The organism is Geomonas sp. Red276, assembly GCF_054784495.1.
On the sequence record NZ_BLXW01000043.1, the window covers coordinates 1 to 41,919 of the forward strand.

The window sequence follows — 41,919 nt, forward strand, 5'->3', positions numbered from 1 at the left end:
GCCTGACTGGAACTGGAAACGATTCTTCACGGCAGCCTCCTCGGATGGAATGTGCCGTGATTATATGAACCACCTACGACGTAATATGTCGCGCTTGTCTTCCAGCGGAAGATTGGCGCTAATCAGGTAAAAAAAAGCCGCCCAAGGGGTGGCTTCTTTTTTGGCAAAAGGCTCGCGGAAGGCCCCCCTCTGCCGAAGCTTCTCCGCAGAGGTCCGGGGAAAAGGCCCCCCCTTGATAAAGGGGGACAGGGGGGATTTGCTCGAGGAAAGTCAGCTCCTGGACCTTCCCCCGGGCCGGCCTCCCCCACCCCCTCGCCCTCTCCCTCCGGGGGAGGGGGAAGCAGGTTGGCGTCTGGCAACGATGCCGGTCTTGCGGGGGGCGCGGCCGCTTCCTGCGTAAACCTTCCTTTTGAGGCGGGTCACTTCCTCGGGGGCGAGGAAACGGAAGTTCCCCGGCTTGAGGTCGCCGATCTCCAGGAAGTCGTAGCGCGATCTTTTCAGCCTCACCACGCTCAGTCCCACCGCCTCGCACATGCGGCGCACCTGGCGGTAGCGCCCCTCGTGGATGGTGATGGAGATCCAGCTGTTGTGCTCGCTCTCGCTGACCGGCGCCACCTTGGCGGGCGCGGTCATGCCATCCTCCAACTGCACCCCCTCCGAAAGCTTGCGGATCTGTTCCTCGGAAACCTTGCCGCTCACCCGCACGAGGTATCCCTTGTCCACCTCGTGGCTGGGATGCATGAGGGTGTTGGCGAGCTCGCCGTCGTTGGTCAAAAGGAGAAGGCCTTCGGTGTTGTAGTCGAGGCGGCCGATCGGATAGACCCGCTCCTTCACCCCCTTCAGCAGATCGGTCACGATGGGGCGGCCCTCCGGGTCCTTCATGGTGGTCATGTAGCCGACCGGCTTGTAGAGAAGGATGACGACCCGGTTTTCGGCAACGACGATCGCCTTGCCGTCGACGGTGATGACGTCGTTGTCCGGATCGGCCTTGGTACCGAGCTCGTTGACCACGGTGCCATTCACCTGCACCCGGCCGTCCAGGATGATCTTCTCGGCCTCGCGACGGGAAGCAACCCCAGCCTGCGACAGTATCTTCTGCAAACGTTCCTGCATCTCTATTGTTCTCCTAACCCCATCCTCACCCTGTCCCTCCCCTTGAAGGGGAGGGTACCTCAATTCCGGCCCTACATCTTTTCTGTCTGCCTTAACGCCCCCTCCCCTTCAAGGGAGGGGACCTCTATTCCAGCTCCCACCATCTTCTGCCCTCTGTCTTAACGCCCCTCCCCTTCAAGGGGAGGGGCGGGGTGAGGATGGGGGAAAGTCATAGGAAGTATGGCCGAAAGACAAAAAGGCGGCTCCATGTCTGGAGGCGCCTTCCTGTTCTCTATCAGAGGGCTTTGCGATTATTCGGCAAAGCGCGACATCTTCCTGAACTTCTGGTAGCGCTGCTCGATGAGCTCCTCGGCCGGAATCTTCTTCAGCTCGGCCAGGTTCCTGGAGAGCGCCTCGTGGAGACTCTTTGCCATCCCCTCGTGGTCGCGGTGCGCGCCGCCGGCCGGCTCGGGAACGATCTCGTCGATGACCTCGAGCTCCTTGATGTCCTTGGCGGTGAGCTTCAGGGCCTCGGCGGCCTGGGCCCCCTTGGTGCCGTCGGACCAGAGGATGGCGGCGCACCCTTCCGGGGAGATGACGGCGTAGACCGAGTGCTGCAGCATGAGGATGCGGTCGCCGACCGCGATGGCGAGCGCGCCGCCGGAGCCACCCTCGCCGGTGATGACGACGATGATGGGAACGGTGAGGCGGCTCATCTCGCGGAGGTTACGCGCGATGGCCTCGGCCTGGCCGCGCTCCTCGGCGCCGATGCCGGGGAAGGCGCCCGGGGTGTCGACGAAGGTGATGATCGGGAGCTTAAAGCGCTCGGCCATCTCCATGAGCCTCAGCGCCTTGCGGTACCCTTCCGGGTTCGGCATGCCGAAGTTGCGGAAGACCTTTTCCTTGGTGTCGCGCCCCTTCTGGTGGCCGATGATCATCACCGGCTGGTCGTCCAGACGGGCCAAGCCCCCCACGATGGCGTGGTCGTCGCCGAAGTTGCGGTCGCCGTGGAGTTCGACGAACTCGGTGAAGATGAGGTTGACGTAGTCGAGGGTAAAGGGACGGTTGATATGACGGGCAACCTGCGCCGTCTGCCAGCGGGAGAGATTGGAGAACATCTCCTCGCGCATCTGCTCGGCCTTCTTCTCGAGCTTCTCTACTTCACCCTTGAGGTCCACCCCGTCGGTGGAGAAAGCGAGCAGTTCCTGGATCTTCTTCTCCAGCTCGGCCAGCGGCTTCTCGAAGTCCAGATAGCTTTGTTGCAGTGCCATATATCATCATCTCCTTGTCTTTAGATTCTTCCCCACCAGCCAGTAAAACAGATAAAACCGCAGCTCACTTCAGGAAATGAGTGCGGTGGGGAGTCCGTGCCTATTCAAATGAGACGGCATTATAGCCGAAGAGGTTGCCTACTTCCACTGTTAATTCTTCACTGGCCGCCACTTTGTACATGTCGGAGAGCTTGACGGTGACCCGCGAGCCATTCTCCAGGTTCATGTGCAGAAAGCTTCGACAGCCCCCGCGGTACTTTGAGAGTATGCCCTTGAGGGTATTGAGCTTGCCGGCATCGGCCTCCTGGGCGTCGATAGTGAAATTCACCCGTCGGGTCTCCCGCTCGATCAGATCCTTCAAGAGAACGATGTCGGTGGCCATCACCTTGGCCCCCTTTTCCCCGTGCTCGACGGTGCCGGTCACGTGGATCGGGTCGTCGTTTTTCAGGTACTCGGAGCAGCGGGCGTAGACGTCGGAGAAGACCACCACCTCGAGGGAACCCATCAGGTCCTCCAGGGTGATGAACCCCATCCGGTCCCCCTTCTTGGTGATGATCTCCTTGCAGGAGGTGGAGACCCCGCAAAGCTTCACCTCGCTCTTGTCCTTGGCCTCGGCGATGGAGGAGGTGTCGACGGTGGAGAAGCGGCGCATGTCGGAGACCCAGCGGTCCAGCGGATGGCCCGAGATGAAGAAGCCGATGGCCTCCTTCTCGCACCCCAGGCGATACTTCTCGTCCCACTCGGGGATGTCCGGGTACTTCTTGGAGCCGCCCCCCAGGCCGCGCACGATCTCGGCGACCCCGAACAGCGACACCTGGGCGCTCTCCTTTTCCTGCTGGATCTTCTGCCCGGCGGCCGCGGCGTCGTCGAGGGCCGCCACCATCTGGGCACGTTTGTAACCGGTGCAGTCGAAGGCGCCGCTTTTGATGAGCGCCTCGATCACCCTCTTGTTGCAGCGCCTGAGGTCGACCCGCTCGCAGAACTCGTAAAGGTCGGTGAACGGCTCGTCGCCGCGCGCCTCGAGGATCGCCTCGATGGCCCCCTCCCCCACGTTCTTCACGGCGCCCAGGCCGAAACGCATGGCATCGTCCAGCACCCGGAAGGATCTGAGCGACTCGTTGATATCCGGCGGCAGGACCTGGATCCCCATCTCGCGGCAGTCGCTGATGCTCTTGATTACCTTGTCGGTGTTGCTCATGTCCTCGGTGAGGAGGGCGGCCATGAACTCTACCGGGTAGTGGGCCTTCAGGTAGGCGGTCTGGTAGGCGACCAGCGCGTAGGCGGCGGAGTGCGACTTGTTGAAGCCGTACTCGGCGAACTTGGCCATCAGGTCGAAGATCGCCGCGCACTTCTTGGAATCGAGCCCGAGCTTCTCGGACCCCTCCATGAACTTCAGGCGCTCCTTCGCCATCTGCTCGGCGTCCTTCTTACCCATCGCGCGGCGCAGGAGGTCCGCGCCGCCCAGCGAGTAGCCGGCCAGCGAGCGGGCGATCTGCATGACCTGCTCCTGGTAGACGATGACGCCGTAGGTGTCCTTGAGGATCGGCTCGAGCTGCGGCAGGTCGTAGACGACCTCCCTTCTGCCGTGCTTGCACTCGATGAAGGCGTCCACCATGCCGCTTCCCAAAGGACCCGGACGGTAGAGGGCGCAGACGGCGATGATGTCCTCGAAGCAGGAGGGCTTCAGCTTGACCAGGAGCTCCTTCATGCCGGAGGACTCGAGCTGGAAGACGCCGGTGGTGTTGCCGGCCTGCAGAAGCTTGTAGGATTCCTCGTCGTCGTCGGTCAAAAGCGTGATGTCGAAGTTCGGGTCCTTGCCATTACGGATGTGCTTGCAGGCGTTATCGATGACGGTGAGGTTCTTAAGCCCGAGGAAGTCGAACTTCACCAGGCCGACCTTCTCCACGTACTTCATCGAGTACTGGGTGGTCAGCGAGCCGGTCTTCTGATCCTTGTAGACCGGGCAGAACTCCTCCATCTGCTTGGGCGCGACCACGAGGCCTGCGGCGTGGGTGGAGATGTGGCGGGCAAGCCCCTCCAGCCTGAGCGCGACGGTCATGACCTCGTTAACTTTGGGGTCTTCCGCCATCAGTTCCTTGAGCTTGGGCTCCTGCTCGATCGCCTTGTCGAGCGTGATGCCGAGCACCTCGGGGACCAGTTTGGCGATCTTGTCGACGTCGGCGAAGGTGCAGTCGAGCGCGCGCCCCACGTCGCGGATGACGCCGCGGGCGGCCATGGTACCGAAGGCGGCGATCTGGCAGACCTTGTCCCTGCCGTAGCGGTCGACCATGTACTGGATCACCTCTTCGCGGCGGTCCTGACAGAAGTCGACGTCGATATCAGGCATGGAGATACGTTCGGGGTTGAGGAATCGCTCGAACAGCAGGTTGTACGGCATCGGGTCGATGTCGGTGATCCTGATGCAGAAGGCGACCAGCGAACCGGCCGCCGACCCCCTGCCGGGGCCTACCGGGATGCCGTGGTCCTTCGCCCAGTTGATGAAGTCCGCCACGATCAGGAAGTAGCCCGGGAAGCCCATCTGGCGGATGCAGTCGAGCTCGATGCGCAGGCGTTCGTGATAGGCCTTTTCCTGCTCGGCGGTCAGGTTCGGGTACTTGATCTTGATCTTCTTGAGCCGCAGATCGAGCCCTTCGATCGCCTCGCGCTCCAGCTGCTGGTCGAGGGTCTCGCCCGGGGGGGGATCGTAGGCGGGGAAGTGGTAGGTCTTGAAGTCGAACTCGTAGTTGCAGCGCTCGGCGATCTTGACGGTATTGGCGAGCGCCTCCGGGCAGTAATGGAAATCCTTCGCCATCTCCTCCGGGCTCTTCAGGTAGAAGGCCTCGGTGGTGAAGCGCATCCGGGAGGGATCGCTCATGGTCTTGCCGGTCTGGATGCAGAGGAGGATCTCGTGCGCCTTGGCGTCCTCTTTGTTGAGGTAGTGGCAGTCGTTGGTGGCGACCAGCGGCAGCTCCATCTCGCGGGCGATCTCCATCACCCGCTGGTTGGCGATGGTCTGCTCGGGGAGGCCGTTCTCCTGGATCTCGAGGTAGTAGCTCCCCGGGAACATCTCCGAGTACCACCTGGCGGCGGCCCGTGCCTCGTCCATCTTGTTGCGGCCGGCCAGGTAGGCGACCTCGCCCTGGAGGCAGGCGGAGAGGCAGATGAGCCCTTCCCGGTGCTTCTCGAGGAGCTCCTTGTCGATGCGGGGGCGGCGGTAGAAGCCGTCCTTGTAGCCCGCGGAGGTGAGGTAGCAGAGGTTTTTGAAGCCCACCATGTTCTCGCACAGGAGTATGAGGTGGTAGCTCGTGACCGGGTCGGCTGCGGTGGGGGCCTTCTTCTCGAGGCGGGAGCCGGGGGCGATGTAGACCTCGCACCCGAGGATCGGCCTGATCCCCTTGTCCTTGGCCTTGAGGTAGAACTCGAGGGAACCGAACATGTTGCCGTGGTCGGTGACCGCCACCGCCGGCATGTGGTATTCCTTGACCTTCTTGACCAGGTCGCCGATGCGGATGGCGCCGTCCAGGAGGGAATACTGGGAGTGGAGATGGAGATGTACGAAGTTGGCCGATTCTGCCGAATCCATAACAAACGGTCCTGAAAGTATACGGTGGCGGGAGAGCTGATTAAGCCTGCTCTCGACACGACAAAGGGAGCCTTGCGATCGGCTCCCGTGAGTGATTTACGGTAGGAAATGTAGGGGCAGATATTGCCAGATTCGGGGATCTCTGTCAATGCAACAACGAGGGTAAGCCTACGACTGAGAGAGATTTTCCTATTTAGAAACAGTGATAAAGAGAGGAGATCTCACCCTCGCCCCTTTAGGGGAGAGGGGCGGGGGTGAGGGAGGTTTTAAAGTCTACCCTCGCCCGGCCTTCGGCCACCCTCACGGCGAGGTTCTACTCTGCCATCCCGGAGGGGAGGGGCTCGTTACCCCTTGATCGCCTTGGCGATGAGCGCGGCGTCGAGGGCGATCTCTTCCTGGGTGCCGCCGTCCATGTCCTTAAGGGGGGCGGCGCTCTTGTTGAGCTCGTCCTCGCCGATGATGAGCGTGAAGCGGGAGTTGAACTTGTCGGCCCGCCGCATCTGGCTCTTCAGGCTCTTCCCTTCGTAGTCGATCTCGACGGCGATGCCGTTTCGCTGCAGGGCGGCCATCAGCCGGAAGGCCTCGGTGTGGGCCTTATCCCCGATGGCGGCGATGAAGAGATCGGGGCGCTTGGCGAACTCCTTCTCCGCCAGCAAAAGCGCCACCCGCTCCACCCCCATGGCGAAGCCGATCCCCGGGATCTGGGGGCCTCCCAGCTCGGAGATGAGGCCGTCGTAGCGGCCGCCGGCCGCCACCGCGCTCTGGGCACCCAGCATGGTGGTCACCATCTCGAAGGTGGTCCGGGTGTAGTAGTCGAGGCCGCGCACCATCCGCTCGTTGATGGCGTAGGGGGTCCCGACCAGGTCGAGATAGCTGCGGGTCTTGTCGAAGTGGGTCGAGCAGTCTTCGCAGAGGTACTGGAGCATGGAGGGGGCGCCCTTGGTGGCCTCCTGGCACCCCGGGGACTTGCAGTCGAGGGCCCGGAGGGGATTGGTCTCGTAGCGCCTTTTGCAGTCGTCGCACAGAAGCTCGATCCGCTCGTAGAGGAAGCTCTTCAGCGCCTCGCGGTAGTTCGGGCGGCAGCAGGGGCAACCGAGCGAGTTGATCTGCAGGGACGGCTCGGTGAGACCCAGCTCCTGGAAGAAGTGGGTCAGCATGGTCAGCACCTGGGCGTCCACCGTCGGGGAGGAGACACCGGTGATCTCGGCGCCGATCTGGTGGAACTGGCGGTAGCGCCCCTTCTGCGGACGCTCGTAGCGGAACATGGGGCCCATGTAGTACAGGCGGGCGACCGGGTCGAGGGCGTGCATCTTGTGCTCGATGAAGGCGCGCATCACCGACGCGGTCCCCTCCGGACGCATGGTGACCTTGTTCCCCCCCTTATCCTCGAAGGAGTACATCTCCTTCTCGACGATGTCGGTGGCGTCGCCGATGGAGCGGCTAAAGAGCTCGGTCTTCTCGAGGATCGGGATCCGGATCTCGGAAAGCCCGTACAGCTCGAAAACCCTCCTGGCCGTCGCCTCGATATGCTGCCACTTCTCAACCTCGCCCGGGAGGATGTCGTTGAACCCTTTCACGCCAGTAATTGCCACGTCCGGAAATCTCCTTGCCTATTAAAATTCGTGAAGCCGCGCGGCACTGCCGGCGGCCCGATTTGTTACCTTATTGGTTGTGGTGCTCAAACCGCCCTCACCCGCCCTTCGGGCACCCCCCCCTGAAGGGGCGAGGGGATTGAGCCCCGCTTACCCTGTCTGGGTGGCGATCTGCTGGGGCTGGGCGTGGAAGGCGAGGTTCTTGCCTCCCGCCTTGCCGCGGTACATCGCCTGGTCGGCCAACTCCAGGAGCTCCGCCTTGGTGGAGGCGTCCTTCGGAGAGCAGGCGTAGCCCAGGCTGACGGTCAGCTTGATGGAGAGGCCATCCGCACGGGCGAAGGTGTGCTCCTCGATGGAGTGCCGGATACGCTCGGCGACCACCGCCGCCCCCTCGAGACCGGTCTCCACCAGGACGATGGTGTATTCGTCCCCGCCGTAGCGGATGACGGCATCCACGTCACGCACGCTTTTCCTCAAAAGGCTCCCCACCTCTCTCAGCACGCGGCTTCCGATCAGGTGACCGTACATGTCGTTCACGGTCTTGAAGAAGTCGATGTCGATGAAGAGGAGCGAGAGACTGGAGTCGAACCGGTCGGCGCGCTTGAGTTCGCGATCGAGCACCACGTCGAGATACCGGTAGTTGTACAGGCCGGTCAACTCGTCGATGTAGAGGAGATCCTTGGCGAAGTTGTAGCGGGCGGCGTTGTCGAGCGCCAGCGAGGCCTGGTCGAGCAGGAAGGTGATGTGATTGGCGTTCAGGGTGCCGGGGAAGGTCGGCTGGCCGGGGTCGTTGAACAGGATGATGATTCCCTGCAGTGACCCCTTGTGCCTTATATACAGGCACATCGCCTCTCGCAGCTCGGCATCCCTGCATTCGGAGTCCGGCTGGAAATTCCTGAGAGTCGCGAAGTGGCTCTCGCCGTCGTCGATCAGGTCGCACTCGGTGATGGCGGCCTGCCCGAGCAGGGAGGCGGTGCCTTGATCGAGTCCCTTGATCTCCTGGAGGATGAGTTGCCCCGACTCGGTGAAGTAACCAAGACCGCGGGAGACGCCGACCTCCTTGGAGAGGGCGTCCACCAGCAGCGGGTAGATCCGCTCCAGTTCCAGGCAGTTGGCGATGGTCTGGCTGACCTGGAACAGGTTCACCAGTCCCCGCAGTTCCTCGTTCTCGTCCAAAAGCCTCCGCTGCCTCATGCAGTGGGCGACGATATGCCTGAACTCGTCGTGGTTGATCGGCTTGACGAGATAGTCGGTGGCCCCGTTCTTGAGGGCGTAGATGGCCGTCTCCACGTTGGCGTGGCCGGTGACCATGATGACACTGACAGAGGGATCGTGACGCTTGACTGCGGAAAGGATATCGAGACCGCTCACGTCGCTCATCACCAGGTCGGTCACTACCAGGTGGTAGACGCGTTTGGCAATGAGATCGAGTGCCTCCTCACCGGAGGAAGCGGTCTCTACATGGTACCCCTCCTCCTTCAGAAGATCTGTGTAGACCTCCCGGAAGAAGCTGTCGTCTTCGACTATTAAAACCCTTTCCATGAAACCGGTCTCCCAGGGGGGGCACTCAGAGGGATGGACGAATTCCAGCATAAACTAGCAGATAGCCATGAACGCGTCAATTAAAATGGCCTCCAGGGTAGCGAGACCGAGAGGACACCATCGCGGTCGCAGGTGACTTTGACGGTGCCGTCGAGGTCGGTCCGGTGGACGGGAATGTGCCTCTCCCGGAGCCGTTGCAGGGTGGAAGGTGCCGGCAGACGGAACGGGTTGTCGAAGCCGGCGGAGATCACCGCCAGCTTGGGAGAGACCTGGCCGAGAAAGGGATCCGAGGAGGAATAGCGGCTCCCGTGGTGGCCTACCTTGAGGATGCTGCCAGAGGCGAGCCCCCCCCTCTCCAGCAGTCCCCCCTCCCCTTCGGCGCCCAGGTCGCCGGTGAAGAGCACCGCCCCCCTGCCGAGCGCAAGCCGCAGTACCAACGACTCCTCGTTGGCGTCGCCGGAGGTGGGGTGCCACCCAAGCGGTGGCCAGAGAGGCTCCACCCGCGCCCCCCCGGCCGCAAACGGCGCCACCTCCGCGCCGAGAAGCCGCACCGGTATACCCTTGGCCGAGGCGACCCAGTTGAGCTCGCGACAGTCCGGGGATACATAGGACGCCGGACTCTCCCAGAGCTCTCCCACCTCGTACTGCTTGGCGAGATAGAGCACCCCCTGCAGGTGGTCCGGGTGCGGGTGCGACAGGACCAGGTAGTCGATCCTCCCCACCCCCAGGCGCCAGAGGGCCGGGAGGAGCAGCCTTTCACCCGCCCACTCCCCGCCGTCGGCACGCCCCCCGCCGTCGACCAGCATCCACTTGCCGCCGGGAAGCCGGATCAACGAGGAATCCCCCTGGCCGACCGAGAGAAAGTAAAGGGTGAGGCGACCGTCGGGAGGCTCGATGGCCGCCACCGGCCGCAGCACCAGGAAAGCGGCCAGCGCCGTCACCGTGATCCCCTTGGCCGCCCGGGAGCGGAGCAAGGTGAGGGCCGCAAGGACCAGCACCGAGAGGAGAAAATCGAGTGCGGTGGGTGCGTAACCGGTGGCGACGGGAAGCCGGGAAAGGGGGAGGACGGCCCGGTCGCAGATGCCGACCAGCCAGGCGGCGGCCTCGAGGAGCCAGCTGGCGGGGGTCTCCGCGAACCAGCTCAAGGGGAGGGAAAGAAACCCGAGGACCACCGCGCCGTACCCCATGAGCGGCACCACGACGAGGTTGGCCAAAAGGCCGGTGGCCGACACCCGGTGAAAGTAATAGGCGACCGGCACCAGGGTGGCGAGGATGGCCGCCGCGGACGCCGCCATCAGCAGGAGCGGCCAGCGGAGCATACGCGGAAAGCGCTCGAAGGACGGGGCAAACGGGGAGAGGACGACGAGCCCCCAGATGGCGAGGAAGGAGAGCTGGAAGGAGAGATCGAAAAGCGTCTCCGGCTTGGTGAAGAGCATGGCGGCCGCGGCCAGCATGAGGGAATTGACCGGGTCCGCCTCGCGCCTGACCTGGAGGGCGGCGGCGAAGGCGGCGATCATCAGCACGCTTCGCACGGTGGCGGGAGCCGCCCCCGAAAGAAAGAGGTAGAAGACCACCACCGGCAAGGCGGCCACCATCAGCGTCCGCCTGAGGTTCACACGAAGGGCCAGCCATTCGCTCTGCCGCGCCCCCCAGAGAAGGGACTGGAAGACGCAGAGGAAGATGATCCCGACGTGGAACCCCGAGATGGAGAGGATGTGGTTTATCCCGCTGCGGCTGTAGGCCTCGTTCAGCTCCGGCGGCACCTCCCCCTGGTCCCCGAGCAGAAGGGCCTTCAGCACCTTCCCCTCCGTCCCCGGACAGCTGCGGGAGACGAAGGCGGAGAGGGAGGAGGCGATCCGGTCCACCGCGTGGCGCCACCCCTCGCCCCCCCTGACGAGGACGATATCCCCGGGCTCCTTCACCCAGGCGGTGGCAAAGATGCCCCGGCAGGCCGTAGGGCCTCGGCTTCCTGACCCGTGCGGAGAAGAGCACCTCGTCCCCGGTGGCGAACTCCCCCCGGCCGCTGCCGACCTGGACCAGGAGTCGCCCGGGAAGGGAGCGGAAGGCGCCTCCGGTGACCCTTTTCACCGCCACCACCAGGGAAAAGCCGTCCGGCCGGGAGCGGGGCCGCTCGTCGACCACCCCCTGGATGGTGACCGGCAGATCCCGACCGCTCACCGTAAAGATTTCCGGGGGCGATAAAAAAGGCTCAAGTGAAAGGGCCCCCCAGACGAAGAACAAGGTGGCCGACGAGAGGTAAAAAGGGAAACATCCGGCGGTGAAACAGCTAGTTAAGGCGAGCCCGAGCAGCAGGGCGAGTGCCCACCAGGGTGCAGTAAATCCGGCGAGATGGGCGGCACAGAGGCCGGCGATCAGGGAGGCGAGGGGAATCAGCAGGGGTCTCTGGTGCATGGCGTGGGGCCCCGGAAGGAGGTCGCCTTCGGTGTTCATTCTTCACCATAGCGACAACCACCGCAAAAACAGATACTTACGAAGCGACGGCCAGGAGTTGTGCAGCTTTAGCACAGCTGGCCACGATGGGCGGGCAGGCTGGCGAATCCGGAAACGGCGAAAAAAGGTAATGATTCAGAAAGTTTGTAAAGCGAGACGCATCCCTCGTCAAGTTGGTACGACCGTTGAAAGCTGGAGGCTAAAAGGCCAAAAGCTGAACCAAAAAGGAGGGTGGCGTCATGGCATCGAGAGTTATCTCTACTGAGAAATCAGGCGGTTACGACTACCGGATCATGGAGGTGCGGCTCAGGAAAAAGGGGGCCCCGCCGGATGCCAAGGAAGACCTGCGGCTGCTGATGGTGGACAGCCATTGGGAAACCCTGCGCTTCGTCCAGGACAACATGGAAGAGGTGGTAGGGAACATCGTCAAGCTGAAAAGGACCGAACCGGTGACTACCAAGGGGATCAACGAGAGCGCGGCGCTCTTCCAGAGCAAGCTCGAGCCCCTGATCACCACCCTGGCGGCCTCCAGAGGGGAAGGGGTGATGGACAAGCTCTCCCTCTCCCTCAAGAAGGCGCTCCTTTTGATGGTCATGGAACGCTACCACAGCGACCGCGAGCAGGCCTGCAAGGTACTGGGGATCTCGCGGGAGAAACTCGAGAAGGAACTGGTTCTCTGCGGGGTCTCGCGCTGATCTTCCACGCCGGGGAGGTATCCCTCCTGGCCTCCCCGGCGCACTGCCCCCGGTTCTAACCGCCCGTTCCCACCCTCGACCAGGCCGACCGGCCTCAGCGCTCTTCTCCGGAAGGGGACGGAGACGCCAAGGCGCCGTCAGCGGCATCGTCGCTTCTCTCCTCGCCCTTCACGGGGGTTTCTTCCCCGTTCCCCGAACGCTCCTCCGACTGAACGCCCCCCTCGCCGCCGTAACCATGCAAGAGCTGGGCACTGCGCGTGTCGCCCCCCCGGGTGCGGAGGGTCTGCTCCATGGTGGAGACGGTGTCCTGGACCGTGTTCAGGCTCTCCAACGGATCATCGGCGAAACATTTCCCGGCCATCAGGACCATCACCAGTACCAGTACCAGCGTCTGCGCATGCATGTGCCACCCCCGACAAAATTGTGGTGAAATATTATCACCCGCTAATGCCACATTCAACCACTTTGTAAGTTTTTTTTAACGCCTATGACAGTTCGGAAGAAGAGGTAACTGGATGAGGTTGGAGCCGGCAATGTCTCAGGGGCCGGACTGGATGTGCTCCCCCCGCCCTGCTCGGCGAGGAGGTGGATGAACTGGAACGCTTCAAGCGCTAGAGACAGACAGGAGACGGGGATTGTTTCTCTTCTGACAGTGCGGTTTACTCCGCGGTCACCGCTGAGAGTGAAAATTGAAAGGGCCGCAGATCGCGGCCCTTTCCAAATCAGTTTTATGTGGAGGTTGGATCAGCCAAGGAGGCTGTTAAAGTTTCTGGCCCGATTAGCCAAGATGGTCGGATCAAGCACCTCACCGCAGCAGGTGCATTTCCAGGCGTCGAATGACCTGACGAAATCGTAGTATTTTTCCGCGAACATTCTCCCCCTGCATTTAGGACACTTCATAAGGCTACCTCCCATGACAACTTAATAAGATCAGCAAGCGAGGATACTATTACACCTTGCGTGCCAAAAATCAGTTGCCGGTGAGGGATGCCGCCCCCATCACAACGACCCCGCGGAAATACAGGGCTTTCGGTTGGCAGTTAATGCATTAAAAGTATCCTCTAATTATATTAATCTTTCCAACACCCACCCCGGGCACCCTCCGCACCCCATCCAGGGAACCGAAAGCGCCATTTTTATGACGGTCATCGACGATACGGGCGGCCAGCGCCGGACCGATCCCCGGAAGGAGGTCCCAATCAGCAGCATCCAATGAGTCGGGATTGAGCGGGATCCCAATTAACATTTTTTCCTTAGTATGCATTTTTTCGACGATAATTTCCGCAGATCCATCCGTCCTCCTTCTTAAAACCACCACATCTCCTGACCTAAGCCTGGTACTTCCTCCCGACCCGGTCAGCACCGCAGGAGCTCCACCCCCGACCGTCAATTTAATGGCGCCCCTCCCGGTAATGCCGTCAGGGAAGCGGTAGATACCGGGGCGCGGCAGGGCTCCGGAGAGCCTCACCACCACCGTTGCCGGCGACGGACGCACAAAGGCCGCGTCTCCACCGTTGGTGGTAGTGACGCGGCCCTTGAGGTACGACATTAGACTGACGAGGAAGGCGAGCGACCAGAGAGCGATTCGCTGGCCGGCCGGGATCACTTCTTCGGTGCTCCCTCCTCTTCCTTGTGCAGCTTGTACTCGATGGAGTCGATGAGGGCCTGGTAGGAGGCCTCGATCACGTTCGAGGAGACCCCGACCGTGCCCCAGCGTCCTTCCTTGTCCCCGGACTCGATGAGCACCCGGATGGAAGAGGCGGTTCCCTGCCCGGCGGGAAGCACCCGGACCTTGTAGTCGTGGAGCCTCACGTCCTTGAGTTTGGGGTAGAACTTCTCGAGCGCCTTTCTGAGCGCGTTGTCGAGGGCGTTGACCGGGCCGGTCCCCTCGGCGGCGGTGTGCTCGATCTTCCCTCCCACCTTGAGCTTGATGGTTGCCTCGGAGATGGTGGCCTCGTCCTCGTGGCGCTTTTCGTCGATGACCCTGAAGCCGATCAGCGAGAAGAACTTGCGGTGGGTACCGAGCGCCCGTTTCATGAGGAGCTCGAAGGAGGCCTCAGCCCCCTCGAACTGGTAGCCGCGGTTCTCCATCGACTTGATCTCTTCCAGGATCTCGAGGGTGACCGGGTCCTTGGAGTCGAGGTTGATGTTGAACTCGGTGGCCTTGGCGAGGATGTTGGCCCGGCCGGAGAGGTCGGAGACCAGTACGCGGGTGGCGTTCCCCACCAGCTCGGGGCGCATGTGCTCGTAGGTCTCGGGGTGGCGCTGGATGGCGGAGACGTGGACGCCACCCTTGTGGGCGAAGGCCGAGTTGCCGACGTAGGCCTGGTGCTTGTCGGGAGCGAGGTTGGCGAGCTCGTAGACGAAGCGGGAGAGGTCCCTGAGCTGCTTCAACTGCTCGGAGGAGACGCAGTCGATCCCCATCTTCACCTTGAGGGCCGGGATGATGGAGCAGAGGTTGGCGTTGCCGCAGCGCTCGCCGAAGCCGTTGATGGTCCCCTGCACCTGGACGATCCCCTGCTGGACGGCGATGATGCTGTTGGCGACCGCGCACTCGCCGTCGTTGTGGGTGTGGATCCCGAGCGGGGTCTTCACCTGGCTCTTCACCTTGGCGACGATCTCGGCGATCTCGTACGGCATGGAGCCGCCGTTGGTGTCGCACAGGATGATGCAATCGGCGCCCGCCTGTTCGGCCGCCTGCAGGGTCTTGATGGCGTACTCGGGGTTGGCCTTGTAGCCGTCGAAGAAGTGCTCGGCGTCGTAGAAGACCTCCGGCATGCGGGCCTTGAGATATTCGAGCGAGTCGAAGATCAGCTCCAGGTTCTCCTCGAGCGGGATCCTGAGCGCCTCGCGGACCTGGAAGTCCCAGCTCTTGCCGAAGATGGTGACCGCGTCGGCCTCGGACTGCACCAGGGTGCGGATGTTCTGGTCCTTGTCCGGGGTGATCTTGGCCCGGCGGGTGGAGCCGAAGGCGGCGATCTTCGCCTGGTTGAGCTTCTCTTTCTTGATGTCCTTGAAGAAGGAGACGTCCTTGGGATTGCTCCCCGGCCACCCCCCCTCGATGTAGTGGATGCCGCTCTCGTCCAGCCGGTGGGCGATGCGGATCTTGTCTTCCACCAGGAAGGAGATGTCCTCCGCCTGGGTGCCGTCCCTCAATGTGGTGTCGTAAAGTTTTACCAGGCTCATAACCACCTCTTAAAACCGGTTCTACGTTCTACGTTCTACGTTCTACGTTAAAGGCGCGATGGACTTTTTGAGGCAGAACTTTGGAAGGCAGACGCTGACCTTTTCTGGATAAGAAAAAAGTTCCAAGCCCTATGTTCTACGCCTGCGTGGTTAACGTAGAACGTAGAACATAGAACGTAGAACTTGTTTTCGATTTACTTCGACAGTCCGAAGGCGTCGTGCAGCACGCGGACGGCGAGCTCGGTGTACTTGGAGTCGACCACGACGGAGATCTTGATCTCGGAGGTGGAGATCATCTGGATGTTGATCCCTTCGGCGGCCAGGGCGGTGAACATCTTGGTGGCGACGCCGGCGTGGCTCCTCATCCCGAGCCCCACGATGGAGACCTTGGTCACGTTCTCGTCGGAGAGGACTTCCTTGGCGTCGACCGCCTCGGCGGTCTCCTTGGTGATGGCGAGGGCCTTCTTGAAGTCGGCCTGGGGAACGGTGAAGGTGAAGTCGGTGAGCCCGTTCTCGGAGACGTTCTGGACGATCATGTCCACCGAGATGTTGGCGTCGGAGAGCGGGGATAGGATCTTGGCAGCGATACCCGGCCGGTCGGGTACCTGCATGACGGCTATTTTCACTTCATCCTTGGCATACGCGATACCGGAGACGAGCACTGCTTCCATTTCTTTATCCTCCTTGGTGACCATGGTCCCGAGATTTTCATTGAAGCTGGAGCGGACGTGGACGTCCACGTTGTACTTCATGGCGAACTCCACCGAACGGATCTGGAGCACCTTGGCGCCCAGGCTGGCCAGTTCCAGCATTTCCTCGTAGGAGATGCGCTCGATCTTCTTGGCGTCCTTGCAGATGTTCGGGTCGGTGGTGTAGACGCCGTCGACGTCGGTGAAGATCTCGCAGACGTCGGCCTTGAGGGCGGCCGCCATGGCCACCGCCGAGGTGTCGGAACCGCCGCGGCCGAGGGTGGTGATGGAGCCGGAGGCGTCCACCCCCTGGAAGCCGGCCACGATGATGATGGTCCCTTCCTTGATGTCGGCGCGGACCTTGTTGTCCGGGATTTCCTCGATGCGGGCCTTGGAGTAGGAGCTATCGGTCATGATGGGGATCTGGAAGCCCAGGTAGGACTTCGCCTTGTACCCCATCGATTTCAGGCACATGGCCAAAAGGGCGATGGAAACCTGCTCGCCGGCTGCCACCAGCACGTCGTATTCGCGGGCGTCCGGGAACTCGGCTATCTCGTTGGCGAGCGCCACCAGCTTGTTGGTCTCTCCGGACATGGCGGAAACCACGACCACCATGTCGTTGCCGGCGTCGTAGGTCTTGGCGACTCTCTTCGCAACGTTGCGTATCCGCTCGATGGAACCCATGGAGGTGCCACCGTATTTTTGGACTACCAATGCCATGTCAGTCCTCCTTGTACTCGACTAATAAATCCACCCGGATGAAGCCGGACGGGTAGTTTGGGATCACTTTTAATAACACAATCGTCTTGGGGATCAAAACATTTTTTTAACCAGCCAAGGCCGCTTGCGGCCGCCAGCGGGCGCCCCCGGCGGAGGCTTACGTCACCGGTGTTTGGCGGCCGAAAGGGCAAACTGTCGACGGTTCAGCCGCTTCGGCGGGCGTGGCGTATACGGAAGCGCCGGTACGCGGTTATAAAACACCCGGGACCGGGTCAAGCCGGAAGAGGGACCGGGCTCAGGAGGGGAAAAGCCCGGCCACGAGCGCCGCCCCTCTCCCGCCTTCGGCGGCGAAGGCGATCCTCCGGGCGTCGCCCCCCGCGTGAGAGAGGGAAACGGTGAGGGTCCCTTCCGGCAGCTCCCCCTCCAGCCTCTCCGCCCACTCGACCAGGCACGCCCCGTCGCCGTCGAAGTACTCCTCGAAGCCCAGCGAGTCGATGTCCTCGGGCCCGGCGAGGCGGTAGAGGTCGAAGTGATAGAGAGGGATCCTCCCCTGGTAGATGTTGAGGATCGTGTAGGTCGGGCTGGTCACCGGGGTGCCGGGATCGACGGCAAGACCGGCCGCCACCCCCTTGGCGAACTGCGTCTTCCCGGCCCCCAATTCGCCCACCAGGGCCACGAAGTCTCCCGGCTCCAGAAGGCGCCCCAGCCGCTCGCCCAGCTCGACCGTCTCCCTCTCGCTCGAGGTTTCCACCGTCACCACGCCCCCTACCCGATCATGGTCCGGATGAGGTCGATGCGGGAGACGATGCCGACCAGCTTGCCCGCATCCACCACCGGGACCGAGTGGACCTTGCGGGTGGTGAGGATGTCGGCGACCTCGCTGAGCGGGGTGTCGGGGCGGACGGTGGCCACCTCCCGGGTGCAGATCTCGCCCGCGGTCTGGGCGGTCATCTTCTGCAGCTCCTTCTCGAAGCGCTTCTCGCTCTCGAGGTAGATGACCCAGTCGAAGATGGAAACCACGGTCGGGATGTGGAGGTTCTTGTCCTGCTCGACCAGGTCGCTCTCCGACACGATGCCGATAAGGGTGCCGTCGTCGGCCACCACCGGTGCGGCGCTGATGTGCTTGTCGGCGAAGAGCTTCGCCAGGTCCCGGACGGTGGTGTCGGGGCGGACGGTGATGAGGTCCTTGGTCATGATTTCTTGCGCAGTCAACATGGGGGGCTCCTTTGTCGGACGTGCTGGTGGACGTCGCGGATGTCGTCCGGACATCGCGGACGTAGGTAACGGGGTTAACTTTGCCCCACGGTGAGGCTTCTGAGCGCCTCGGGGAGCGCCTTCTGGACGTCGGTGGCAGCCAGGCCGCAGCTGCCGCGCCGGGCGGCCACCAGGTCGGCGGCGTGGCCGTGGAGGAAGACTCCGAGGCAGCAGGCGTCGAAGAGCGGGTATCCCTGCCCCACCAGGGAAGCCACCACCCCGGTGAGGACGTCGCCCATGCCGCCCGATGCCATCCCGGGGTTGCCGCTGCCGTTGATGGCGACCCGGCCGTCGGGGGCGGCGATGACGGTGCGGGCGCCCTTCAGGATCAGGTGCACGCGGTGCGTTGTGGCGAAAGCGCGGGCGCACCCGAGGCGGTCGCTCTCGATCTCGGCGACGCCCGCACCGGTGAGCCGGGACATCTCGCCGGGATGCGGGGTGAGGACGGTCTCCCCCGGACGGCTGGCAAGAAGCCCCGGGTTGGCGGCCACCGCGTTGAGGCCGTCGGCGTCGATCACGAGCGGCAGCCCGAGAGAGGCGACCAGCGAATGTACCAGGTAAACGGTGGAAGGGTCGGTACCGATCCCCGGCCCGAGGGCGACCACATCCTTTCCTTTCGCCCAGCGCAGGATCTCTCCCAAAAGCCCCGCGGTCAGGTGGGTGGCGTCCCCCCTGCCGAGCGGTACGGTCATCGCCTCCGTGCTCTTCACCTCCAGGATCGCGTTCAGCCCGGCCGGCACCGCCAGGGTCACGAGCCCCGAGCCGGTACGCACCGCGCTGTTGGCGGACATGGCGGCGGCGCCGGTCTTCCCGCTGGAGCCCGCCACCACCAGGCAGTGGCCGTTACTCCCCTTGTGGCTGGTGATAGGCCGGGGGCGCACGATAGAGGCGGCGGCAGCGGCGTTAATGAAATTATACCCCTCCGCCTCGTTAATCACCTGCTCGGGCATGCCGATCTCCCGGACCAGGAGCCTTCCGCCGCATTGCGCGCCGGGGTAGAGGACGTTGCCGAGCTTGGCGAGGGCAAAGGAGACGGTGAGTTCCGCCCGCACCGCCCGCCCGAGGATCCTCCCGTTACCGGCGTCGACCCCGGAGGGGATATCGACCGCCACCACCGGGACGCCGCAGTCGTTGATGGCGTCGATGGCCTCCCCGTAGATCCCGGTCACCTCGCTCTTAATCCCGGTCCCGAGCAGGGCGTCGACGACGACATCGGCCCGCGAGAAAAGGTCGCGGTGTGCCCCTACCCCCTCGGGGGCGAAGACGACCCGCCCCATCTCCAGGCGGTTGAGGTTGGCGGCGGCGTCGCCGGTTATCGATTGGGCGGCGGCCAGAAGGAGCACCGGGGCGGTCCACCCCCGCCCGGACAGAAGGCGGGAGATCACGAAGCCGTCGCCGCCGTTGTTCCCTTTCCCCGCCACGATGAGGACGGTCTTCCCAGCGCCCGGGCCGTAGGCCTCGTCGATGGCGTCGGCGCATCCCTTCCCGGCGTTCTCCATCAGCGTCACCCCGGGGATCCCGAACTCGCCGATCGCCCGCCTGTCCATCTGCTGCATGACCTGACCGCTCACCACTTTCATCTAGCGCTCCAGAATCACCATGGCGACCGCGCAGCCGGCGTCGTGGGAAAGGGAAAGGTGGCAGCCGGTGAGCCCGGCCTGGTTGAACATCTCCAGCGCACGCCCGGTGAGCCGCAACTCCGGCTTGCCGAGCGGATCGTTGGCCACCTCCATGTCCTGCCAGGAGAGGCCATCCCTGAGGCCGGTCCCGAGGGCCTTCATGAAGGACTCCTTGGCCGCGAAACGAAGCGCGTAATGCTGGGCGCTCAGCTTCTTTCCCGAGCAGTAGTCGATCTCCCCCCGGGTGAAGATCCTCTGGAAGATGGCGTCGTTTCCCTGCTCCTGGAAACGCTGGAACCTTCCTATCTCGACGATGTCGACGCCGGTCCCGTAGATCATTTGAGCGAATCCCTCCATTCCCGCATCACCCCGGTCAGATCCATGGAATAGCTGGCAAGCGCCTTGGCCACGGCGTCGTCGATGGAATTCCGCTCCCGGAGGTGCTTGAGGATCTCCTGCACCGCGTACCAGCCGTAGCGCGAGACCAGGAAGTTGGCGACCGAGTAGCTTTCCTGGTAGGCGAGGCCGGCCTCGTTGCCGTTCATGGAGGTGAACGAGCCGGAGAGAAAGGAGAGCGGGATGACCTTGTCCTCCCTGGCGGCCCGGGAAAGCTCCACGGTGGGGTGGCCGAACTCCCGGCGCCCCTCGATCTCGGCGAGCCCCTCGTTGAGCCAGGTCGGGATGTTGTTGCGGGTGATCTCGGCGATCACCACGTGGGTGAACTCGTGGAAGATCACCGCCCGCATCTGCTTGGTGAGCGTGGTGGCGTTCCCCACCGGGAGCCGGATCTTGCCGTCGTAGAGCCCACCCGACCAGTCGGGGCCGGCGGTGACGCTGCGGTAGTCGCTTTTGGTGTAGAGAAGGACCGGGACGCGGGTGGTGGGGAAGTAGTTGAGGTCGGCACAGACCGTGTTGTAGGCGCTCTCCAGCGCGTCGAGCACCTCGGAGGAGAGGCCGGGGGGAAGCTCGGCGTCGAAGCTCAAGTCGAACATGGAGCTGTACCCCTTGTCCATCTTGTTCTCGACCGGCAACTCCCGCTCCGCCTTGTCGATCAGGGCCTGGATGGATTGATTGTCCGGCTCCTTCTCCTTGGCGCGGCGCCAAAGCGAAAGGGCGCCGGGGAGGTCGCCGGTGTCGTAGCTGATCCGGCCGAGGTAGATGAGGGCGGGGGCGACGTCGCCCGCCTCCTGGAACTCGGCGCGGGCGGCGTCGTACTCCTTGCCGAGGTAGAGCGCGATGCCGCGCATGAAGCCGAAGTCGCCGCGCTCAGGGAAGAGCTCCTTTGCCTGGGAGAAGGAATCGGCGGCCTCGGTGTAGCGGTTCTGCTTCAGCTGGAGCTGGCCGGCGGCGGAGAGGGCGCCGGCCAGTTGGGCCATGAGCCGCAGGTCGTAGGGGAAGAGGGAGAAGCCTTTCTTGAGCACCTCAACCGCCTGATCGGGGTCGCCCCCCTGCAAAAGGGTCTGCCCCTGGGTGCTGTAGGGGAGCGGGTCGCCGGCCAGGGCGGTGCCGGTCAGGCAAGCCAAAAGAAGCAACAGACATGCGGTTGAACGTGCAGTGGTCATCTGTTCGCCTTTCGGTCGAAATTTAAGACGCCGGGCCCACAGGCCCGACAGGTCCGGCTACCCCCGCGCCTCGCGGATGCTCTTCACGATGCCGGGGACGTCGAGGCCGTAGGCGGCCTTCAGCTCGCTCTGCTCGCCCTGCTCGACGAAGCTGTCCGGGTAGCCGAGACGGACCACCCGCACGCCGGTCACCTCTTCCTCTTCGAGAAGCTCCAGCACGGCGGTGCCGAAGCCACCCTGACGGGCGTTGTCCTCGATGGTGAAGATGGTGCCGGTACCGGCGAGCTTCAGGATCATCTCCCGGTCCAGGGGCTTCACGAAGCGGGCGTTCATCACGGCGAGCTCCACCCCCTCGCGGGCCAGCTCGGCCGCCGCGTCGACGGCAGCCTGCACCATGGTCCCGACGGCGATGATGGCGCCGTCCTTCCCTTTGCGGACCAGCTCCCCCTTCCCGATCTCGAGGGTCTTGAGGATCTGGTCCATGGGGACGCCGAAACCGTTGCCGCGCGGGTAGCGGACGGCGGAGGGGCCGTCCAGGGTGAGCGCGGTGTGGAGCATGTGCTGCAGCTCGTTCTCGTCCTTGGGGGCCATCATGGTCAGCCCCGGGACCTCGCGCAGGTAGCTCAGGTCGAAGACGCCGTGGTGGGTCGGCCCGTCGCTCCCCACCACCCCGGCGCGGTCGATGGCGAAGACGACCGGGAGGTCCTGCAGGCAGACGTCGTGGCAAAGCTGATCGAAGCCCCGCTGCAGGAAGGAGGAGTAGAGCGCCACCACGGGGCGGTATCCCTGGGCGGCCAGGCCGGCCGCGAAGGTGACCGCGTGCTGCTCGGCGATGCCGACGTCGAAGAAGCGGTCCGGGAACTCCCTGGCGAAGGGGGTGAGGCCGGTTCCGTCCGGCATGGCGGCGGTGATGGCCACGATCTTGTCGTTGTCGCGGGCGAGCTTTCTCACGGTGTCGCCGAAGACGCCGGTATAGGAGGCGGCGCCCCCCTTCCCCTTGTGCACCTTGCCGGTGGCCCGGTCGAAGGGGCCTACCCCGTGGAACAGGGAGGGATTGGCCTCGGCGGGCCCGTACCCCTTCCCTTTCTTGGTGATCACGTGGATGAGCACCGCGTCGTCGAAACGCTTGACGTTCTCCAGGGTATCCAGAAGGAGCGGGATGTTGTGGCCGTCGATGGGGCCTATGTACTCGAAGCCGAAGGCCTCGAAGAGCATCCCCGGGGTGAAGAGACCCTTGAGCGACTCCTCGGCCCGCTTGGCGACCTTCAGTGCCGAGCGGCCGAACATCGGGACCGACTCCAGGAAGGACTCGAGCTCCTTCTTGGCCTTGTGGACGAACTCGTTGGTGATGGTGCGGGAGAGGAGCTCGGAGACGGCGCCGACGTTGGGGGCGATCGACATCTCGTTGTCGTTCAGGATCACCACCAGGTCCTTGTTGAGCATCCCGGCGTGGTTCAACCCCTCGAAGGCGATGCCGCCGGTCATGGAGCCGTCCCCGATCACCGCGAGCACCTTGTTCCGCTGCCCCTTCAGGTCGCGGCCGACCGAGAAGCCGAGCGAGGCGGAGATGGAGGTGGAGGAGTGGCCGACGTCGAAGCAGTCGTGCACGGACTCGACCCGCTTGGGAAAGCCGCTGATCCCCCCCAGGGTCCGCAGCGTCCCGAAGGAGTCGTTGCGGCCGGTGAGGAGCTTGTGGGCGTAGGCCTGGTGACCGACGTCCCAGACGATCTTGTCCAGCGGCGAATCGAAGACCCGGTGCAGCGCGATGGTGAGCTCGACCACGCCGAGGCTCGGGGCCAGGTGGCCGCCGTTCACGGAGCAGGTCTCGATGATCCTTTCCCTAAGCTCCCCGGCCAGCTTTTCGAGCTCCCGCACGGAGAGCCCCTTAAGCTGCCGGGGATCGGTGATGTTTTCCAGCAGGGACGACATCAGGATTTCCTCTTCACGATATAGGATGCGATGGCCCGAAGCGGCTCGGCGCGCTCGTCGAAGGAGGCGAGGGAGTCGAGCGCGATCTCGACCAGCTCGTTGGCGCGGGTCTTGGAGGCCTCGAGCCCCATGAGCGCCGGGTAGGTCGCCTTGCCGCGGGCCTCGTCGCTTCCGGCGTCCTTGCCGAGCTCTTCGGTGGTCCCTTCCACGTCCAGGATGTCGTCGGCGATCTGGAAGGCGAGACCGATCGCCTCGCCGTAGCGGGTGAGGGCCTTAAGCTGCTCGGTATCGGCCCCGCCCAGGATGGCGCCGGAGCGGACCGAGGCGCGGATGAGGGCGCCGGTCTTGTGGGTGTGGATGTAGGAAAGGGTGGCGAGATCGATCTCCTTTTTCCCCTCGCTCTCCATGTCGACCACCTGGCCGCCGACCATCCCGTGGGAGCCTGCCGCGCAGGCGATCTCCTGGATGACCTTCAGGCGGGCAGCCGGGTCCCCCGCCCCCTCGCGGGACAAAAGGACGAAGGCCTCGGTCAGGAGGGCGTCGCCGGCCAGGATGGCGATCGCTTCGCCGTAGACCTTGTGGTTGGTCGGGTTGCCGCGGCGGAAATCGTCGTCGTCCATGGCGGGGAGGTCGTCGTGGATGAGGGAGTAGGTGTGGATCATCTCCATCGAGCAGGCGGCCGGCATGGCGGCCTCGATGGTCCCCCCCACCGCCTCGCAGGCGGCCATCATCAGCACCGGACGGACCCTTTTGCCGCCGGCGAAGACCGAGTAGCGCATGGAGCCGTGCACGGAGGCGGGGAGCTCGTCAGCGGGGGTGAGGAAGCCTTCCAGGGCCTGGTCGACCAGCTCGCATCTCTTCTTGAGGTAATCCTTGAGATCCATATGGTTACTCGCTTTCGATAGTATGATTTTTTACAGTTACACTCGCACAAAAGATAACGTAGGTCGCGTTTAGGAACGAAACGCGACATCATCGGTCCAGCCAAAGGTGGTGTCGCGCTTCACGGTGAATCTGTTCAACGCGACCTACGACCTGCCCTCACCCGCCCTGCGGGCACCCTCTCCCCTAAAGGGGCGAGGGGATCACACGGCAAAGGATTGAGGGGCCGCTTACTCTTCCTCTTCAAACGGTTTTTTGGTGAAGCTGCCGTCGCGCTGCTTGATGAGGAGCTCCACCCGGCGCTCGGCCTCGTCGAGTTTCTTCGAGCAGAAGGCGGAATGCTTCACCCCCTCCTCGAAGGCCTTCAGGGAATCCTCGAGAGATAGCTCGCCACCCTCGAGTTTTTTCACCACTTCCTCGAGCTTTTTGAGCGAGGTTTCGAACTTTTCAACCGCCATTTTGTACCTCGAATGAAAGGGAGTAGATTACACCGGTTTCACCGCTTGCGTCAAGGTTTGACTGGCGGCAGCGGCTCCTCCACGCGGCAGACGGCGCCGCCCGAGGAAAAGGTCACCTCCAGCCGGTCTCCCGCCTGCAGCTGGGCGCTCTCCCGCACGAGGGTGCGCCCGGGGAGCTTTCTCGCGATGCTGTAGCCGCGCGAGAGGGTGGCCAGGGGGGAGAACGCGTTGAGGGTGCCGGCGGCCAGCCGCAGCCGCTCCCCCGCCCCGCCGAGCCTTCGCGACATCGCCTGGTCGAGCCGGTAGGAAAGGGTCTCCAGCCGCTCGGCGTTTCGCTTCAGGGTGAGCTCGGGGCTTTGCTGGGAGAGCCTCCCGGTGAGGGTGACGATCCTTTCGCCCTGGCGCTCGAGGAGCACCCCGACCTCCCGCACCAGGCGCGCCTCCAGGGCATCGACCCGCTGGGCCAGGTGGCCGAGCACGCGGGAGGGGTCGGTCACCGAGCGGGAAAGGAGGGTGAGGTCGGAGCGGAGCCGGTCGAGCCGGCGCAGCTGGGCGGTGTGCAGGCGGTGGCTCAAGGCCTCCAGCTCGGCGGAGAGCTCCTTCTTGCTCCGGACCACCAGCTCGGCGGCGGCCGACGGGGTGGCGGCCCTGAGATCGGCCACGAAGTCGGCGATGGTGAAGTCGATCTCGTGGCCTACGGCGGAGATCACCGGGATGGCGGAGCGGAAGATGGCGCGGGCCACAGTCTCCTCGTTGAAGGACCAGAGGTCTTCCAGCGAGCCACCGCCGCGGCCGACGATCATCACGTCGAGGTTACCGTAGCGGTTGAAGTCGTCGATGGCGGCGGCGATCTCGGCGGCGGAGCCCTCCCCCTGCACCCGGACCGGGTTGATCAACAGCTCGACGTTGGCGAAGCGGCGGGAAAGAACGGTGAGGATGTCGCGGATGGCGGCGCCGGTCGGCGAGGTGACCACGCCGATACGCTGGGGAAGCTTGGGGATCGGCTTTTTGTGGAGCTCCGAGAAGAGCCCCTCCTTGGCGAGCTTTTCCTTGAGCTGGATGAAGGCCATCTGGAGCCCGCCGATCCCCTGCGGTTCGAGGTGCTCGGCCACCAGCTGGTACTCCCCGCGCGGCTCGAAGAGGGTGATCCGCCCCCGCGCCAGGACGCGCATCCCGTCTCTCGGGGTGAACTTCAAGGTGCGGGCGGCCGAGCGGAACATCACCGTGCGGATCTGGGCACCGGCATCCTTCATGGTGAAGTAGCAGTGCCCGGACTGCGGAGAGGCGAAGTTGGAGATCTCCCCCTCGACCCAGACCTGGTCGAAGTTTTCCTCCAGCACTCCGCGTATGAGAGCGGTCAGAGCGCTGACGGTTAAGACGCGGCGCTCTTTGAATAGTTCCATTATTCACCTTGCACGACTGTTTCGACGTTTCTACCACGCCCCCCTGCCACTGTCAAACCGGTTGACCGTGCGAGAGCGTCGATGGTAATATGCGCGCCATGGAAAAGTACCCTTATGTAATTACCGTCTCCTCTGAGAAAGGGGGAGTGGGCAAGACCACCCTGGCAATCAATCTGGCAATCTTCCTGAAGGCTCTCGACGAAGACCTCCCGGTCTCAATCTTCTCCTTCGACAACCACTTCACCATCGACAAGATGTTCTCCATCAAGGGACAGAAGTTGACGGGGAGCGTGGCCGACCTGCTGCTGGAAACGCCTGGCCGGGATCTTTTGCACACCGGCCAGTACGGGGTGAACTACATCCCCTCCTCCAACTCGCTCCCCGAACTGCGCGGCTCCTTCAAGGGACCGATGGTGCTGGCGAGGCTTTTGGCCATGTCGGAGATCCCCGGCATCCTGATCGTGGACACCCGCCCGGACCTCGACATCATGACCCAGAACGCCCTCTTCGCGGCGGACCGGGTGCTGGTGCCGATCAAGGACATGGCGTCCATGGACAACTGCCGCAACATCTTCGAGCTCTTCGACAAGCGCGGGCTGGACAGAAAGAGCCTGACGCTGATCCCCTGCCTGATCGACGAGAGGATCAAGTTCGACGGGATGTTCAAGGACCAGAAGACACTCCTGAAGGCCTTCGCCATCAACCGCGGCTACCGCTGCTCCGAAACCTTCATCTCCAAGAGCCCGAAGGTGGAGAGCCTCAACACCAACCCGGAAGGGAAGATCCACCCGATCCTCACCCACGGGCGCGGGACCGACGTCTTCTCCCAGTTCTCGTCGCTGGCCGACGGTGCATTGCAGGAGTATCGCGAGACCACCGAGCCCCGCGCGCTGCTGTTCGACAAGTGGCAAAAGGAAGAGGACCAGCGGAAGAAGGAGGCCTACTTCGGGAGGCTCACCGGGTTGAAGAGCGAGTGTCTGGTCTGCGGCAGGGAATTGAGCCAGGACTCCCAGATCGCTTACTACTGCGAGAGTTCCGACTCCGCGACCTGCGGCTACATCGAGGCCGACTGCTTCACGAGCTTCCTCGTCTCGGCCATCTTCCGGATCGGCCGCGAGCTGCCGGCCGAGGACCCGACCCGTCTGATGATCCACCAGACCGCCCGCCAGTCGGTCTTCGTGCTGACTCCCGGCGAGGGGGAAACTCCCGACACCGTCGATTTCCACCGTTTCGATCTGGACGGCAACCCGCTTTTGAAAAAGACCTATCCGCTTAACCTTGCGCCTGAACGGGACGAGCTTTCCGGGATGGTGGAAGGGACCCTCGGCGGCTACGAGGGGCAGTTGCGGGACGCCTTCCTGATGGTGCATCCGGTCAACGGCGAGAACCCCGCCTCCATCCTGGTGGAGGACAACTACCGCGAGATGATGAAGCTCAAGAGGAGAATCGCCGAGCAGATTTACGTCTAAGCGCCACTTTCCCGGGCTATTCCAACAAAAAGGCACCCTCACCGACGCGTGAGGGTGCCTTTTTGTTTGGTTCACAGTCAGACCTGTCAGACCGGCCGGACAGGTCGGACTGAGCCTTAGCGCACGAGCGCGGAGGCGTGGACGAAGGTGATGCCGGAGGCGGCCAGCTCGGGAAGGGCCGCCTTCAGAGTCTGGATGGTGGCGGGATGGGGATGGCAGATGGCGATCGCCTCCCCTCGCTTGCCGGCGATGGCGGCCGCCTTTTCCAGCTGGCTGCGGATGGCCGGCACGCTCTGGACATTGTCGAGGAAGACCTCGCGGTCGCCGGTGCGCACCCCCATCCGGCGGGCGACCCGGGAGCCGACCGAGGCGGGAGAGGTCTTGCTGTCGACGAAGAAGAATCCCTTCTCCTTCAACACCTTGAGGACCACCTCCATCTTCCCGGCGTCCTGGGTGAAACGGGACCCCATGTGGTTGTTGGCCCCGGTCGCGTGGGGGACCATCCCGAAGTAGCTCCGCGCCCGCTGCTCGACCTCGCCGTCGCTCATGGAGAGGAGCAGCCCGATCTTCTCCAGCGGCTGCTGCGGATACCCTTCCGGCTCCATCGGCATGTGGATCATCACCTCGGCGCCGGCACTGTGGGCGGCATCGGCGACGTCCCTGGCATGGGCAAGACTGGGAATAACCGAGAAGGTCAGCGGGAGGCCGATGGAGAGCAGCGCCTGGAGATCGCGGGGGGAGGCGCCCATGTCGTCGATGATGATGGCGAGCCTGCCGGGGCCTCCCGGGTGACGGATCGGCGCCACCGGCTGTTCGCGATGAGCGGGCGACGGGGCATGAGCCGCGGGGGTGGCCGCCGAGCTCATGGCGCTCATGGCCGGCGGTCGGGGAGGAATCGGCTCTTTGGAAGCGGTCTGGGGGGGAGCTTTCGGCGTCGGGAGCTGGAAGTGCACGAAGCGGTCGATCAGGAAAAAGCCGGCGGCGACCAGGACTATCGCCGCTACCATGAGGATCAGTCTCCTGGCCCGGTTGTCAGGGCGTTTGCGTCTGTTAATCTTCCTCCCGTTTCTTGCCAATCAACTACTCCTGCAATCACTCATAAATTTTGAACAGCGGCCTCGATCTTAGTCAAGAGGCGCAGGTCCTGCAACCGAAAAGTGACTTAGCTTTGCGGGGAGGGACGAAATGAGAATGCATGCCCGGCGAAGAAGCGGCACCGGACAGGATGATACATTAGATAATTGTTGAAAATGAGCTGACCGTTAGGTATAACCCCAGTGGAAGGTCCAGCCGACCAAAAGCGTCGCCGGCCGAAAGATCGGCGGCTCAAGGAGAGGTACCGTGGTCCAATGGCAGGAAAGTCTATCGATCGGGGTCCTGGATGTGGACATCCAGCATAAGCTGCTGTTCGAGAAGTTCAATGACTTCCTCCTTGCCTGTGACGCCCACCTCGATCATGAGGCCATCTACCGCCTCTTCTGGTTCGTCGAGGCCTATGCCGTGACCCACTTCAGCAGGGAAGAGGCCCTGATGAAGGAACTGAACTACCCGGGGATGGCCGGACACCGGGAGATGCACCGGCGCTTCAGCGAACAGGTGGCCGACTTCAAGGAGCAACTCAAAAATGAAGGCCCCACCCCGGTACTGGTGGCAGCCATCAAGGACTTCATCGCCCAGTGGCTGGTGGAGCACATCTCCACGGTGGACAAGGGCATTGGTACCTTCATGAACGAACAGGGGGCAGGCAGCCAGTAGTCTGCCGGCCGTCGGACCCAGTCGGACCAGCCTCCACCAGCCTCCACAAGCCTCCACGCACCTGCCCCACCTGCCCCACCTGCCCGTTAGCCGCTCTTTGCCCCCGCTGGACAACCCAACAACCGCCCCACCATATCCGCTTTCGATACCTGCCCCCCCTGGCCCACCACACCTCACGGACTTTCCCCTGTTGACACCAACCGCCTTCGTGTAAAGATTATATTTTGCTAATAAATCAGCATAGGAGGTTGGCATGACCGGGAAAACAGCCCGCTGGATCTTCTGGATAGGGACCCTCTCCTCCGCCGTCATTTTCCTCTGGATGACCTACGACTTCCACCGCCAGACCCCGACTTTCGCCCACACCGACCGCCTCACTGCCGAGGTCATTGCCGGGAAGAAGGTGTGGCATCGTTACAACTGCAACGATTGCCACACCATCCTCGGCTTCGGAGGCTACTACGCCCCCGACATGACCAAGGCCTTCTACCGCCTGGGCCCCAACAACGTCGCCACCATCGTCATGCACCCCGAGGCGGTCTACAAGAACTCCTTCCGCAAGATGCCCCAGCTCGGTGTGACCCAGCCGGAAATCGCCCAACTCAACGTCTTCCTCAAATGGGTCGGAGAGATCGACAACCGGCACTGGCCGCCGCAGGACGAGAAGTTCGTCAAGGCCTATTACCAGCGGGCCGCCGCGCCGCAAAACCTCAGCAAGGTGGACATCGTGATGGGGGCCTGCGGCGGCTGCCACAGCTTCCAGAACCTCGGTCGTAACGTGGCCGGCTCCTTCGAGGACATCGCGAAACGGATCACCTACGACCGCGCCAATCTCGTCCGCTATATGCTCAACCCGCAGTCGGTCAAGCCGGGGATCGCCATGCCGCCCCAGAACGTCACCCCCGAGACGGCGGGAATCATCGCCGACTTCATCCTCGCCCTCAAAGTCCCCAAGGAGGTGCGCCAATGACCGCCATCGATTACCCCAGCCAGCGCGTTTCGCTCTGGTACTTCCGCATCGCCCTGGTCCTCTTCATCCTGCAGGTCATCCTGGGGCTGTGGCTCTCCATCAACTACGCCTTCACGCTGCCGCAGGCGCTGGTTGACGTCTTCGCCTTCAACACCGCCCGCTCCATCCACACGAACCTCCTGGTCGCCTGGATGCTCTTAGGCTTCATGGGGGGGACCTACTACATCCTTCCGGTGGAGTGCGAACGCGAGCTCTACAGCACCAAGATCGCCTATCTCCAGTTGGCCATCTTCGTCCTCACCGCCGTCACCGCCGTGGTCGGCTTCCTCTTCCGCTGGACCCGGGGCAAACCGCTCCTCGAGATCCCCTTCCCGCTCAACGCCCTGATCGTGGTGGCCGCGCTCCTCTTCATCGCCAACGTCGCCATGACCATCTTCACGGCCAAGGTGAAATCGGCGCTCCAGTGGATGCTTTTAGGGGGGGTCGCCTTCCTTGCCGTCATGTACCTCTTCGGCATGCCCTTCTACCAGAACCTCAACACCGACTATTACTACTGGTGGTGGGTGATCCACCTCTGGGTGGAAGGCGCCTGGGAGGTGGTCACCGCCTCCATCGTCGCCTTCATCATCATGCGGGTCACCGGTGTGGAGCGTAAGGTGGTGGAGAAGTGGCTTTACGTGGAGACCGGCCTCTTCCTCTTCACCGGCATCGTCGGGACCGGGCACCATTACTACTGGATCGGCGCCCCCGATTACTGGCTCTGGTGGGGCGGTGTCTTCAGCGCGCTGGAACCGCTTCCCATCGTGCTGATGGTGGTCGACACCTGGATGCACGTCAGGGAAAGGAAGAACCCGATCATAAACCCGCTCACCTGGTACTACATCGTGGGGCTCGCCATCTACCACCTGGTCGGGGCCGGTCTGTGGGGCTTCATGCACACCCTTCCGCCGATCAACTACTACACCCACGGCAGCCAGGTCACCGTCTCCCACGGGCACTTGGCCTTCTTCGGCGCCTACGGGATCCTCAACCTGACCATCTTCTACTTCGCGATGCCGCGGCTCAAGAACATCATCAAGTACCGGGACCGGTTGGGACGGTGGGGATTCTGGATCATGACCATCGCCATGTTCCTCCTCGGCCTGGTCTTCGGGATCGCCGGGATCCTGCAGACCTACCTGGAGCGCTTCCTCGACATCGGCTACAGCACCGCGCAGATCACCATGATGTTCTGGTTCAGGATCGCCTTCGGGATCGGGCTGGTCTTCCTTATGGGCGTCATCATCACCGTCTGGCATCTCTTCACCATCAAGCCCGCGGCGGACCAGCCTCAGGAAACGCCGGGCTCGGAGCGTGGCCCGGCGACGGAAGGGATCTGATCTCTTCCCCCTCACCCCCCAGAGGGGAAGGGGGGAACCTTCAAAGAACAAGAAGCGCCGGGAACCTTAAGTTCCCGGCGCTTCTTGTTCAGCGTTCATCCTTCAAAACTATTCTTAGGCCAGCGTCGCCTTCAGGTCGTCGTCCACCTTCCCGATTTGGCCGATGTTGAAGTTGTCGACCAGGAACTTGAGGACGTTGGGGGAAAGGTAGGCCGGCAGGGCCGGACCGAGCTTGATGTTCTTGATCCCCAGGTGCAGAAGCGACAGCAGGATGACGTGGGCCTTCTGCTCGTACCAGGAGAGGATGAAGGAGAGCGGGAGATCGTTCACGCCGCAGTTGAAGGCGTTGGCGAGCGCCAGGGCGATCTGCACCGCCGAGTAGGCGTCGTTGCACTGGCCGACGTCCAGAAGGCGCGGGATGCCGCCGATGTCGCCGAACTCCTCCTTGTTGAAGCGGTACTTCCCGCAGGCCAGCGTCAGGATCATGCAGTCCTTGGGAACCTTCTCGGCGAACTCCGTGTAGTAGTTCCTCCCCGGCTTGGCGCCGTCGCAGCCGCCGATCAGGTAGAAGTGCTTGACCGCGCCGCTCTTGACCGCCTCGATGACCTTGTCGGCCACCCCCAAGACGGCGTTGTGACCGAAGCCGACCATGATCTCCTTGGCGGGGGCATCCGGGAGGTCCGGGGACTCGAGCGCCTTGGTGATCACTTCATCGAAGTTCCACCCGCTGAGATGCTTGACGCCGGGCCAGCCAACCTCGCCCCAGGTGAAGAGCCGGTCGGTGTACTGGTCGGCCGGGCGCTGGATGCAGTTGGTGTTGAAGATGACGGCCCCGGGGAAGTTCTGGAACTCCTTGTACTGGTCCTGCCAGGCGCCGCCGAAGTTGGCGAAGAGGTGGGAGTACTTCTTGAGCCCCGGGTAGCCGTGGGCCGGGAGCATCTCGCCGTGGGTGTAGACGTCGATCCCCTTGCCGTCGGTCTGCTTGAGGAGCTCCTCGAGCATCCTGAGGTCGTGGCCGGAGACCAGGATCCCCTTCCTCTTCCTGGTCCCGAGCTGGACCTTGGTGGGGACCGGGGCGCCGTAGTGGTCGGCATGCCCCTGGTAGAGCATCCCCATCACCTGGATGTTCATCTTGCCGACCTCCATGGAGAGGTTCACGTAGTCCATGAGCCCCTTGGAGGGATCGGCGGTCGCCGCCAGCGCTTTATGGTAGAAGGCGAAGACGTCGTCGTCCTTTTTGCCGAGGTGGTAGGCGTGGCTTGTGTAGGCGGCCATCCCCTTCAGGCCGTAGATGACGAGCTCGATGGCGCTCAGGACATCGGGGTCGCTGTGCTGGCTCTTGACGCCATGCTCCTTCCCCTGGGCGACCAGCCCTTCGAGGCTGTTGGCGATGGCCCAGGTGGCCGGACCGGCGGTGACGGCGGGAGCGGGGGTCCCGTTCTTGGCGAGGTAAGCCTTCTCGTAGAGGAGCTTCGCCTTCTCCTTCTCGTCGAAGCACTTCCTGAGCTTGCCGGCGATCTGGACGGCGTCGAAGTCGACGTTGGTGACCGTGGTGAAGAGCCCCTCGATGAGGAACTTGTCGATCACATCGTCCTTGGCGCCGAACTCACGGGCCTTGTCGGCGTAAATGGCCATCCCCTTCAGGCCGTACAGCATCAGGTCCTGCAGGGCGGCCACTTCCTCGTTCTTGCCACAGACACCGACCACTTCGCACCCGGTCCCCTTGGCAGCCTGCTCACATTGACGGCAAAACATTCCCATAGAAACACTCCTCCTTTGAGTTTGCGGTTATCCCTGAAGTGACACCAGAAAAACTCTGTGAAGTATATCCGGTAAAATGATTCCGGCAACTTCGCTCGCTGCGCATTTGATCCCCAGCCTCCACGCTCGGTAGAAACCCGCGACCTTAGGTGGTACAGTCAATACAGGATCGACGAGATTTTGCTGAAGTTCGGGAGGCAACATGGGCAAAGAAACCAAGACCCTTTGCAAGTGGGACAAGGACGACATCAAGGACAATTTCAAGGAACTGAAGAAGATCGTCTCCACCCCTGCCTATATCTGCAAGAGGTGCTGCAGGGTCGCCAAGAAGGAAGAGTATCTCTGCAAACCCGAAGAGCTCTGAGAGGTCAGGCGCCCCCCAGTTCATCCAGTACCCGCTCTATCAGCACCGCATGGTAACGGGCATGCTGCACCAGGAAGTACAGCCACTGGTACATGTCGAGCCACCCCGACCGGTTGACCGACATCCTGATGCGGCATAGCCTCCCCTCCCCCTCTCTCATCCCCTCCAACAGCTCGTGGCACCTTTGCCGCTGTTCTCCCAGCCGCTCGCGGATTTCCCGGACGCCGGGGAGACCGGTCGGGATCATGTGCCGCGGGGGCGCCCACGCGAAGGCGTCCGGGTCGGCGATGGCCGCAAGGGGCTCGAGATCGCTCTCCCCTTCGACAACGGCGCCGGCGGCCTTCCTCTTCAAGGCGGTACGGCACCCCTTGCCGATGGTCAACAGCAGGAAGTGATCGGCCAGGGCCACGTGCTCCAGGTGCTCGGCGATGGTCCAGGCATCCTCGCGGCCGGGGCGGCGGGAAAGAAGCTCTTCGGGAAGCCCGCAAAGGGCGTCCAACTGGGAGAAGATCTCCTCCACCGCTGTCATCACCCTTTCCACCGTTGCAACCTCTGACATAGCGCCCCTCTCTTCTACAGCAGATCAATTAACTACTGGCAGTGACTTGATAATCAGCGATTACCAAATAAACTAACCAGTGGTCCTGTTATTCCAGACGGTGCAACAACTCACACAGTGGCGACGATCTTTTGCCCAACGGTTGCTTGCCAACGTCTCACCCAGTGGAGGAAGACATGAATCAGCAGGAAGGTTACGCGGACGAGGTGGTCAAAGGGTTCATACTGTGGAGCATCATCTGGGGGACGGTCGCCATGCTGGTCGGGCTCCTGATCTCCCTCCAGATCGCCTTCCCCCAACTGAACATCCCCCCTTACCTCACCTACGGAAGGCTGCGCCCGATCCACACCAACGCCGGGATCTTCGGCTGGGGGATCGGAAGCTTCATGGCCTTCTTCATCTACATGACCCAGCGCCTTTGCAAGAGCAGGCTCTGGAGCCCGGGGCTTGGGCGCTTCCAGTTATGGCTCTTCAACATCACCATCGCGACCGCCGCGGTCACCCTCCTCTTGGGGATGAACCGGAGCAAGGAATACGCGGAGCTCGAATGGCCGGTGGCCTTGATGGTGGTGGTCCTCTGGGTGATCTTCGCGGTGAACATCATGATGACCATCATCAAAAGGCGCGAGGAGCAGATGTACATAACGCTCTGGTACGTGCTGGCCACCCTGGTCGGGGTCGCCATCCTCTACCTGGTGAACAACGCCGGCATCCCGGTCTCCCTCACCAAGTCCTACAGCGCCTACGCGGGCGCCAACGACGCCAACGTGCAGTGGTGGTACGGTCATAACGCGGTGGCCATGGTGCTCACCACCCCTCCCTTGGCCATCTTCTACTACTTTCTCCCCAAGTCCACCGGGGTTCCCATCTACAGCCACCGGATGGGGGTGATCGCCTTTTGGAGCCTCATCTTCATGTACCTTTGGACCGGCGCCCACCACCTCCTCTGGACCCCGGTCCCCGACTGGGTCCAGACGCTCGCCATGGGCTTCTCCGTCATGCTGATCGCCCCCTCCTGGGCGGCGGTCTTCAACGGCTACTACTCGATGGAGGACCAGTGGCACCAGATGCGGGATAACTACCTCACCAAGTTCCTCATCTTCGGCATCACCTTCTACGGGATCCAGACCCTCCAGGGGCCTGCCCAGGCGATACGCACCTTCTCGGCCTTCATCCACTACACCGACTGGGTCCCCGGCCACGTGCACATGGGCGCACTCGGGTGGGTGTCGCTGGTGATCTTCGCCGCCATCTACTACTCGCTGCCCAAACTCTACCACACGGAGATCTACAGCGTCCCGCTGGCCAACCTCCACTTCTGGCTCGCGGTGACCGGACAGCTGATCTTCTCCATCAGCATGTGGATCGCCGGCGTGCAGCAGGGGGCCATGCTCAACGCCACCAACCCGGACGGCAGCCTCCACTACAGCTTCATGGAGACCGTCGTCGAGCTCTACCCCTACTGGTACATGCGTGCCTTCGGCGGCGTCGTCTACTTCGCCAGCATGCTGGTCTTCCTCTACAACATGTACAAGACCATCGCCCGCGGCAAGGCCGGCGCGGCGCAAACCGCCTAGAAAGGAGTGGTCATGTTCGAGAAAAAGCCCGTCGTCCTGCTGCTCTTGGCCGCCGCCACCATCATGGTGGGGACCGTCGTCACCATGATCATGCCCTTCAAGTGGATCAACGATCCCAAGCTGGCCATAGCCTCGGTGAAACCGTACACCCCCCTCCAGCTCGAGGGGCGCGACATCTACATCCGCGAGGGGTGCAACAACTGCCACACCCAAACGGTACGGCCGCTCCTTTCCGACACCGAGCGCTACGGCGAATATTCCAAGGCCGGCGAGTTCGCCTACGACCAGCCGTTCCTCTGGGGTTCGCGGCGTACCGGCCCCGATCTCGCGAGGATCGGCGGGAAGTACCCGGACGCCTGGCACTACAAGCACATGCGCGACCCGCAGTCGATGGTGCCGCGCTCCAACATGCCGAAGTACGCCTTCCTCGACCGGCCGCTTGACACGAGCCTCACCGAGAAGAAGATGAAGGCCCTCAACTTCCCGTACACCCCGGCGGACATCCAGGCGGTGAACGGCAAGACCGAGATGGACGCCCTGGTCGCCTACATGCAGAAGGTCGGCAACGACATCCCGTGGAGAAAGAGCCAGCAGGCCCAGGTGGTGGGCGAGGCCAAGAACCCGTACCAGGACAACCTCGCGGTCGTCCCCGAAGGGAAGAAGGTCTACGACGAGAACTGCGCCCAGTGCCACGGCAAGGATCTCAAGGGCGAGGTGGGGCCGCCGCTCATAGATCTCGACAAGCCCGACGCCCAGGTGTTCAACTCCGTCTTCGGCGGCATCCAGACCGGCGGCATGCCGGCCTTCGGCAGCAGCCTCGGCAAGGAAAGCATCTGGAAGGTCGTCACCTACATCAAGTCGGCCCACAGGCGCTGATATGGACCTGGCCAGCATCTTTTACCTGGGGTTCACCATCTTCCTGTTCCTCGTCTTCGCAGCCATCGTGGCCCGCACCTACAGCCCGCGCCGCAGGGAGCAAGAAGAGGAGCCGAAATACCGGATGATGGACGAAGAGTGAAGGTCAATTCCAAGGAGGATTACCATGTCGGATCTCGACAAGGAATACGATGGCATCAGGTACAAGGCTAAGGACACCCCCCCCTTGATCTTCAAGGCGATCTTCACCGTTTTGGTGATCTGGGGGCTTTGCTTCATGGGGTACTACCTCTTCAGCGGCTGGAGCTCGGAGGGGGAATTCGCCGCCATCAAGCGGGCCAAGGAGGCGAGGCTCGCCGCCGAGAAGTCCAAGGGGGGACAGGCCGCGCTGCCGACCAACGAGGAGAGGCGGAGCACCGACCTTATGGCGGTCGGCAAGAAGGAGTTCGCGGAGCGCTGCATCTCCTGTCACGGCCCCGACGGCAAGGGGGGGATCGGCCCCGACCTGACCAAGAAAACCTACAAGTACGGCCGGACCGCTCCCGAGGTGATGCAGACCCTGGTCGAGGGGCGCCCGGGCGGGATGCCTGCCTTCGGCAGCGAACTCTCCAAAGACAAGCTCGAGGGGCTCGTTGAGTACGTCCTCTCGCTCTGACAACGGGGGGGGGATCCCCCTCATCGGCCCCAAACGCAGGCTGGTCCAATGGCTCGCCAGCCTGCTTATCCTTCTCATCCCCTTCGTCCAGGTGGGGGGCGATTCGCTTTTGAGGCTGGACGCGGCCAGCCGGACCCTGCTCCTCTTCGGGGCGAGGATCCGGATCGAGGAGTTCTACCTCTTCCTTTTGGCCACCCTGATCTTCGTCTTCGGGTTCCTGCTCCTCACCATGCTCTTCGGGCGGGTCTGGTGCGGCTGGCTCTGCCCCCAGACCACCATCTGCGATCTGGCCGACTGGCTGGACGCCCGGGTGGCGCGGCTTCCCAAACCGATGGCGGCGGCGGTCAGGCAGGGGGGATACCTCCTCCTTTCCTTCCTCGTCGGGAGCAACCTGGTCTGGTACTTCATCCCCCCCGGCGAATACGTGAAAAGGCTCGCGTCGGGAGAGCTCGGGATGGTGGCGGGGATCGCCCTGGTCTCCATGTTTCTCCTGGTCTTCCTGGACCTGACCCTGGTGCGGCGGGGCTTCTGCAAGACGGTCTGCCCCTACGGCCGCATCCAGCTTCTGACCACCGAGGCGGGCACCCTCACCCTCGAGTTCGATCCCGCCCGGAAAGACGAGTGCATCCGCTGCGCCGCCTGCCTCAGGGCCTGCCCGATGGGGATCGACATCCGGGATGGCCTCAAGATCGAGTGCATCAACTGCGGGCGCTGCCTCGACGCCTGCCGGCTGGTGATGTCCAAAGGGGGGCGCGAGGGGCTCTTCCATTACACCTTCGGCGGGAGCGGGGTGAGCACTTCGGGGCTACTGAACAGGAAGTCGATCCTTTTGGCCGGGGTGCTCGTGCTTCTGACCGTCATCCTGGCGCTCGGGGTGACCCACCGCCGGGAGGCCACCGTCAAGGTGCAGCGCTCCGCCTACGGAGAGGTGAAGAAACTCGCCGACGGCACCCTGGTCAACTTCTACCAGGTCTTCCTGGAGAACCGCTCCACAGAGGCGGCCACCTTCTCGCTGGAGGCAGCACCGGTGAACGGTTACCAGGTGACGCTGGTGGGACCGGTCCGGGAGCTGAAGCTTGCCCCCAACGAGAACCGGAAGGTGGATGTGGCGGTAAAGGTCCTGCCCGCCCCGCCCGCCAACATGAAGCTCGAAGTAAGGCTGATGCGGGGAGCTGCGGTCATCGCGACCTCTCCCCTGCCCCTTTTGGTGAAATAAAGGGGCATCAAACTCAGGAGACCGAATGTCTGCAACCGATTCTTCCATACGCCGCTGGAAGCTCGCCCTGGGCTCCCTGGTCGGGCTCTTCCTGATCGGCATGGCCGTCAGTTTCACCCTCGCCGCCCGCAAGGTGAGCCGGGTGGTGGACCGCGACTACTATACCCACGGTCTCCAGTACGGGCAGTGCCTCCCCAACGCCGACTGGACGATCGCTCCTTACGTTCAGAAGGGGTACCTCGTCGCCCGGGTGGTGGACAGCGGAGGAGGCCTCCTTCGGGGAGGGCGCCTGCAGTTCGAGCCCGAGGAGGAAGGTACGGAGCGGGCCGTCGGCCTGACCTTCGCCGAGTCCTCCCCCGGCGTCTTCAAATCCGTCGCACCGCTCCCCCCCAACATGGAGTTGCACGGCACTCTCCGTTTCATCCGCGGCGAGGCGAACACCTGCCGGAAAGTGGTCCTCTTCAATTGAGCGGGAGCTGCTTCCACTGCGGTGCGCCGGTCCCCCCCGGGATGCCCTCCATTGACGGAGGGAGCGCCGGAACCATCCGCTTTTGCTGCCCCGGCTGCCACGGGGCCTACCTTCTCATCACCGGCGCCGGGTTGGACGACTTCTACCGCCGGCGCCAGGCCACCGACGACGGCCCCTCCCCCGCCGCCTTCCAGGAATCCTTCGACGACGGCTACCTCTCCCGCTTCGTCCACCCCGCCGGCGACGCGAGCGCCATCGACGTCATCATCGACGGCATCCGCTGCGCTTCCTGCGTCTGGCTGAACGAAAAGATCATCGGGAGAATCGAAGGGGTCCGCGAGGCCCGGGTCAACTACGCCACCGGCCGGGCGCACATCCTCTTCGAGGGAGATACCGTCACCCCAGCAGCCATCTTCTCCCGGATCGCCGAGCTCGGCTACCGCCCCCGCCCCTACTCCGAAACGGCACGGGAAGAGGGGGCGAGGCGGGAGCAGCGGGATCTTTTGTTCCGGCTGGGGACCGCCTTCTTTCTCACCATGCAGCTCATGGCCTACTCCTTCTCCCTCTACGCCGGTTACCTGCAGGGGATGGACGGCCAGACCAAGGGATACCTGCAGTTCTTCTCCCTGCTCGTTACCGCCCCGGTCATCTTCTACAGCGGCCGCCCCTTTCTCTACGGCGCATGGCGCTCGCTCGTGAACCGCGCACCGAACATGGATCTCCTGATCGCCCTCGGCGCCCTTTCCTCCTTCTTCTACAGCGTCTATGAGCTCTGGGCCGGTGGTGAAGTCTACTTCGAGACGGCCGCCATGATCGTCACCCTGATCCTGGCCGGAAGGCTTCTTGAGAACATGGCGCGGCGCCGCGCCTCGGGGGGAATCGAACACCTGTTGGGGCTTTGCCCGGCCGAGGCGCACCGGTTGGTGGGCGAGACGTTCGAGAAGGTCGATCCGGCGGAGCTCAAGGTGGGCGACCTGGTGCTGGTGGCGGCCGGGGAGCGCTTCCCGGTGGACGGGGAGGTAGTGAAAGGAACTGGCGAGGTGGACGAATCCCCCGCCACCGGAGAGGCTCTCCCCGTCCTGAAGTCGCCGGGAGACGCGGTGATCGCCGGGAGTTGCAACCTGAGCGGGAGCTTGACCATCGCCTGCGAGAAAGAGGCCGGCGACAGCTTCATTGCGCGGGTGGCGCGGCTCGTGGAGGAGGCCCAAAGCCGCCGCGCCCCCATCCAGGGGATAGCCGACCGGGTCAGCGCCGTCTTCGTCCCCGCCGTCCTGGCCCTTTCCGCCGCCACCTTTCTCTGGAAATATCTATCCGGCCACCCCCTCGGGGCCTCGCTGATGGACGCCCTCTCCGTCCTGGTCATCGCCTGCCCGTGCGCGCTCGGGCTCGCCACCCCAACCGCCATGGTGGCGGCCACCGGGGCGGCGGCCATGGGGGGAGTCATCTTCCGCGGCGGCGACGTGCTGGAAAAGCTCAGCCGGATCAAAACGGCCGCCTTCGACAAGACCGGCACGCTGACCTGCGGCGCCCCCACCCTCGTGGAGATCGTTCCCGCCGCGGGCCGATCGGAGGCGGATCTGCTGGCCACGGCGGCCGCGCTGGAAACGGGATCGCGGCACCCACTCGGGAAGGCGCTGGTGCGGGAGGCCCAGCAAAAGGGGCTCTTCCCCGCCCCCGCCGATGAGGTCAAGGAAGTCGCGGGAGGAGGTATCAGCGGCATCGTCGCCGGGAAGCGGGCGGTGGCAGGAAGTCCGCGCTATCTCGCCAGCCAGGGGGTTACCGTTCCGGGTGACCTCGCCATCCCCGACCGCTCGCTGGTCGTCTGTGTCGCCGTGGAAGGAGAGATGCTCGGGACCTTCGTCCTCAGGGACCGGCTCCGTGACGATGCCGGGCCGCTCGCCGGTTACCTCGCCGGTGCCGGGATCGCCACCGTGCTTTTGAGCGGCGACCGGAGCGAGGCGGCGGCCGAGACGGCGGAAGCGGTGGGGATCAAGCAATGGCGGGGAGAGCTTTCCCCCGCCGGCAAGGTGGCAGCGGTCGAGCGGTTGCGGGAGGCTGGCGGAGTCCTCATGGTAGGCGACGGGATTAACGACGCCCCGGCACTGTCCGCGGCCGACGTAGGCTGCGCGCTGGCCGGCGGGACCGATCTCGCCGTAGAGAGTTCCGAGCTGGTGCTGGTGAAGCCCAATCTCGAGCGGCTCATCTTCGCGCACCGGACCGCGCGGCGGGCGATGAACATAATCCGAGAGAATCTGGTCTGGGCCTTTCTCTACAACGCGATCGGGATCCCGCTCGCGATGACCGGCAAACTCACCCCGATCTACGCCGCGGCGGCGATGGCGCTCAGTTCGATTTGCGTGGTGGGAAACTCGTTGAGACTGACAAGGAGTAGCAAAGCGTGACCCAATCCCTGATGATGCTGTTGATCCTCTCCCTCTTCCTTGGCTGTGCCTGCTGGCTCATCTTCATGTGGGCCGTCCAGAAAGGGGAGTTCACCGATGTCGAGCGCCCGAAACACCGGATGCTCGATGACGACGATCCACCGAAACCGGGAAAGCAATAAAGCGCGGGCGACAAGGATTTAACAGACAGACGTATCAGCCGTTAGCTACTTCCAACTTCGTTTTGACAATGAGAACGAATACAGATACAGTCCCTTCCACCTAATTCCTTTCACTCAGAACCCAATCAGAGTAAATGAAAACGCGCCACCGAAGAGAGGATCTCCTTCAGAAATCGAGAGGGCTCATCGGATCCTTGGTGGTCAACACCGGCACGCAGTGAGGTAAACCCAAGGTAAACCCAAGTAGTAAACCCAAGGGGACGCCCATAAGATTACCTGATTAGCGCCAATCTTCCGCTGGAAGACAAGCGCGACATATTACGTCGTAGGTGGTTCATATAATCACGGCACATTCCATCCGAGGAGGCTGCCGTGAAG

36 protein-coding genes and 1 pseudogene are annotated in these 41,919 nt (G+C 63.3%); 14 read left to right on the forward strand and 23 right to left on the reverse strand.

From position 1 onward, the window contains the following. Window positions 1–270: 270 nt before the first annotated feature. From ACYVL5_RS20545 to ACYVL5_RS20575, 7 genes and pseudogenes are all read right to left on the reverse strand, one after another. A complete protein-coding gene (locus ACYVL5_RS20545) occupies window positions 271–1,113 on the reverse strand; it encodes a pseudouridine synthase (RefSeq protein WP_460597441.1) in 843 nt (280 codons plus the stop codon). 290 nt (window positions 1,114–1,403) lie between these two features. Then, entirely contained in the window at window positions 1,404–2,363 is a 960-nt protein-coding gene (locus ACYVL5_RS20550; protein ID WP_460597442.1) for an acetyl-CoA carboxylase carboxyltransferase subunit alpha, read from the reverse strand. A 100-nt stretch (window positions 2,364–2,463) separates the two neighbouring features. Beyond that, window positions 2,464–5,946: a DNA polymerase III subunit alpha gene (dnaE, locus tag ACYVL5_RS20555; RefSeq protein WP_460597443.1), complete on the reverse strand. Its 3,483-nt coding sequence runs from the start codon at window positions 5,944–5,946 to the stop codon at window positions 2,464–2,466. Window positions 5,947–6,290: 344 nt separating this feature from the next. Beyond that, window positions 6,291–7,538, reverse strand: coding sequence for a histidine--tRNA ligase (hisS, locus tag ACYVL5_RS20560; protein WP_460597444.1), 1,248 nt, complete (start codon window positions 7,536–7,538; stop codon window positions 6,291–6,293). Between the two features lie 150 nt (window positions 7,539–7,688). Continuing rightward, on the reverse strand, window positions 7,689–9,080 hold the full coding sequence (locus ACYVL5_RS20565) for a GGDEF domain-containing response regulator (RefSeq protein ID WP_460597445.1): 1,392 nt from the start codon (window positions 9,078–9,080) through the stop codon (window positions 7,689–7,691). A gap of 80 nt (window positions 9,081–9,160) precedes the next feature. Further along, window positions 9,161–11,002 (reverse strand): ComEC/Rec2 family competence protein, encoded by a 1,842-nt coding sequence (locus tag ACYVL5_RS20570; RefSeq protein WP_460597446.1) that lies wholly within the window; start codon window positions 11,000–11,002, stop codon window positions 9,161–9,163. A 79-nt stretch (window positions 11,003–11,081) separates the two neighbouring features. Continuing rightward, window positions 11,082–11,531, reverse strand: a pseudogene (locus ACYVL5_RS20575) (DUF4131 domain-containing protein); the annotation flags it as partial. A gap of 239 nt (window positions 11,532–11,770) precedes the next feature. Between ACYVL5_RS20575 and ACYVL5_RS20580 the strand changes: the two are divergent. Then, window positions 11,771–12,226, forward strand: a complete 456-nt coding sequence (locus tag ACYVL5_RS20580; RefSeq protein ID WP_460597447.1) for a hypothetical protein — start codon at window positions 11,771–11,773, stop codon at window positions 12,224–12,226. A gap of 94 nt (window positions 12,227–12,320) precedes the next feature. On the opposite strand, the gene ACYVL5_RS20585 is transcribed toward ACYVL5_RS20580, so the two are convergent. The 13 genes from ACYVL5_RS20585 to xseA form a co-directional block, all read right to left on the reverse strand. Beyond that, on the reverse strand, window positions 12,321–12,629 hold the full coding sequence (locus tag ACYVL5_RS20585; RefSeq protein WP_460597448.1) for a hypothetical protein: 309 nt from the start codon (window positions 12,627–12,629) through the stop codon (window positions 12,321–12,323). Between the two features lie 645 nt (window positions 12,630–13,274). Next, window positions 13,275–13,589: a ComEA family DNA-binding protein gene (locus ACYVL5_RS20590; RefSeq protein WP_460597449.1), complete on the reverse strand. Its 315-nt coding sequence runs from the start codon at window positions 13,587–13,589 to the stop codon at window positions 13,275–13,277. A gap of 239 nt (window positions 13,590–13,828) precedes the next feature. Next, window positions 13,829–15,412, reverse strand: a complete 1,584-nt coding sequence (gene cimA, locus ACYVL5_RS20595) for a (R)-citramalate synthase (RefSeq protein ID WP_460597450.1) — start codon at window positions 15,410–15,412, stop codon at window positions 13,829–13,831. A 194-nt stretch (window positions 15,413–15,606) separates the two neighbouring features. After that, window positions 15,607–16,821 (reverse strand): aspartate kinase, encoded by a 1,215-nt coding sequence (locus ACYVL5_RS20600; protein WP_460597451.1) that lies wholly within the window; start codon window positions 16,819–16,821, stop codon window positions 15,607–15,609. Window positions 16,822–17,116: 295 nt separating this feature from the next. Beyond that, window positions 17,117–17,581, reverse strand: coding sequence for a tRNA (adenosine(37)-N6)-threonylcarbamoyltransferase complex ATPase subunit type 1 TsaE (gene tsaE, locus ACYVL5_RS20605; protein WP_460597452.1), 465 nt, complete (start codon window positions 17,579–17,581; stop codon window positions 17,117–17,119). A gap of 5 nt (window positions 17,582–17,586) precedes the next feature. Beyond that, entirely contained in the window at window positions 17,587–18,036 is a 450-nt protein-coding gene (locus ACYVL5_RS20610; RefSeq protein ID WP_460597453.1) for a CBS domain-containing protein, read from the reverse strand. 74 nt (window positions 18,037–18,110) lie between these two features. After that, complete coding sequence (locus ACYVL5_RS20615) at window positions 18,111–19,655, reverse strand: bifunctional ADP-dependent NAD(P)H-hydrate dehydratase/NAD(P)H-hydrate epimerase (RefSeq protein WP_460597454.1); 1,545 nt, start codon at window positions 19,653–19,655, stop codon at window positions 18,111–18,113. Beyond that, window positions 19,656–20,033: a holo-ACP synthase gene (locus ACYVL5_RS20620; protein WP_460597455.1), complete on the reverse strand. Its 378-nt coding sequence runs from the start codon at window positions 20,031–20,033 to the stop codon at window positions 19,656–19,658. Beyond that, window positions 20,030–21,256: a peptidase MA family metallohydrolase gene (locus ACYVL5_RS20625; protein WP_460597456.1), complete on the reverse strand. Its 1,227-nt coding sequence runs from the start codon at window positions 21,254–21,256 to the stop codon at window positions 20,030–20,032. Before ACYVL5_RS20625 ends, ACYVL5_RS20620 begins: the two co-directional genes overlap by 4 nt. Window positions 21,257–21,313: 57 nt before the next feature. Further along, window positions 21,314–23,185 carry a 1-deoxy-D-xylulose-5-phosphate synthase gene (gene dxs, locus ACYVL5_RS20630; protein WP_460597457.1) on the reverse strand — a complete coding sequence of 624 codons (1,872 nt, stop codon included), beginning with the start codon at window positions 23,183–23,185 and terminating at the stop codon, window positions 21,314–21,316. Beyond that, window positions 23,185–24,069 carry a polyprenyl synthetase family protein gene (locus ACYVL5_RS20635; protein WP_460597458.1) on the reverse strand — a complete coding sequence of 295 codons (885 nt, stop codon included), beginning with the start codon at window positions 24,067–24,069 and terminating at the stop codon, window positions 23,185–23,187. The genes dxs and ACYVL5_RS20635 overlap by 1 nt, the downstream gene beginning before the upstream one ends. A 228-nt stretch (window positions 24,070–24,297) precedes the next feature. Beyond that, complete coding sequence (locus ACYVL5_RS20640; protein ID WP_460597459.1) at window positions 24,298–24,525, reverse strand: exodeoxyribonuclease VII small subunit; 228 nt, start codon at window positions 24,523–24,525, stop codon at window positions 24,298–24,300. A 50-nt stretch (window positions 24,526–24,575) separates the two neighbouring features. Next, window positions 24,576–25,928, reverse strand: a complete 1,353-nt coding sequence (gene xseA / locus ACYVL5_RS20645) for an exodeoxyribonuclease VII large subunit (protein ID WP_460597460.1) — start codon at window positions 25,926–25,928, stop codon at window positions 24,576–24,578. A gap of 89 nt (window positions 25,929–26,017) precedes the next feature. On the opposite strand from xseA, the gene ACYVL5_RS20650 reads away from it, so the two are divergent. Then, window positions 26,018–27,397, forward strand: coding sequence for a ParA family protein (locus ACYVL5_RS20650; RefSeq protein ID WP_460597461.1), 1,380 nt, complete (start codon window positions 26,018–26,020; stop codon window positions 27,395–27,397). Between the two features lie 116 nt (window positions 27,398–27,513). Here ACYVL5_RS20650 and ACYVL5_RS20655 read toward each other — a convergent pair whose 3' ends face one another. Next, a complete protein-coding gene (locus tag ACYVL5_RS20655; protein WP_460597462.1) occupies window positions 27,514–28,404 on the reverse strand; it encodes a divergent polysaccharide deacetylase family protein in 891 nt (296 codons plus the stop codon). Between the two features lie 334 nt (window positions 28,405–28,738). Here ACYVL5_RS20655 and ACYVL5_RS20660 point away from each other — a divergent pair, with 334 nt between their 5' ends. The 3 genes from ACYVL5_RS20660 (at window position 28,739) to ACYVL5_RS20670 (ending at window position 31,501) form a co-directional block, all read left to right on the forward strand. Beyond that, window positions 28,739–29,152, forward strand: a complete 414-nt coding sequence (locus ACYVL5_RS20660) for a bacteriohemerythrin (protein WP_460597463.1) — start codon at window positions 28,739–28,741, stop codon at window positions 29,150–29,152. 253 nt (window positions 29,153–29,405) lie between these two features. Next, a complete protein-coding gene (locus ACYVL5_RS20665) occupies window positions 29,406–30,122 on the forward strand; it encodes a c-type cytochrome (RefSeq protein WP_460597464.1) in 717 nt (238 codons plus the stop codon). Further along, window positions 30,119–31,501 (forward strand): cbb3-type cytochrome c oxidase subunit I, encoded by a 1,383-nt coding sequence (locus ACYVL5_RS20670; protein WP_460597465.1) that lies wholly within the window; start codon window positions 30,119–30,121, stop codon window positions 31,499–31,501. The genes ACYVL5_RS20665 and ACYVL5_RS20670 overlap by 4 nt, the downstream gene beginning before the upstream one ends. A gap of 114 nt (window positions 31,502–31,615) precedes the next feature. Here ACYVL5_RS20670 and hcp read toward each other — a convergent pair whose 3' ends face one another. Next, window positions 31,616–33,262 carry a hydroxylamine reductase gene (gene hcp / locus ACYVL5_RS20675; protein WP_460597466.1) on the reverse strand — a complete coding sequence of 549 codons (1,647 nt, stop codon included), beginning with the start codon at window positions 33,260–33,262 and terminating at the stop codon, window positions 31,616–31,618. A 202-nt stretch (window positions 33,263–33,464) separates the two neighbouring features. Between hcp and ACYVL5_RS20680 the strand changes: the two genes are divergently transcribed. Further along, window positions 33,465–33,626, forward strand: coding sequence for a hypothetical protein (locus ACYVL5_RS20680; RefSeq protein WP_460597467.1), 162 nt, complete (start codon window positions 33,465–33,467; stop codon window positions 33,624–33,626). A 4-nt stretch (window positions 33,627–33,630) separates the two neighbouring features. Here the strand turns inward: ACYVL5_RS20680 and ACYVL5_RS20685 are convergent, their stop codons facing one another. Beyond that, window positions 33,631–34,185: a DinB family protein gene (locus tag ACYVL5_RS20685; protein ID WP_460597468.1), complete on the reverse strand. Its 555-nt coding sequence runs from the start codon at window positions 34,183–34,185 to the stop codon at window positions 33,631–33,633. 176 nt (window positions 34,186–34,361) lie between these two features. Between ACYVL5_RS20685 and ACYVL5_RS20690 the strand changes: the two genes are divergently transcribed. The 8 genes from ACYVL5_RS20690 to ccoS are packed head-to-tail and all read left to right on the forward strand — an operon-like array spanning window position 34,362 to window position 41,541. Beyond that, window positions 34,362–35,762 carry a cbb3-type cytochrome c oxidase subunit I gene (locus ACYVL5_RS20690; protein ID WP_460597469.1) on the forward strand — a complete coding sequence of 467 codons (1,401 nt, stop codon included), beginning with the start codon at window positions 34,362–34,364 and terminating at the stop codon, window positions 35,760–35,762. A gap of 12 nt (window positions 35,763–35,774) precedes the next feature. Continuing rightward, window positions 35,775–36,638: a cbb3-type cytochrome c oxidase subunit II gene (locus tag ACYVL5_RS20695; protein ID WP_460597470.1), complete on the forward strand. Its 864-nt coding sequence runs from the start codon at window positions 35,775–35,777 to the stop codon at window positions 36,636–36,638. Window position 36,639: 1 nt separating this feature from the next. Further along, entirely contained in the window at window positions 36,640–36,780 is a 141-nt protein-coding gene (locus ACYVL5_RS20700; RefSeq protein ID WP_460597471.1) for a cbb3-type cytochrome c oxidase subunit 3, read from the forward strand. Window positions 36,781–36,804: 24 nt separating this feature from the next. Beyond that, a complete protein-coding gene (locus tag ACYVL5_RS20705; protein WP_460597472.1) occupies window positions 36,805–37,293 on the forward strand; it encodes a c-type cytochrome in 489 nt (162 codons plus the stop codon). Beyond that, entirely contained in the window at window positions 37,271–38,509 is a 1,239-nt protein-coding gene (locus tag ACYVL5_RS20710) for a CcoG/RdxA/FixG family protein (protein WP_460597473.1), read from the forward strand. Before ACYVL5_RS20705 ends, ACYVL5_RS20710 begins: the two co-directional genes overlap by 23 nt. A 25-nt stretch (window positions 38,510–38,534) precedes the next feature. Beyond that, on the forward strand, window positions 38,535–38,978 hold the full coding sequence (locus ACYVL5_RS20715) for a FixH family protein (RefSeq protein WP_460597474.1): 444 nt from the start codon (window positions 38,535–38,537) through the stop codon (window positions 38,976–38,978). Further along, window positions 38,975–41,380: a heavy metal translocating P-type ATPase gene (locus ACYVL5_RS20720; protein ID WP_460597475.1), complete on the forward strand. Its 2,406-nt coding sequence runs from the start codon at window positions 38,975–38,977 to the stop codon at window positions 41,378–41,380. Before ACYVL5_RS20715 ends, ACYVL5_RS20720 begins: the two co-directional genes overlap by 4 nt. Further along, entirely contained in the window at window positions 41,377–41,541 is a 165-nt protein-coding gene (gene ccoS, locus ACYVL5_RS20725; RefSeq protein ID WP_460597476.1) for a cbb3-type cytochrome oxidase assembly protein, read from the forward strand. The genes ACYVL5_RS20720 and ccoS overlap by 4 nt, the downstream gene beginning before the upstream one ends. Window positions 41,542–41,919 lie beyond the last annotated feature (378 nt).

Bases quoted from the DNA above. Each gene is read 5' to 3' on its own strand.
- ACYVL5_RS20550 (WP_460597442.1), bottom strand. From the start codon at position 2,363: ATGGCACTGCAACAAAGCTATCTGGACTTCGAGAAGCCGCTGGCCGAG.
- ACYVL5_RS20655 (WP_460597462.1), bottom strand. From the start codon at position 28,404: ATGGTAGCGGCGATAGTCCTGGTCGCCGCCGGCTTTTTCCTGATCGAC.
- ACYVL5_RS20635 (WP_460597458.1), bottom strand. From the start codon at position 24,069: ATGGATCTCAAGGATTACCTCAAGAAGAGATGCGAGCTGGTCGACCAG.
- ACYVL5_RS20670 (WP_460597465.1), top strand. From the start codon at position 30,119: ATGACCGCCATCGATTACCCCAGCCAGCGCGTTTCGCTCTGGTACTTC.
- ACYVL5_RS20625 (WP_460597456.1), bottom strand. From the start codon at position 21,256: ATGACCACTGCACGTTCAACCGCATGTCTGTTGCTTCTTTTGGCTTGC.
- ACYVL5_RS20565 (WP_460597445.1), bottom strand. From the start codon at position 9,080: ATGGAAAGGGTTTTAATAGTCGAAGACGACAGCTTCTTCCGGGAGGTC.
- ACYVL5_RS20585 (WP_460597448.1), bottom strand. From the start codon at position 12,629: ATGCATGCGCAGACGCTGGTACTGGTACTGGTGATGGTCCTGATGGCC.
- cimA (WP_460597450.1), bottom strand. From the start codon at position 15,412: ATGAGCCTGGTAAAACTTTACGACACCACATTGAGGGACGGCACCCAG.
- ACYVL5_RS20685 (WP_460597468.1), bottom strand. From the start codon at position 34,185: ATGTCAGAGGTTGCAACGGTGGAAAGGGTGATGACAGCGGTGGAGGAG.
- hcp (WP_460597466.1), bottom strand. From the start codon at position 33,262: ATGGGAATGTTTTGCCGTCAATGTGAGCAGGCTGCCAAGGGGACCGGG.
- ACYVL5_RS20600 (WP_460597451.1), bottom strand. From the start codon at position 16,821: ATGGCATTGGTAGTCCAAAAATACGGTGGCACCTCCATGGGTTCCATC.
- ACYVL5_RS20700 (WP_460597471.1), top strand. From the start codon at position 36,640: ATGGACCTGGCCAGCATCTTTTACCTGGGGTTCACCATCTTCCTGTTC.
- ACYVL5_RS20715 (WP_460597474.1), top strand. From the start codon at position 38,535: ATGTCTGCAACCGATTCTTCCATACGCCGCTGGAAGCTCGCCCTGGGC.
- ACYVL5_RS20615 (WP_460597454.1), bottom strand. From the start codon at position 19,655: ATGAAAGTGGTGAGCGGTCAGGTCATGCAGCAGATGGACAGGCGGGCG.
- dxs (WP_460597457.1), bottom strand. From the start codon at position 23,185: ATGTCGTCCCTGCTGGAAAACATCACCGATCCCCGGCAGCTTAAGGGG.
- ACYVL5_RS20705 (WP_460597472.1), top strand. From the start codon at position 36,805: ATGTCGGATCTCGACAAGGAATACGATGGCATCAGGTACAAGGCTAAG.
- ACYVL5_RS20580 (WP_460597447.1), top strand. From the start codon at position 11,771: ATGGCATCGAGAGTTATCTCTACTGAGAAATCAGGCGGTTACGACTAC.
- ACYVL5_RS20680 (WP_460597467.1), top strand. From the start codon at position 33,465: ATGGGCAAAGAAACCAAGACCCTTTGCAAGTGGGACAAGGACGACATC.
- ACYVL5_RS20695 (WP_460597470.1), top strand. From the start codon at position 35,775: ATGTTCGAGAAAAAGCCCGTCGTCCTGCTGCTCTTGGCCGCCGCCACC.
- ACYVL5_RS20690 (WP_460597469.1), top strand. From the start codon at position 34,362: ATGAATCAGCAGGAAGGTTACGCGGACGAGGTGGTCAAAGGGTTCATA.
- dnaE (WP_460597443.1), bottom strand. From the start codon at position 5,946: ATGGATTCGGCAGAATCGGCCAACTTCGTACATCTCCATCTCCACTCC.
- ACYVL5_RS20640 (WP_460597459.1), bottom strand. From the start codon at position 24,525: ATGGCGGTTGAAAAGTTCGAAACCTCGCTCAAAAAGCTCGAGGAAGTG.
- ACYVL5_RS20665 (WP_460597464.1), top strand. From the start codon at position 29,406: ATGACCGGGAAAACAGCCCGCTGGATCTTCTGGATAGGGACCCTCTCC.
- xseA (WP_460597460.1), bottom strand. From the start codon at position 25,928: ATGGAACTATTCAAAGAGCGCCGCGTCTTAACCGTCAGCGCTCTGACC.
- ACYVL5_RS20545 (WP_460597441.1), bottom strand. From the start codon at position 1,113: ATGCAGGAACGTTTGCAGAAGATACTGTCGCAGGCTGGGGTTGCTTCC.
- ACYVL5_RS20620 (WP_460597455.1), bottom strand. From the start codon at position 20,033: ATGATCTACGGGACCGGCGTCGACATCGTCGAGATAGGAAGGTTCCAG.
- ACYVL5_RS20650 (WP_460597461.1), top strand. From the start codon at position 26,018: ATGCGCGCCATGGAAAAGTACCCTTATGTAATTACCGTCTCCTCTGAG.
- ACYVL5_RS20610 (WP_460597453.1), bottom strand. From the start codon at position 18,036: ATGTTGACTGCGCAAGAAATCATGACCAAGGACCTCATCACCGTCCGC.